This window comes from Robertmurraya beringensis, assembly GCF_042433785.1.
Classification (GTDB): domain Bacteria; phylum Bacillota; class Bacilli; order Bacillales; family Cytobacillaceae; genus Robertmurraya_A; species Robertmurraya_A beringensis.
Genome location: NZ_JBHLUU010000015.1, coordinates 115344 through 173014, shown reverse-complemented (window position 1 = coordinate 173014; position 57671 = coordinate 115344). Strand labels below are relative to the sequence as shown.

The 57671-nt window shown below is 38.4% G+C and carries 50 protein-coding genes, 1 tRNA gene, 2 pseudogenes and 2 other annotated features (1 of these 55 only partly in view); of the genes and pseudogenes, 2 read left to right on the top strand and 51 right to left on the bottom strand.

The features are described from left to right. Nucleotides 1–42: 42 nt before the first annotated feature. From minD to ACFFHF_RS03065, 13 genes and pseudogenes are all read right to left on the bottom strand, one after another. Nucleotides 43–846 (bottom strand): septum site-determining protein MinD, encoded by an 804-nt coding sequence (gene minD, locus ACFFHF_RS03125; RefSeq protein WP_119709270.1) that lies wholly within the window; start codon nucleotides 844–846, stop codon nucleotides 43–45. A gap of 1 nt (nucleotide 847) precedes the next feature. Continuing rightward, complete coding sequence (minC, locus tag ACFFHF_RS03120) at nucleotides 848–1528, bottom strand: septum site-determining protein MinC (RefSeq protein WP_160547630.1); 681 nt, start codon at nucleotides 1526–1528, stop codon at nucleotides 848–850. Nucleotides 1529–1670: 142 nt separating this feature from the next. Next, entirely contained in the window at nucleotides 1671–2189 is a 519-nt protein-coding gene (gene mreD, locus ACFFHF_RS03115; protein ID WP_340904771.1) for a rod shape-determining protein MreD, read from the bottom strand. Then, the gene (gene mreC, locus ACFFHF_RS03110; protein WP_160547629.1) at nucleotides 2186–3067 is read right to left on the bottom strand and encodes a rod shape-determining protein MreC; all 882 of its coding nucleotides are present in this window, start codon (nucleotides 3065–3067) and stop codon (nucleotides 2186–2188) included. Before mreC ends, mreD begins: the two co-directional genes overlap by 4 nt. A gap of 78 nt (nucleotides 3068–3145) precedes the next feature. After that, nucleotides 3146–4168: a rod shape-determining protein gene (locus tag ACFFHF_RS03105; protein WP_160547628.1), complete on the bottom strand. Its 1023-nt coding sequence runs from the start codon at nucleotides 4166–4168 to the stop codon at nucleotides 3146–3148. A 177-nt stretch (nucleotides 4169–4345) separates the two neighbouring features. Then, nucleotides 4346–4486 (bottom strand): annotated as a pseudogene (locus ACFFHF_RS03100) (JAB domain-containing protein); the annotation flags it as partial. Nucleotides 4487–4590: 104 nt separating this feature from the next. After that, entirely contained in the window at nucleotides 4591–5820 is a 1230-nt protein-coding gene (locus tag ACFFHF_RS03095; RefSeq protein WP_160547626.1) for a hypothetical protein, read from the bottom strand. Between the two features lie 511 nt (nucleotides 5821–6331). Beyond that, a pseudogene (radC, locus tag ACFFHF_RS03090) lies at nucleotides 6332–6880 on the bottom strand (RadC family protein); the annotation flags it as partial. A gap of 45 nt (nucleotides 6881–6925) precedes the next feature. Further along, nucleotides 6926–7483 carry a Maf family protein gene (locus tag ACFFHF_RS03085; protein WP_340904775.1) on the bottom strand — a complete coding sequence of 186 codons (558 nt, stop codon included), beginning with the start codon at nucleotides 7481–7483 and terminating at the stop codon, nucleotides 6926–6928. A 193-nt stretch (nucleotides 7484–7676) separates the two neighbouring features. After that, nucleotides 7677–8759 carry a hypothetical protein gene (locus ACFFHF_RS03080; RefSeq protein WP_160547623.1) on the bottom strand — a complete coding sequence of 361 codons (1083 nt, stop codon included), beginning with the start codon at nucleotides 8757–8759 and terminating at the stop codon, nucleotides 7677–7679. 131 nt (nucleotides 8760–8890) lie between these two features. Beyond that, on the bottom strand, nucleotides 8891–10606 hold the full coding sequence (locus tag ACFFHF_RS03075; protein WP_340904778.1) for a sensor domain-containing diguanylate cyclase: 1716 nt from the start codon (nucleotides 10604–10606) through the stop codon (nucleotides 8891–8893). An 85-nt stretch (nucleotides 10607–10691) separates the two neighbouring features. Further along, nucleotides 10692–12002, bottom strand: coding sequence for a bifunctional folylpolyglutamate synthase/dihydrofolate synthase (locus ACFFHF_RS03070; RefSeq protein WP_160549790.1), 1311 nt, complete (start codon nucleotides 12000–12002; stop codon nucleotides 10692–10694). Between the two features lie 60 nt (nucleotides 12003–12062). Then, nucleotides 12063–14708, bottom strand: a complete 2646-nt coding sequence (locus ACFFHF_RS03065; RefSeq protein WP_377057587.1) for a valine--tRNA ligase — start codon at nucleotides 14706–14708, stop codon at nucleotides 12063–12065. A 43-nt stretch (nucleotides 14709–14751) separates the two neighbouring features. Next, nucleotides 14752–14986, bottom strand: a binding site (T-box leader). A gap of 180 nt (nucleotides 14987–15166) precedes the next feature. Here ACFFHF_RS03065 and ACFFHF_RS03060 point away from each other — a divergent pair. Then, nucleotides 15167–15358 carry a YszA family small membrane protein gene (locus ACFFHF_RS03060; RefSeq protein ID WP_377057586.1) on the top strand — a complete coding sequence of 64 codons (192 nt, stop codon included), beginning with the start codon at nucleotides 15167–15169 and terminating at the stop codon, nucleotides 15356–15358. Nucleotides 15359–15366: 8 nt separating this feature from the next. Here the strand turns inward: ACFFHF_RS03060 and ysxE are convergent, their stop codons facing one another. From ysxE to hemA, 8 genes are all read right to left on the bottom strand, one after another. Further along, nucleotides 15367–16422 (bottom strand): spore coat protein YsxE, encoded by a 1056-nt coding sequence (ysxE, locus tag ACFFHF_RS03055; protein ID WP_160549792.1) that lies wholly within the window; start codon nucleotides 16420–16422, stop codon nucleotides 15367–15369. Nucleotides 16423–16487: 65 nt separating this feature from the next. Further along, nucleotides 16488–18326: a stage VI sporulation protein D gene (spoVID, locus tag ACFFHF_RS03050; RefSeq protein WP_446694994.1), complete on the bottom strand. Its 1839-nt coding sequence runs from the start codon at nucleotides 18324–18326 to the stop codon at nucleotides 16488–16490. A gap of 127 nt (nucleotides 18327–18453) precedes the next feature. Continuing rightward, a complete protein-coding gene (gene hemL, locus ACFFHF_RS03045) occupies nucleotides 18454–19740 on the bottom strand; it encodes a glutamate-1-semialdehyde 2,1-aminomutase (protein WP_160546712.1) in 1287 nt (428 codons plus the stop codon). 24 nt (nucleotides 19741–19764) lie between these two features. After that, complete coding sequence (gene hemB / locus ACFFHF_RS03040; RefSeq protein ID WP_160546711.1) at nucleotides 19765–20742, bottom strand: porphobilinogen synthase; 978 nt, start codon at nucleotides 20740–20742, stop codon at nucleotides 19765–19767. Continuing rightward, nucleotides 20739–21524: a uroporphyrinogen-III synthase gene (locus ACFFHF_RS03035; protein ID WP_160546710.1), complete on the bottom strand. Its 786-nt coding sequence runs from the start codon at nucleotides 21522–21524 to the stop codon at nucleotides 20739–20741. The genes hemB and ACFFHF_RS03035 overlap by 4 nt, the downstream gene beginning before the upstream one ends. Beyond that, the gene (hemC, locus tag ACFFHF_RS03030) at nucleotides 21521–22456 is read right to left on the bottom strand and encodes a hydroxymethylbilane synthase (protein WP_160546709.1); all 936 of its coding nucleotides are present in this window, start codon (nucleotides 22454–22456) and stop codon (nucleotides 21521–21523) included. The genes ACFFHF_RS03035 and hemC overlap by 4 nt, the downstream gene beginning before the upstream one ends. A 23-nt stretch (nucleotides 22457–22479) precedes the next feature. Then, on the bottom strand, nucleotides 22480–23313 hold the full coding sequence (locus tag ACFFHF_RS03025) for a cytochrome C assembly family protein (protein ID WP_119709290.1): 834 nt from the start codon (nucleotides 23311–23313) through the stop codon (nucleotides 22480–22482). A gap of 14 nt (nucleotides 23314–23327) precedes the next feature. Then, complete coding sequence (gene hemA, locus ACFFHF_RS03020; protein ID WP_160546708.1) at nucleotides 23328–24674, bottom strand: glutamyl-tRNA reductase; 1347 nt, start codon at nucleotides 24672–24674, stop codon at nucleotides 23328–23330. Between the two features lie 252 nt (nucleotides 24675–24926). Here hemA and ACFFHF_RS03015 point away from each other — a divergent pair, with 252 nt between their 5' ends. Continuing rightward, nucleotides 24927–25412: a LiaI-LiaF-like domain-containing protein gene (locus tag ACFFHF_RS03015; protein ID WP_160546707.1), complete on the top strand. Its 486-nt coding sequence runs from the start codon at nucleotides 24927–24929 to the stop codon at nucleotides 25410–25412. Nucleotides 25413–25460: 48 nt separating this feature from the next. Here ACFFHF_RS03015 and yihA read toward each other — a convergent pair whose 3' ends face one another. From yihA to sdhA, 30 genes are all read right to left on the bottom strand, one after another. Further along, nucleotides 25461–26042: a ribosome biogenesis GTP-binding protein YihA/YsxC gene (gene yihA, locus ACFFHF_RS03010; RefSeq protein WP_160546706.1), complete on the bottom strand. Its 582-nt coding sequence runs from the start codon at nucleotides 26040–26042 to the stop codon at nucleotides 25461–25463. Then, a complete protein-coding gene (lon, locus tag ACFFHF_RS03005; RefSeq protein WP_160546705.1) occupies nucleotides 26039–28366 on the bottom strand; it encodes an endopeptidase La in 2328 nt (775 codons plus the stop codon). Before lon ends, yihA begins: the two co-directional genes overlap by 4 nt. Nucleotides 28367–28547: 181 nt before the next feature. After that, complete coding sequence (lonB, locus tag ACFFHF_RS03000; protein WP_340904788.1) at nucleotides 28548–30215, bottom strand: ATP-dependent protease LonB; 1668 nt, start codon at nucleotides 30213–30215, stop codon at nucleotides 28548–28550. A 137-nt stretch (nucleotides 30216–30352) separates the two neighbouring features. Next, nucleotides 30353–31618: an ATP-dependent protease ATP-binding subunit ClpX gene (gene clpX / locus ACFFHF_RS02995; protein WP_160546703.1), complete on the bottom strand. Its 1266-nt coding sequence runs from the start codon at nucleotides 31616–31618 to the stop codon at nucleotides 30353–30355. Between the two features lie 373 nt (nucleotides 31619–31991). Continuing rightward, on the bottom strand, nucleotides 31992–33275 hold the full coding sequence (gene tig / locus ACFFHF_RS02990; RefSeq protein WP_160546702.1) for a trigger factor: 1284 nt from the start codon (nucleotides 33273–33275) through the stop codon (nucleotides 31992–31994). A gap of 135 nt (nucleotides 33276–33410) precedes the next feature. After that, nucleotides 33411–34451, bottom strand: coding sequence for a tetratricopeptide repeat protein (locus ACFFHF_RS02985; RefSeq protein ID WP_160546701.1), 1041 nt, complete (start codon nucleotides 34449–34451; stop codon nucleotides 33411–33413). A gap of 97 nt (nucleotides 34452–34548) precedes the next feature. Beyond that, nucleotides 34549–35139 (bottom strand): 3-isopropylmalate dehydratase small subunit, encoded by a 591-nt coding sequence (gene leuD / locus ACFFHF_RS02980; RefSeq protein WP_160546700.1) that lies wholly within the window; start codon nucleotides 35137–35139, stop codon nucleotides 34549–34551. Nucleotides 35140–35155: 16 nt separating this feature from the next. Continuing rightward, complete coding sequence (gene leuC / locus ACFFHF_RS02975) at nucleotides 35156–36568, bottom strand: 3-isopropylmalate dehydratase large subunit (protein ID WP_160546721.1); 1413 nt, start codon at nucleotides 36566–36568, stop codon at nucleotides 35156–35158. A gap of 74 nt (nucleotides 36569–36642) precedes the next feature. After that, a complete protein-coding gene (gene leuB, locus ACFFHF_RS02970; RefSeq protein WP_160546699.1) occupies nucleotides 36643–37755 on the bottom strand; it encodes a 3-isopropylmalate dehydrogenase in 1113 nt (370 codons plus the stop codon). Nucleotides 37756–37786: 31 nt separating this feature from the next. Next, nucleotides 37787–39310, bottom strand: a complete 1524-nt coding sequence (locus ACFFHF_RS02965; RefSeq protein WP_377057582.1) for a 2-isopropylmalate synthase — start codon at nucleotides 39308–39310, stop codon at nucleotides 37787–37789. Next, the gene (gene ilvC / locus ACFFHF_RS02960) at nucleotides 39297–40319 is read right to left on the bottom strand and encodes a ketol-acid reductoisomerase (protein WP_160546697.1); all 1023 of its coding nucleotides are present in this window, start codon (nucleotides 40317–40319) and stop codon (nucleotides 39297–39299) included. Before ilvC ends, ACFFHF_RS02965 begins: the two co-directional genes overlap by 14 nt. A 36-nt stretch (nucleotides 40320–40355) precedes the next feature. Then, complete coding sequence (gene ilvN, locus ACFFHF_RS02955) at nucleotides 40356–40874, bottom strand: acetolactate synthase small subunit (protein WP_160546696.1); 519 nt, start codon at nucleotides 40872–40874, stop codon at nucleotides 40356–40358. Next, nucleotides 40871–42586 (bottom strand): acetolactate synthase large subunit, encoded by a 1716-nt coding sequence (gene ilvB, locus ACFFHF_RS02950; RefSeq protein WP_340904801.1) that lies wholly within the window; start codon nucleotides 42584–42586, stop codon nucleotides 40871–40873. Before ilvB ends, ilvN begins: the two co-directional genes overlap by 4 nt. 98 nt (nucleotides 42587–42684) lie before the next feature. Then, nucleotides 42685–42930 (bottom strand) — a binding site (T-box leader). A gap of 8 nt (nucleotides 42931–42938) precedes the next feature. Beyond that, a complete protein-coding gene (gene ilvE / locus ACFFHF_RS02945; RefSeq protein WP_340904802.1) occupies nucleotides 42939–43844 on the bottom strand; it encodes a branched-chain-amino-acid transaminase in 906 nt (301 codons plus the stop codon). Nucleotides 43845–44190: 346 nt separating this feature from the next. Beyond that, entirely contained in the window at nucleotides 44191–45108 is a 918-nt protein-coding gene (gene opp4C, locus ACFFHF_RS02940) for an oligopeptide ABC transporter permease (protein WP_340904803.1), read from the bottom strand. 10 nt (nucleotides 45109–45118) lie between these two features. Further along, the gene (locus tag ACFFHF_RS02935; protein ID WP_340904804.1) at nucleotides 45119–46084 is read right to left on the bottom strand and encodes an ABC transporter permease; all 966 of its coding nucleotides are present in this window, start codon (nucleotides 46082–46084) and stop codon (nucleotides 45119–45121) included. A 79-nt stretch (nucleotides 46085–46163) separates the two neighbouring features. Next, complete coding sequence (locus ACFFHF_RS02930) at nucleotides 46164–47924, bottom strand: ABC transporter substrate-binding protein (RefSeq protein WP_160546693.1); 1761 nt, start codon at nucleotides 47922–47924, stop codon at nucleotides 46164–46166. A gap of 93 nt (nucleotides 47925–48017) precedes the next feature. Beyond that, nucleotides 48018–49034, bottom strand: a complete 1017-nt coding sequence (locus ACFFHF_RS02925; RefSeq protein ID WP_340904805.1) for an ABC transporter ATP-binding protein — start codon at nucleotides 49032–49034, stop codon at nucleotides 48018–48020. An 8-nt stretch (nucleotides 49035–49042) separates the two neighbouring features. Beyond that, on the bottom strand, nucleotides 49043–50020 hold the full coding sequence (locus ACFFHF_RS02920; protein ID WP_377057581.1) for an ABC transporter ATP-binding protein: 978 nt from the start codon (nucleotides 50018–50020) through the stop codon (nucleotides 49043–49045). Between the two features lie 319 nt (nucleotides 50021–50339). Beyond that, nucleotides 50340–50416: transfer RNA gene (locus ACFFHF_RS02915), tRNA-Arg, on the bottom strand. Nucleotides 50417–50542: 126 nt separating this feature from the next. Then, complete coding sequence (locus tag ACFFHF_RS02910) at nucleotides 50543–51058, bottom strand: YfcE family phosphodiesterase (RefSeq protein WP_160546690.1); 516 nt, start codon at nucleotides 51056–51058, stop codon at nucleotides 50543–50545. Between the two features lie 4 nt (nucleotides 51059–51062). Continuing rightward, the gene (locus ACFFHF_RS02905) at nucleotides 51063–51665 is read right to left on the bottom strand and encodes an XTP/dITP diphosphatase (RefSeq protein ID WP_160546689.1); all 603 of its coding nucleotides are present in this window, start codon (nucleotides 51663–51665) and stop codon (nucleotides 51063–51065) included. Then, a complete protein-coding gene (gene rph, locus ACFFHF_RS02900; protein WP_340904808.1) occupies nucleotides 51662–52432 on the bottom strand; it encodes a ribonuclease PH in 771 nt (256 codons plus the stop codon). Before rph ends, ACFFHF_RS02905 begins: the two co-directional genes overlap by 4 nt. 114 nt (nucleotides 52433–52546) lie before the next feature. After that, nucleotides 52547–53617, bottom strand: a complete 1071-nt coding sequence (locus ACFFHF_RS02895; RefSeq protein WP_160546688.1) for a GerMN domain-containing protein — start codon at nucleotides 53615–53617, stop codon at nucleotides 52547–52549. Nucleotides 53618–53724: 107 nt separating this feature from the next. Further along, on the bottom strand, nucleotides 53725–54522 hold the full coding sequence (gene racE, locus ACFFHF_RS02890; protein ID WP_160546687.1) for a glutamate racemase: 798 nt from the start codon (nucleotides 54520–54522) through the stop codon (nucleotides 53725–53727). Between the two features lie 10 nt (nucleotides 54523–54532). After that, nucleotides 54533–54982 carry a MarR family winged helix-turn-helix transcriptional regulator gene (locus ACFFHF_RS02885; RefSeq protein ID WP_160546686.1) on the bottom strand — a complete coding sequence of 150 codons (450 nt, stop codon included), beginning with the start codon at nucleotides 54980–54982 and terminating at the stop codon, nucleotides 54533–54535. A gap of 178 nt (nucleotides 54983–55160) precedes the next feature. Further along, nucleotides 55161–55385: a spore germination transcription factor GerE gene (gene gerE, locus ACFFHF_RS02880; RefSeq protein ID WP_009796032.1), complete on the bottom strand. Its 225-nt coding sequence runs from the start codon at nucleotides 55383–55385 to the stop codon at nucleotides 55161–55163. Nucleotides 55386–55521: 136 nt separating this feature from the next. Then, on the bottom strand, nucleotides 55522–55986 hold the full coding sequence (locus ACFFHF_RS02875; protein ID WP_160546685.1) for an acyl-CoA thioesterase: 465 nt from the start codon (nucleotides 55984–55986) through the stop codon (nucleotides 55522–55524). Between the two features lie 119 nt (nucleotides 55987–56105). Next, a complete protein-coding gene (gene sdhB, locus ACFFHF_RS02870; RefSeq protein WP_160546684.1) occupies nucleotides 56106–56867 on the bottom strand; it encodes a succinate dehydrogenase iron-sulfur subunit in 762 nt (253 codons plus the stop codon). A 2-nt stretch (nucleotides 56868–56869) separates the two neighbouring features. Then, nucleotides 56870–57671 carry the 3' end of a succinate dehydrogenase flavoprotein subunit gene (sdhA, locus tag ACFFHF_RS02865; protein ID WP_340904824.1) on the bottom strand. Its footprint extends 959 nt past the window's final position, so 802 of the gene's 1761 nt are visible here — the last part of the coding sequence; the start codon falls outside the window, past its right edge; its stop codon occupies nucleotides 56870–56872.

The following is a 57671-nucleotide window of genomic DNA, read 5'->3' as shown; positions in this document are numbered from 1 at the left end:
GGACAAAGAAACCAAAAATAAAAACCGAGAAAAATCTCGGTTTTACTTAACACCAAAAAACTTTTTAATTTTAGTAAATACACCCTTATCACTATCATCAAGCTGTTGGAGAGGTATGGATTCGCCTAGTATTCGGCGTGCAATATTTCGATAAGCAATTGATGCTTTTGAATTAGGATTAAGTGCGATTGGTTCACCATGATTAGACGCTTTAATCACTTCGTCATCATCTGCCACTATTCCAATTAAATCAATAGATAGGTGTGCGGTGATTTCGTCTACATCAAGCATATCTCCATTTTTCATCATATGGCTGCGTATACGATTAATCACGAGCTTTGGCGCCTCCACATTTTCTTCCTTTTCCAGTAGTCCGATGATTCTGTCCGCATCCCGAACAGCTGAAACCTCAGGTGTAGTTACAACAATAGCTTTATCCGCACCTGCAACTGCATTTTTGTAACCTTGCTCAATTCCCGCCGGACAGTCAATAATAATATAATCATAGTCCTGCTTCAAATTGTTAATCAATGTTTTCATTTGTTCAGGCTGAACTGCCGTTTTATCACTAGTTTGTGCTGCTGGAAGCAGGTAAAGTAGATCATCAAATCTCTTATCTTTAACTAACGCTTGATGAATCTTACAGCGACCTTCCACGACGTCAACTAAATCGTAAATAATTCGGTTTTCAAGTCCCATCACAACGTCTAAGTTTCTCAATCCAATATCTGTATCAACAAGGCAGACACGCTTCCCTTGTAAGGCTAGTGCAGTACCAATATTTGCAGAAGTAGTCGTTTTCCCTACTCCACCTTTTCCTGAAGTTACAACAATGGCTTGTCCCATTTTAGCGTCCCCCTTTCAGCTTCGTTAAGTTTGGTCTTAGCTGAGATAATACTTGCAATCTATCAATAACAATTTGATCATTTTCATCAATATAGGCACATTCCATCTCCCGTCTCTCCTTGTCTGTTCCATAATCAGGAGCACGGTTAATGCAATGACTTATTCTAATTTGTGAAGGATTCATTACTGAGGCAACAACGACTGCCTTTGAATTTCCAAAGCATCCTGCGTGAGCAATTCCCTTTAATGCTCCTATAATAAAGATATTCCCACCGGCTCGAACCGTTCCACCAGGATTTACATCTCCCACCAAAAGCAAATCACCTGGTGTTTCTAGTACTTGACCTGAACGAATAACTCTCGCTACTGGGATGATCTCATTTGCCGCTATTGCTAGATCAGCCTCTTCCCTTGTCATTACATTTGATTGAATTAATTCAACAACTAAATTCTTTTTTTGGCGTATTAAATTTTTAATTTCTTCTTGCTGTTCTTCTGTCAAGTATCGGTTACCTACTTGAACTCGTACGGATATTAAAGGTCGATCCTTGTTAGCTAAAGAATTTTCGGTTAATTTGGAATCTAATTCCTTTTTTAATTCTTCATAGGAGCAAAGATCATCTAAGTGTAACGTTAATCCATCCTTTGTTCCTTTAATTAGCACATTTTGTGTCTTCTTCATGTTAAGTTGGTCACCTCAATAGAAAAGCATCCCTCGATGTAAAAAAACCTAAGTATAAAAGCTCAACGAAATAAACTAACATATATCTTTATATTATTTCGACCTTAAGCCCCAGAAATCCTTTTTAAATAGAACTGATTTTTTATTCATTTCTAAGTTCCTCTGCATACTTATCAAACTGTCGTTTAAGAGGAAAGGAAACCAAAATCGTAAACACTAAATTTAGTATTAAGGTCGGATAAAGCCTCTCCTGTAAGAAAGTTTGAAATGCCATTTCGGTTACTTTTAATAAATAGTTTAACTCATACACACCAAGCTCTAGTAGGATAATTCCCACCATAGATGTTAATGAAACTACAACGAGATGATTATGTATAAGCTGCATCGTCTTTGAAACAAAATAAGCAATAAGTGGGTACAAAAAGAAATAAATCCCAATTACTTCTGTATAAACAATATCAAAGAGCAGCCCAAAAATAGCCGCATACAGAATCCCTTGTTTCTTTCCACCGTAAACGGTTAAAAACAAAAGAACTACTAAAAGAAAATGAGGGACGATGATGCGATCACTATTAAAAAGCTGCGGAGAAAAAAGTTCAACAAACAGACTCTCTAGTATGAAAAAAAATAACACAAAAATAGGAAGAAGGAGTTTTTTCACAATTCCTCCTCCTCTTCGCTAGTAATATCACTTAAGTCAGGTGCTTGTGTTTTCACAGTGACAACCATAACATGACGGATATCATAAAAGTCAGCACCTGGCTCCACGTAAGCAGTTTGATTTAAACCAAATTCATCTGGAACGACTTCAACTACTTTTCCAACTGGCAAGTTTTGTGGAAATACTCCTCCTAGTCCTGAAGTAGTAACAATTTGGTCTTTCTCTATTTTTGCATCATACGGTAGTCTCTTTAGTTTTAGGAGCTTCCTTTCCTCATCATAACCTTCAATAGTCCCGTATGTTTCTGTTTCACCTATAATTTTTGCAGAAATTCGATTGGTTGGATCATTTGCACTTAATAGCTGAATGGTCGAAGTGAACTGACTCGTGCTTTTTACTTTTCCAATTAGCCCATTTGCAGTAATAACCGCCATATTTTGTTGGATACCGTCTTGTTTCCCCTTATTAATAACAAGTAGTTCATGCCATCTTTCAGGGTTTCTACCAACAACGATTGCTTGGACAGGATCAAACGCACTTAAATCTTCCTTATTATCAAGAATCTCGCGTAGTTCTTTATTCTCTTTTGCTAGCGTTTGAACATCTACCTCAAGTTGCACTAACTCGTCTAATCGAGCTTTTAATTCCTTGTTCTCTTCATATGTATTTTGCAAATCTCTTACATTCTCAAAGAAACCTGCTACATAATTGGTAGGACGCGAAAAGGCTGATTGTACCCATCCTGTCGTATCTTTAATAAATTGTTCAGGCCATGTTAACTTCTCTCGCTCTCTTATAGAAAAACCGATTAATGCCACGAGAATGATGATGCTAACTAATAAAATGATAAGGCGTTTATTTGATAAAAATTGTGGCATTTCTTACACCTCAAGTGAAAATATTCCCACACAGGGGTATTCCCTCACTCCTTAAGGAGTGAGGGAAGGTTAGATTGCTTATCGTGTTTCTGAAGCTTTATTTTTAAAAAGATGAATATGATCTAGAGCTTTTCCTGTACCTATTGCCACACAATCTAGTGGGTTTTCAGCAATGAGGACTGGCATATTTGTTTCTTCACTAATTACTCGGTCTAAATTGCGAAGGAGCGCACCTCCACCTGTAAGGACAATCCCACGATCCATAATATCTGCAGCAAGCTCTGGTGGAGTTTTTTCCAATGTCAGCTTAACTGCATCGACGATTGCATATACTGTATCATGAAGCGCCTTCGAGATTTCCTCTGCTCTAATTTCAATCGTTTTCGGTAGTCCCGTTAACAAATCACGACCGCGTATTTCCATATTTTCAATTCCTTCTGGGTCACCCGCACTTCCAATTTCCACTTTAATCGTTTCTGCTGTACGATCACCGATCAAAAGATTGTACGTTTTTCGAATATAATTAATAATGGCATCATCCATCTCATCCCCAGCAATGCGAATGGATTGACTTGTCACGATGCCCCCTAATGAGATAATGGCCACTTCAGTTGTCCCTCCGCCGATATCGACAACCATGCTGCCAGTAGGCTCCCATACAGGAAGATTTGCTCCGATTGCAGCAGCAAATGGTTCTTCTATTGGGTATGCATCCCTAGCACCCGCTTGACGAGTTGCATCTATTACTGCTCTTTGTTCAACAGCCGTTATCCCTGATGGTACACATACCATTACATAAGGTTTGCCTGAAAAGAAGCCCTTGCTTTTGTTTGCCGAATTTATGTAATATTTCATCATCGTTGCAGTTGTTTCATAATCAGCAATAACTCCGTCTTTCATTGGTCTAAGAGCTACCACATTACCAGGTGTTCGACCAATCATATTTTTCGCATCGTTCCCTACAGCTACAATATGTTTTGTATCTGTTTGTAGTGCAACAACAGAAGGTTCTCTTACAACAATCCCTTTTCCCTTTACATACACAAGCGTATTTGCTGTTCCTAAATCAATTCCAAGATCTCTTGTTCCTATTCCAAACATGAAGTATCTCCCTTTCTCATCCAAATCGTACGAATAAAGTCATCCGTCTAATGGTTTGTCCAATATGGAATTTCACTTTTTCTAGTCAAAACTATTTATTATGAATTCATCTTAGTAATTTCATTGCAAAAAAATCATAAAGCTTATTATATCGCATCGTCAAATAAATTCATAGTGTCATAAATAGCCTTTTTCCTTTAAACTAACAAATTTATTTTCCCCAATAATTAAATGATCAAGAATCTCAATACCTAATATTTTTCCACATTCCGCTAGTCTTTTCGTAACCTCAATATCCTCCTTGCTAGGAGTAGGATCGTAGGGTAGGAGAAAAGCGCCATCCAAGTAGCTACGGTTTCTTCTCTCCTCCCGCAGAACCGTACGTACACCTTTTAGCGTATACGGCTCGCCAGCTACAAGGCTTAATATCTCAAAAAGGAAAACTCAGATAATTTAATAAATGGATATAAACTTTCTACTTCTCCTTCTGCTTTCACTTTTATACAAAGATCTCCTTGTTTATATGATTTCATTTCAAGACTAACTTTGTTAATGGAGCACTTTCTTTTCATTGCTATTGTCCTAATATAACTGCCTCTAGCTAATGAGAATAGTTTCGAAAAGTCATGCCAATTATTTGCTCCTCGATAATCCAAAACGAACTTGCTTAATTCGGCATGGTAGACCCGCATGATTTTTCGTTCAGAGAGGTTGATCAATCCTGGGCGAGGCATAGGAAGAAAGCCTTCAATCTCTCCATATTTTTTGGACAGTCTCTTTAGTGTAACGTCAGGTATTTTGAAAAGAAGAGTGTTAGTCTGTTTACACCTTTTCATCTCATAACCACATACTAAAACCGGTTTCTCAAGATTGGAAAGGTAAAGGGAATATTCTTTGTTTGCGTATAAAAGTTTTGAGCTGAAAAATAGTTGAATCTCATTAAAAGCATGAACTGCCTCGTCTTTAGATCCCTTAAATGTCATCAAGAAATGGTCAACCTCTTGTATATACTTGAACGTTCCTATGCTAGTATTTGCCTTTTTTACTTTATTCAACTTCAACCTCAAAAATAAATCCACTTCTTGAAAATAAATAGAGTAAAGAATTGATATGAGAGTTGCACCTTTATTTGAAGTAGTTTTATCGATTATCCCGGAGAATATTGCATGATGAAGGAGGAGTAAGAAACGTCGGTCACTCACCTTATTTTCAATATTTTTCAGGAGTAGATGGTACCAAACAGAAGTCTTCTTTTGATTTATACCCCCATAAATCAACCAGGTTTGGTCATTCCAATTTCTTTTTACCTCTTTGAGAGATTGATTCAGAACATCCTTATTAAGGTGAGTTTCTTTAAATATGGTTGTAAGAATGACCTTAATCACCTCGAGGACCATTAACTCTCTATAAGAGGGAGGCTGCAACCTATCCCTATGATTTTCGAATCGAAACGTTCCCTTTTTAAGTTTTAAAATGATTTCATCCACTTCTTGTATATGAACTTCATTTAAAGTTTTCAAATCATATAATTGTTTATGAGCCTTTATCCATAAATCACTCTTATACATAAGACGATAGCAATCAGTAATTTGTTTCCCTTTTTGTAAAGCCTTTTTCAAAACGTCTAATTGTTGAAATGGATTAATTGCCATGTTCATGACACCTTTCAATGGACGAATAGTAGCCTGTCACCCTTCCCCTTGCTAAGCCCATTACAGGCAAACGTTGAGTAATATGGTGACTCCGTTACCTTATACAACCTTAGTTGCACTTAGGCAATCCCTGAATTATGCAGCATAATAGAGCGTGATGGTTAGGTACCCCTTTTGACGTTTTACTCTTTACCTGAGTATAGAAGGACAATCCTTACAATCATAAAAAGTCAGGAGAACTTCTCCGATATTGTCCTCGTTACCTTTTAGCTATCATAAGTAACGGCGTACCCTTCGCTCCTCCGTCTAGGATTCAAGCAGTCTAGCCTTTACCATACACCACTTGGTCTGAGAAACTGACTCGATATGATAGCTAATCGTCTCTTTCCCTTTTCACATCATGCTTTTTTCCCTTTACAGGTTTCCCTTTCAGGTAAGATGCTGACCATAGAACCATGTAAGGAGTTCTAATTCTTTTAGAATGCTATTATGCGGCACCTTACAGGCGCACTCCTGATGGGTGATTATGTGCACAAATTACAGAAGCCGCTGAACGTTTTAATGCTTCCTTGTACACCTCGCGAGGATGAACGATGGAAGCATTTAAGCTCCCAATAAAGACAGTTTTTTTGTGGAGGACTTGATTTTTGGTATTAAGATAGAGACAAACAAAATGTTCTTGACTAAGGAATCTCATATCCTGCATCACATACTTAGCACCATCCTCAGGTGAACGAATGACATACCGATCATCATAATTCAAGTTTGTTATTCGCCTCCCTATTTCTACGGCAGCAAGTACTTGAACAGCTTTTGCCATACCTATCCCCTTTATCTGGGTCATTTCATCTAAGGTTGCTTCTTTTAGGAGCCTAAGTCCTTCAAAATGATTTAATAATCGATTAGCCAATTGAAGAACGGACTCTTCTTTTGTTCCCGTTCTCAAAAGAAGAGCAAGTAGTTCATGGTTTGAAAGGCTTTCAGGACCACTTTGAACAAAGCGCTCCCGGGGACGTTCTTCATGGGGATAATCCTTAATCATTAGTGTTTCTGTTCGCATTTCGTACCTCCTAATATTTTATGGGAGGTCGACGTCGAACCTTCATCACCTAAAAGGTTTTAATTCGCGGACAAGGCGTGCTACCGGTAATCCTACGACCGTAAAATAATCACCTGCAATTCGTTTCACTAATGTGCTACCGAATCCCTGTATACCGTAGCTACCTGCCTTATCGAACGGTTCTCCAGTACTTATATAGGAGTGAATTTCTTCGTCAGATAACTCCCAGAATGTTACATCAGTCTGTTCATAAAAAGTCGTGGTACGAGCAGCTGATACAATCGCTACTCCTGTATAAACAGAATGTGTGGTTCCAGATAATTTCCTTAACATCTCAAAAGCTTCGGTTGGAGTTTTAGGCTTTCCTAAAACTTCACCATCTGCAACAACAATCGTGTCTGCACCAATGACAATTGATGAAGAATGATTTTTTGACACATGCTTTGCCTTACGGTCTGCTAAATTAATTACTACTTCATGTGGTGCAAGTTCGGAATGAAAGGTTTCATCCACATCACTTGCTTTTACCTCAAACGGGATTTGAAGAATGGATAACAGTTCCTTTCGTCGAGGAGAGGAAGAGGCTAAAATGAGGTTTTGCATAAGATCACCTTACCTTTTAATTTGGATCATTGGGGAGATACCTTTATATCGTAACAAAAAATAGGAAGTCAGTCATTTTTTAAATGGACATTTTTTCTAAAAAAATATAAAAAAACAGAGCTTGTCAATGGATTGACAAGACTCTGCTATTTTCTCGCCATTTCCCGGAAAATATCCGAAAATGTCGATATTTTTATTTTTCTGATTGGTATAAGGACAAAAAGCTTAATAAATGCTCCTGAAGCTCCGTGCTCTTTTCTTTTGATGGGTTTAAAGCAATAGTAATAGCTTTGTCTAATTCTTCTTTGATCTGAATCATTCTTTCACTTTTAAGATCCTTATTATTAATCTTATCCCACTCGACTTTCATTTGTGTGACATTGGTTGAAGCTTCTTCAGGAATGGTTTGTTCCAGCGTAAGACTTGTACTAATTGTCACTAGTGGTGCATATAATTGTGATGCCTGCTCAAGTAGCTTTTGCTCCATACTGGTGATCTCGTTTAGTTGAATGCCACCGACTTGTATTTCTTTTACATAAATATCAATGCCTTTTTCCGTTAAACGCTCACCAATTGCTTTACCACTTTCCTTCGTAACACTAATGCCAACTAGAAGATAACTTCTATCAGTTGTCACGACTGATGTGGGAATTCCTTTTTGATCTAGAACTTTCTTGTCTTCATTTGCTGCTTCAACTGAAGAATAAGCACTTTCTTGGACAACAAAAGTAGAAACAACCGGTAATGTATAACTGACTACATTCGCCTGTTCGCTTTGTTGTTCAGTAGGGGGAACCGTCGTAACTACTTCTTGTCCTCCAAGGGTCTGGTCAGTAATGACAAGTCTCAAGAGGATAAATCCAAAGCTCATCCCTATGATAACGGCAAAAAAGAGGGCAAAGAAAATAGAAGGAGAGAGATTATTTTTATTTTTCTTAAGGGATTTGATCACGCTCTTTCCCTTAGTTGGTTTGCTTGTATAGCTAGCAATCTTGTACTCCTCTAGTTCTGGTTCCTCACTTGTGTCTGGTAGGATCCAGTCAAAGTCTTCCTCATCCTTTTCAGCAGAAGCCGCTGCTACTTCTTCATAATTCGGTTCCTTAATACTTGGCTTTTCTACTGGCCGTCTATCGAATTCTAGTTTTCGACCATCATCTTCGACAAAAGTTTTACTAGAAGTCATTTTTTCTGGTTTTGATTTCTGCTTATTCTCTTGATACGTTCTTGATTTACCATCAATTTTTATCGTGATAGTATTTTTTTTCTGGTTTTCCACTACATTTGCCTCCTTCGAAGATGAGTGCTTGTTTCATCCTATCATAGAGTACAAAAAAAATAACAAGACTTTTGTCGTCTTGTCATGGAATGATTTCGCCAAATTTCTTGGTTATTTTTGTGATTTCTATTTTATTTTACGTATTGAGCTACTCTATTTCTCCCCGCGCGCTTTGCTCCTACATATAACGCACGGTCCGCGTGTCGTATTAATGATTGAGGATCGTCTGCATCATCTGGGGATGTAGCTACTCCAATAGATGCTGTAATGTTTACTAGCAATTTTTTATTATTCTCCGAAATATGTTGTTCGAGGGTAAATGGCCAATTAGCAATGGTTAATCGTACAATCTCAGCTAGCTTGAATGCCTCTTGCTTATCAACATCAGGTAATAGAATTGTAAATTCCTCTCCACCATATCTCGCAACTGTTCCCTTTTTTCCAACCAAATTCTCTAATCGAGTAGCTAATTCTCTTAATATTTCATTTCCACTTTGGTGACCATATGTGTCGTTTACTGACTTAAAATGGTCGATATCTAATAAAATGAGAGAGATTTTCTTCCTTTCAGCAGCCATCAACTTCTTGTACTCTGCTTGCAGCTCATTATCTAAGTATCGATAGTTGTATAGATTGGTAAGTGCGCATCGCTCACTTATTTCTTTTGTCTTCTCATAATGTCTCGCATTCTCCACAGCTACAGCTAAGTAAGAGCATAAAATTTCAAGAATCATAAGCTGGGACTTTTCGTATGCCCTTTTTTCAGATGAAGCTAGCAATAAAACCCCAACTACTTCGTTGCTTTTAACAATCGGAACGCAAAGTACACTTTCCATATCAGAGGATAAAGGTTCCTTTGATATAGGTTTCCACTCTTTGCTGCTCGAGAAAATAAGGGCATTTTTATCTGCCCAAACCTTCCCACCAATTCCTTCCTCTTTTTTTAAAGGTTTCATGGTTTCGAAGGTTCGGAATTCACCATGATTACTTTCCATCCGAATAATATGCAATTGACCATTCTCTTTATCCAACACATATGCTTCATCCACTGGAAGAAGGGTCTTTAATTTTTGTAAAAAAAGTTTCAGCACCCCATCCACATCAAGTCTTTCCGCAAGCTCATGCCCAATCTCAGCCGCTTTTTGGAGATAACTATTCACCTTTTCAGTGGAGTAGTAGAGGTTTAATATGATTGAAAGACTAGCAAACGGCACTCCAACAAATAATAGAGCCACAACGCCAACCTCGATATATAACGTGTAGAGAACGAGCCCTATAGGCAAAGTAAGAATAGATGTAATCGTCTCCCAAATAAAATCCTTACCAAAGTACTGCTGTTTTTGCTTAAACAAGGCATATCTAATACCAGATAGAATCAACTGATTGAGAGCATAATTTACGACAGCGTAAATGATTGCTATCAGTAAAAGCTTCGGATTCTCTACCAAAGTAAGGCCGTGTACGCCACCTAATGCATAATAAATCATTCCACTGAGAACCGAACAAACAAAAAACATAAGTGAATTAAGGGGAAAGCGATATAATTGCTGTTTGGTAACACGAAGTTTAATTAATAGGACAATGATCCCCAATTGCACAAGAATCATTTCATAAAATAAACCAAAAGTTAAAAACACCGCCAATGAAACCCATTGAATAAGAAAAATAGGCGTATTATTTACGACCATCGGAACGGATGCAACGAAAGAGATTAACAAAAAAAAGGCAAATAAATCAAAATCCACCCCACTTATAAATGGTGGGAAAAAGGAATATGCTAAATAAAACCCAATTGGAACAATTGATAGCCATAATATCCATATGATTTTTTTTGCTTTTGGTTCCATTTCCTCCCCCTCCTTTATTAATGGGCGAAAAGACTTACTTTATGTTAAGTTTATCAAAGATTCAGATATTTGTCATAGATTTATATTACATCGTTTCTAGTAGTTTTAGTAATTTTGGTTTTACCTCTGCTAAAAAGTATAGAGAACCTGTAATGATAAGTACTTGGTTTTCCCTCAGATGGACTAATTGCTCTTCAATACTTGTCTCCCAATTCATATTTTCAGTTTTATTTTCAGACAAACTAATCGAATAGAGTTCCTTACTAGTTGCTGCGCGTGGAAAATCAAAGGATACGAAAGTGATTTGTGAGGCGATAGCATCAAGCTCTTGAATCATTCCATCTAGTTTTTTATCTCTTAATGCGGCAAAAACGATGTGAATTTCCTTATCATGGTAGCGTTTTTTCACTTCACGGACCAATGTGTGAATTCCCTCTTCGTTATGAGCTCCATCAATAATAACCGTCGGGTAGTTATTTATCACTTCAAATCTCCCTGGCCAATAGGCTTTTTTGATGCCCTTCCTAATGGACGTGGAGTCAATAACAAATTGGCTTTTATCATTTAATAGATGAGCGGCCATAATCGCTAAAGACGCATTTTCGATTTGATGTTTACCTATCATCGATATTTGAATACAAGACCAGTTTTGATCACCCATCTTCCAATCAAACTCTTCACCATTTGCTATTGATTGATGATTTAAAACAAGAAACTCTTCCCCTAATACAAAACAATCTGCATTCTCTACTGAAGCCTTCTTTTTTATTACTTGTAACGCTTCCGATTGATGAACAGCTGTAATGATGGGAACACCGGATTTAATAATTCCCGCTTTTTCAAAGGCGATTTTCTCATGCGTATCACCTAAGATGGCAGTATGGTCAAGACCAATACTTGTAATAATGGACAGAAGAGGGTTTATTATGTTTGTTGAGTCAAACCGTCCACCGAGGCCAACTTCATATAGCACGATATCAACAGAGCTTAACTGACCAAAAAATACGAGCGACATAGCAGTTATAACCTCAAACTCCGTTGGTCCCCCAAGTTCCGTTTGCTCAAGTTCATCACTTAAAGGTTTTATAACATTGACTAAACGTACAATATCATCATTGGATATAGGCTTACCATTCACACTAATTCGTTCATTAAATTGCTCAAAATACGGTGAAGTAAAAGTGCCAACCGAATAACCCTGCTCTTCTAAAATGGATCTTAAAAAAGTAACGGTCGAACCTTTTCCGTTCGTCCCCCCAATATGTACGGAGTGAAAATGTTTCTCTGGATGACCAAGCCTGTCCATCATCCATTCCATCCTTGAAAGCCCCGGCTTGATTCCGAGCCTTAATCTAGCATGAATCCATGCCACTGCTTCTTCATAAGTCAAAAACATGATGATTCACCTTTCATAATAGAGTGAGGACGAATCTATTGTAGATTCGTCCTACTAACATTACAGTCCTTTTAATTCATTTAAACGCGCTTCTACTAGCGCTCGTTTTTCCATGTAGTCTTTCTCTTTTGCACGCTCTTCATTAATTACTTTTTCAGGTGCCTTCTTTACAAAGCCTTCATTGCTGAGTTTCTTTTGAACACGTTCAACCTCCTGGGTGAGCTTAGCGTATTCCTTTCCTAGTCGAGCAATTTCTTCCTCTATATTTAGCAGCCCAGCTAGCGGAAGAATAATTTCTGCTCCTGTTACAACAGCTGTCATCGCCTTCTCTGGCTCATCAACTACCGTTCCAATGACTAATTCTTCCGGATTACAGAAACGTTCAATATACGCACGGTTCTTTTCTAACACAGCAGAGATATTGTCATCTTTACCTTTTACAATCATGTTGATCTTTTTGCTTAAAGGAGTATTTACTTCTGCACGGATATTTCGAACAGAACGGATAATCTCAACCAATAGCTTCATATCGGAAGCAGCTTGATGATCAGTTAACTCCTCGTTTACTACAGGCCATGTCGCAACCGTAATTGACTCTCCTTTATGAGGAAGGTTCTGCCAAATTTCCTCTGTAATAAAAGGCATGAATGGGTGTAGAAGTCTCATCGTTTGATCAAGTACGTAAGCTAATATAGATCTTGTTGTTAACTTTGCCGCTTCATCCTCACCATAAAGTGGAAGCTTTGCCATTTCAATATACCAATCACAGAAGTCATCCCAAATGAAATTGTATAGCACACGACCAACTTCACCAAACTCATATCGATCGGATAGTCTTGTTACCGTTTCAATGGTTTCATTTAATCTTGTCAAAATCCATTTATCTGCTACAGACTTTTCATCACTCAAGTCAATTTGTTCATACGTTAATCCGTCCATATTCATTAATGCGAAGCGTGAGGCATTCCAGATTTTATTAGCAAAGTTCCAAGTAGCTTCTACCTTTTCCGTGCTATAACGTAAATCTTGTCCCGGAGAGCTTCCTGTTGATAAGAAATAACGTAATGAATCTGCGCCATACTTATCAATTACTTCCATCGGATCAACACCGTTGCCAAGTGACTTACTCATTTTGCGCCCTTCAGCATCTCGAACAAGTCCGTGGATAAGAACATCTTTAAATGGACGTTGTCCTGTGAATTCCAAGCCTTGGAAGATCATTCTTGAAACCCAGAAAAAGATGATATCGTAACCAGTTACAAGACAATCGGTTGGATAGTAACGCTTATAATCACTTGATTCGATATCTGGCCAGCCCATCGTCGAAAACGGCCAAAGAGCAGAACTAAACCATGTATCTAATACATCCTTATCCTGTTCCCAGTTTTCAATATCTGCAGGAGGCTCATGATCAACATGTACCTCTCCAGTTTGTTTGTGATACCACGCTGGAATACGGTGGCCCCACCAAAGCTGACGAGAAATACACCAGTCACGAATATTTTCCATCCAGCGAAGGTACGTGTTCTCAAATCGGTCAGGAACAAAATTCACTTTTTCATCTTTCTTTTGTAGAGCAATTGCTTCATCAGCTAGAGGTTGCATTTTAACAAACCACTGTGTTGATAAATATGGTTCAACTACTGCACCACTTCTTTCTGAGTGCCCAACCGAGTGCATATGCTCTTCAATTTTGAATAATACGTCATCTGCTTGTAGGTCTTTAACGATTTGCTTACGACACTCAAATCGATCTAACCCTTGATATTTACCGGCATTTCCATTCATCGTACCGTCTTCGTTCATTACAAGCACACGTTCAAGATGATGTCTATTTCCGATTTCAAAGTCATTCGGGTCATGTGCCGGGGTTATTTTAACTGCTCCTGAACCAAATTCCATATCTACATAGTCGTCACCAACGATTGGTATTTCACGGCCAACAATTGGCAATATAACTGTTTTTCCAATCAAGTCCTTATATCTATCATCCTCAGGGTGTACAGCAACTGCTGTGTCTCCAAGCATGGTTTCTGGTCTCGTAGTTGCTACTTCGATGAATCCTGAGCCATCACTTAATGGATACTTCATATGATAGAAAGCACCTTGAACATCCTTATAAATAACTTCAATATCAGAAAGTGCCGTTTTCGTAGCTGGATCCCAGTTGATGATATACTCTCCACGATAGATAAGTCCCTTTTTATATAATGAAACGAAAACCTCTCTTACTGCTTTCGATAATCCTTCATCTAGCGTAAAACGCTCTCTACTGTAGTCTAGACCGAGACCTAGCTTTGACCACTGCTCACGAATATGACTCGCATACTCTTCTTTCCATTTCCAAGTTTCTTCCACAAAAGTCTCACGACCAAGATCATATCGGCTCTTTCCTTCTGCACGAAGCTTTTCTTCCACCTTTGCTTGTGTGGCAATACCCGCATGATCCATTCCTGGTAACCACAATACATCATACCCTTGCATACGTTTCATTCTCGTAAGAATATCCTGCAAAGTGGTATCCCAAGCATGCCCTAAATGTAACTTTCCGGTTACATTTGGTGGTGGAATAACAATTGTATATGGCTCTTTCTTTTGGTCATTAAGCGCTTGAAAGTATTCTCCCTTTAGCCACCATTCGTATCGACCACGTTCAATCGTATTTGGGTCGTATTTGGTTGGCATGGTTAATTCATTTGTTTCCATTTATGTTCCCTCCTAAGCTAATACAAAAAAAACTCCAATCGTCTAAAAGGACGAATGGAGTTTGCTTCGCGGTACCACCTTTTTTCCAATCAATAAATAAACCATGATTGGCTCTTAAAATAGATAACGGACTTCCCGTCTTTCACTACAAAGCATAACTGTTCGTAAAAGATGCTCAAGGGCGACCTTCAATTGGAGCGCTTAGAAAACTTTTCAGACACGAGTTTTCCTCTCTTTAAGCGAGTAACCAATCTACTCTTCCCTATCAAAGCAGATTTCTGTATTGATTTATGTAAGACTAAAAATATGCCTTCATTTTATACTCCATATACTACATAAAAAAGTACGTTAACGTCAATAAGGATACCCATATTTTTTTATTACCATACATAGAGTAGTGGAAGAAGCATTTTTTACAACTTCTTTTGGTTTACATTATGAACTTAGGAGGGATTGGTGTGAAAAGAAGGTATAATCCTTATACATTGCCACCATGGTTGAGGACTGTGAGAAGAGTATGCAGACAATTCATTCTCCCTTTTTGTATCTTTCAAGGAATTCGAACCATCTTTCTTCCAACAACATTTGATGTTTTGTTTCTAGCCATACTCATTGCTCTTGCTATTGCTTTTCACTTTGAATTTATATAGGGAGCCCATTAGCTTTGGGCTCCCTCGTTACTTTGAGCTGCGGCTGCCGCTGCAGCTTGTTTTTTTTGTCTTTCAATTTCCTCTATACGTGTAACGACGTACTCAGAATTTTTTAATAACCAAAATTGCTTCTGTAGTCTTTGAACAAACTTTCTTTCATTTCTTTCTTTTGACTTATAATACTCTTCCACTACCCTTAATACGGGACCGGGATGGGCAAAATAACTTAGTAATAGAAGTATTTCGTCATCTTTTAATGGAAAGTACTTTAAATACACATATAACCAGTCTATGCAGTCATCACAATGTTTTGGGAATGTATTTAACAGTCTTGATAAGAAAGGTAATATATCATGAATGGCCGCTCCTTCTCTACTGTCTTCGAGGTTAGTAAAATATCCATATCCTCTATCATCATAAAGAAAATGCTCAGAGGAGATCTTTCCATGAACCACGACCGCCCTGGCTTTTGTTTCTTCCTTTGTTTGCTCAAACCATTCTTTTAGCTTGTTTTTGGAATAAGCAAGCGCTAGCCGAATGTTATTATAATACAAGCAAAATAAAAGTTCGGTAGGGGACATATATTGTTTCCCCTCACACGCCTCAACATATCCTTCAATAAATTCCGTTTCTTTTTCCCAAAGCGAAGAAATGGTACTATAATGTTCTTCTTTTTCTTTAGGATCAATAGTCACTTCGTGAAGGGACAATGTATGAAGCCTTGCTAGCTCCCGAAAAAGCTGTTGATTTCTTTCATTTCTGTTTTCTTTCTCTTCATTTGGCAACCAAGGCATCAGGTAATATAATTCTTGATTATGCAAAACCGCATAGCGCCCATCAACCGTTGGATAAACAGGAACAATACGATTGTAGCCTTTCTGATATAAGTATTGGATATGGCGAATAAAATCCGTTCCATGTTTAGGAGATATCTTTTTTAAAGCAAAAATTCCTTTATCACTATAAATACGAAAAATTTTCCCAAATCGCTCAATAAAGTGTGGCTTAACTCCATAATTTTTTAACACCGGCTCCATTTGCTGCAAATAATTAATATTCGACAAGGAGGCTCAACCCTTCCATAAAAACAACAAGGGCAGGAGTATTCACCTGCCCAATGGTTGTTCTTCTATTTATGGGCAATAGGAATAGGTATATAAAGAACTTGCCCTTCGTATATATCTTGATTTAACTCAAGATGGTTTACCTTAAGTAATTGTTGTACAGGTACTTCGTAACGTGACGCTAATTGTTCGATCGTTTCTCCGCTTTGGACGATGGCTACACGAAGTTTTGTTAAATCTTCCGTCTCCTCTTTTCGAGCAAAAAACTCAGTTAAAGACATTCCCTTTTTTGAAGACTTCTTTTTCTTTACCTTAGGCTGAGGTGGTGAAGAAGAAGATTCTTCTTCCACTTCTGGTTGGGTTTCTACTTGTGGCTGTATCTCGGCTTCTGGAACAGGCTGAAGCTCAACCTCTGGTGCCTCTTCCACCACTTCTTCAACAACCTCTTGGGGTGCTTCACTTCGAGCTGCTGAAAAAGTAATTTCAGGTTCCTTTGCTTCGTTTACAGGAAGTTGTGGAGCTTCAAATAATTCAGTTGACTTATTTATAGAAACCACTTTTTCCTCTGTATCATCCGCTGATTTTCTCGCTTCCACAGCGAAAGGTTCATACTCATGATCTAATATGATTGGTTCCTCTTGTTCTTCTGTACGATGCTCATGTGACCATTCAATATGGTCTTCTATCTCATCAACTGTTGCTTCTCGGTTTGCAACCTCAAGTTGAAATTCTTCCACTTCTGGTTGGGTTTCTACTTGTGGCTGTAGCTCGGCTTCTGGAACAGGCTGAAGCTCAACCTCTGGTGCCTCTTCCACCACTTCTTCAACAACCTGTTGGGGTGCTTCACTTCGAGCTGCTGAAAAAGTAATTTCAGGTTCCTTTGCTTCGTTTACAGGAAGTTGTGGAGCTTCAAATAATTCAGTTGACTTATTTATAGAAACCACTTTTTCCTCTGTATCATCCGCTGATTTTCTCGCTTCCACAGCGAAAGGTTCATACTCATGATCTAATATGATTGGTTCCTCTTGTTCTTCTGTACGTTGCTCATGTGACCATTCAATATGGTCTTCTATCTCATCAACTGTTGCTTCTCGGTTTGCAACCTCAAGTTGAAATTCTTCCACTTCTGGTTGGGTTTCTACTTGTGGCTGTATCTCGGCTTCTGGAACAGGCTGAAGCTCAACCTCTGCNACAGGAAGTTGTGGAGCTTCAAATAATTCAGTTGACTTATTTATAGAAACCACTTTTTCCTCTGTATCATCCGCTGATTTTCTCGCTTCCACAGCGAAAGGTTCATACTCATGATCTAATATGATTGGTTCCTCTTGTTCTTCTGTACGTTGCTCATGTGACCATTCAATATGGTCTTCTATCTCATCAACTGTTGCTTCTCGGTTTGCAACCTCAAGTTGAAATTCTTCCACTTCTGTTTCTTCATGTGCAGGTTTATGCTGCTGATCTCCATAAAGACCTGTTATTGTTAAATCGGCAGTTAATTTCATACAGCTTCTTTCTTGAAAAAGATAATCAAAGCTTTCCACTTCTACATAGATGTCATTTATGCTTTGAATACGGTTATTAGGAATGGTTATATCTACTGGAAAACGATGTGAGAACTCATAGAGTCCCTCTTCCCTCTCCTCCACATGATGAACAAACTTCGGAGCAGTAAACAAATCCTCCTCCTCACTAGAACCATCATTGTAACGTTGATATTCACCTGTTAATTCTAATGCACCTTGAATGGTGACATATTGTTCGTTTTCATGAATCGTAATATTTGGAGCAAGCGAAATAGAAACTAACTCCTCTACTTCCTGTCCCTTTTGAAACCACACCGATTCTTCCAATGAAAATCGTAAACACGACTCGTTACCTTGAGACAAAGCGACTCCTCCTTTCATTTCCTATACGTTTAATCACTATGTCATTATCACTCTATGAACTAGTGAATATTTTTATGAATAAAAGTAATCGCAAAGAGCGTGTTTACATAAAAAAGAGACTCATTTGAGTCTCTTTTTAAAATAATCATTTTAGCTTTGAAAAGGCAATGTCGATTGCTTGAATCGTTTTTTCAATATCTTTGTTACTGTGTGCTGTGGATAGGAACATTCCTTCAAATTGGGAAGGTGGTAAGAAAACACCCTGATTCGCCATTTCTTGGTAATAAGAAGCAAAATAATCAAGATTTGAAGTTTTGGCTTGTTCGTAGTTTGTAACCGCTTCGTTAGTAAAGAAAAATCCGACCATCGATCCAACTCGGTTGATGGTGTGGGGAATACCATGTTTTTGTGCCGCTGCTTTTATTCCTTCTTCAAGCAGTGCTGCTTTACGCGCAAACTCCTCATAATGTTCAGGTGTAAGTTGGCTAAGTGTTTCTAATCCTGCAGTCATGGCAAGAGGATTTCCAGAAAGTGTTCCAGCCTGGTAGATTGGGCCACTTGGTGCAATTTGCTCCATGATTTCTGCCCTTCCTCCATAAGCTCCAACAGGTAGCCCACCACCGATAACTTTTCCAAGACATGTTAAATCAGGAGTGATGCCAAAATACCCTTGTGCACAGTTGTAACCCACCCTAAAACCAGTCATTACTTCATCAAATATCAAAAGTGCTCCATATTGCGTAGTAATATCTCTAAGCCCCTCTAAAAATCCAGGTTGTGGTAAAACCACCCCCATATTTCCTGCAACAGGTTCTACTATGATTCCAGCAATATCATCCCCAAATTGCTCAAACGCATAGCGAACACTTTCCAAATCATTATAAGGAACTGTAATGGTATTTTTTGCGACCCCTTCTGGAACCCCAGGGCTATCAGGAAGACCCAAAGTTGCCACACCGGATCCTGCTTTAATTAATAAAGAATCACCGTGACCATGGTAACAACCTTCAAATTTTAAGATTTTATTTCTCCCCGTATATCCACGAGCTAGGCGCAATGCACTCATGGTAGCTTCCGTTCCTGAGGAAACCATACGAACGATTTCAATAGACGGCACTCTTTCTTTCACTAAATTTGCTAATTTCGTTTCAATTAAACTAGGAGCACCGAAGCTTGTACCAAGTTCTGCGACCTTTTTAATCGCTTCAACAACACGATCATTTGCATGCCCCAAGATTAATGGTCCCCAAGACAACACATAGTCAATATATTCGTTTCCATCTATATCATAAATTTTAGAGCCTTTTCCTCTCTCCATAAAAATAGGATCCATTTTAACGGATTTAAACGCACGAACAGGACTGTTTACTCCACCAGGCATGAGTGTTTTTGCTTCAGCGAAAGCTTCAATAGATTTAGAATAAGAGCGCATAAGTATCCCTCGTTTCATCAAGTATTATTTTTCTTTTAACCATCTTGCTGCATCTTTGGCATGATAAGTGATAATAAGGTCCGCACCTGCTCTTTTCATACCTGTTAGCATTTCCATTACAATATTTTTTTCATCAATCCACCCGTTTTGAGCCGCAGCTTTAACCATGGAATACTCCCCACTCACATTATAAACCACAACAGGCAAGTGAAAATTGTTTTTTATATCACGTACAATATCCAAGTATGGCATTCCAGGCTTCACAATAAGGAAGTCTGCTCCTTCCTGAACATCTGAATTTGCTTCTCTTAAGCCTTCCATTCGATTGGCTGGATCCATTTGATACGTTTTACGGTCCCCAAATTGAGGTGTGCTCTCAGCCGCTTCACGAAATGGTCCATAAAAAGAAGAAGCATATTTCACAGCATATGACATAATAGGTATATCCTCAAACCCTGCCTCATCTAATCCTGCTCTTATGGCCGCAACAAATCCATCCATCATATTTGAAGGAGCTATAATATCTGCTCCTGCTTTTGCTTGGCTAACTGCGGTATCAGCTAATAATTTTAGTGATGGATCATTTAATACTTTCCCACCCTCGATCACTCCACAGTGGCCATGACTAGTATATTCACATAAGCAGGTGTCCGCAATAACAACGATATGAGGATACTGTTCTTTAATCACTCTAGTCGCTTCTTGTACAATTCCATGATCATGGAATGCACCCGTACCGCACTCATCTTTTTCATTTGGGATTCCAAATAAAAGGACGCTTGGAATCCCAAGTGCTGCTACTTCATCCATTTCAATTTTCAATTGATCTAATGATAGTTGAAAAACCCCTGGCATAGATTGAATGGCATTTTTTATATTTTCACCTTCTACTACAAAAATTGGATATACCAAATCTTCAAGGTGTAAGTGGTTTTCGCGAACCATTGTGCGTAATGTTGCAGAAGATCGTAAACGACGGTGACGAGAAAATGATTGATTCATTTGTTCTCCCTCTTTCTTATTAGTTTCATAACACTTTGTAACATCTGATCAATTGTGTATGTATCTGGCATGGCATCTACACGTAACCCAAAAGCATTAGCCCGTTGAAGAGTAACAGGTCCAATACAAATGATCAAACAATGATCAATAGTTGATAATAAATTCATTTCATTCACTACAGCCATAAAATGATCCACTGTTGAAGGGCTAGTAAAACTTATGATATCTAACTTCTTTTCTGTTAGCGCCTTCACCAACGCGTCCCGACTACTGTCTGGAAAAAACGTTTCGTATATAACTAGTTCATCCACATGGGCTCCCTTTTTTTCAAGGTTGGTAGAAATAAGTTCTCTAGCTAAATTCCCTTTAGGAATGAAAACGGTCGTTCCTTCACTAATATAAGGGGAGAATTCTTCAACAAATGCTTCAGCCACATATTCTTTGGGCTTAAAATCAACTGTTACCCCTTTTCTCACTAAGGCTTCCTCTGTTTTTTCACCGATAACAGCAATCTTTATATTGTTGAGAACGGTCGGGTTAATATCAAAGGTAAAGAATGTTTCAACTGTCACATTACTAGTAAAAATAATCCAATCATATTTATGTAGTTTTTTATCCAGGAGGATAGGCAGACTGGTTGAAGCAACGGGTCGAAAGGAAATAAGAGGGATTTCCACTGGAATCCCCCCGTATTTCTTGACTAAATCTGAAAATGGTTTGGCATGCTTTTTTCCTCTAGGAATAAGAACCTTCATTCCGTTGAGAGAGTACTCATCACTCATTCACTATCAAGCTCCACTTTCACCGCGTCAATTAGTGCCTTTCCTCCGTTTGCAATCAGCATGTCTGCCACTTGCAGTCCTAACTTTTCAGGATCTTGTCCACTTGCTGATTCCTTTATTATGGTTTTCCCATCTGGAGTTGCTACCAGCCCTGTAAGCGAGATATCACCGTTTTCTTCAACTTTTGCATAACCAGCAATCGGGACCTGACAGCCGCCTTCCATCTTTTGGAGAAAAACTCTCTCAGCTGTCACTGCTTGTTTGGTCTTCATGCAAGTAAAACGAGATAATAAGTTAAGTAGCTGTTCATCACTTTCTCGGCATTCTATCGATAATGCACCTTGACCAACTGCTGGGATACATATTTCATCATCAATAAACTCTGATACTACCTCGCTAGCCCAACCCATTCTGGATAGTCCCGCAGCGGCTAGTATGATCGCGTCATATTCTCCCGCTTCTAATTTAGCTAGTCTAGTATCAATATTTCCTCGTATCCACTTTATTTCAAGGTCTGGTCTAATCGCAAGCAGCTGTGCACTACGACGAAGACTGCTCGTGCCAACAACAGAACCTGATTTTAATTCGTTAATTGGAATGTGATTTTTAGAAATTAACGCATCTCGATGATCCTCTCGAAATGGAATACAACCAATCACTAGACCTTCCGGCAGAACAGCTGGCATGTCTTTCATACTATGTACTGCCATATCTATTTCCTCATCGAGCATTGCCTGCTCAATTTCCTTTACAAATAGACCTTTCCCACCAACTTTAGACAGTGTTACATCAAGGATTTTATCCCCCTTCGTAACAATCTCTTTCACCTCAAATTCAAAGGACGGATCTAATTTCTTCAACTGGTCAATCACCCAGTTTGTTTGTGTAAGTGCAAGCTTACTTCGTCTAGAGCCAACTATTATTTTCCGCATGTAAACCTCCTATGTATGTATCCTCAAGTGTACCAAAAGTGGAAGGATGATAAGTTGCCTATTAAAAAGAAATTGATTAAAACAATTAAGAATGAAGCAATATTCCAAAGAGCCAATGACCTTCCGTACAGCTCCTTGCTAACACGTAAGTATAAATAAATGCTATATGCAATCAGGACACCAAATGAACCAATGACCTTTGCATCTAACCAAAACATCTCAGGAATTTTTAAGTATGCCCATTGAATTCCTAATATCACTGCTAGCATTAGCATAGGCACACCAATGACATTTAAAACATATGACATATGCTCAAGCTTAGATAAATCAGTAATTCTTAACAGTCTAGCTCCCCACTTCTTTTTCTTTAGTAAGTTGTACTGAATCAAATAAAGAAAAGAGAAGACAAAAGAAAGGGAAAAAGCTCCATAAGAAAGAATGGCAAGTGTTATATGAATCAATAAAAGCTCTGAGATGAGTTGCTCGGCCATCACATGAGATTCAAATTGTACAGGTGCAAATGTATGGATAGCTAGAATAATAAACCCCAATACATTTGTAAAAAACACAATGAAATCCACACGTAGTAACCGATTGATTCCTAGTGACAATGTAATTAGCACCCATGCATAAAAGTAGAGCCCTTCAAATATAGTAAGCACCGGGAAACGACCGGTTTTTAACATATACAAAAATAAAAACATTGTTTGAAGTAACCACACAAATGCAAGTAACCAGAAGGCAACACGATTTGCCTTCCGGTTATGGTGTAAGAAATCAATAAAATATAAGAGCACGCAGAAAGCATACAGGACAACGGTCAGCTCATGCAGCCTCGTCATATAGTAGTCAAACATTCGCTTCTCCTCGTTTATGATTGAAAGGAAGGCTGTTGGTTTGTTAAAACCACTCGATTTGGTTCCGCTTCTCTCAGAACTTGTTGCTCTTTTACAAGTTCATCAATATTAAAAATTTTCACAAACAAATCTAACGCTTGTTCTGAATCTTTTCGAGCGGCTAATTCCTTTGCTTGAAGGATTGGATCTTTTAGCATTTGATTTATAATACTTTTCGTATGTTTATTTAATACTTTAAAATCACGGTCAGACAGATGAGGAAGCTTTCGTTCTAAGCTCTCCATTGTCCCGGACTGAATTGTAAGTGCCTTTTCACGTAGAGCAGAAATAATAGGGACAACTCCAAGTAAATTTAGCCATTGTTTAAAGTCAACAATTTCTTTTTCAATCATCATCATTATTTGTGCAGCTGCACGTTTTCGTTCTTGAAGGTTCGCTTCAACGATTCCCTCCAAATCATCTATATCATATAAGAAGACACTCTCAAGCTCAGCTAATGCTGGGTCCAAATCACGTGGAACCGCAATATCAACCATGAATAAAGGCTTTCCTTTACGCAGCTTTTCTACTTGAGTCATCATATCTTTTGTAATAACAAATTCCTTTGCACCGGTTGAACTTATCAATATATCTGCATCGATTAAAGAACACTGAAGCTCTTCTAGTGTTTTAGCTTCACCTTCGAAACGATCAGCTAAATTCTGAGCCTTTTCATACGTGCGATTAATAACCGTTACCTTACTAGCTCCATTTGCATGTAGATGTTGTATGGCGAGTTCCCCCATCTTACCTGCACCAAGAATTAACACATTCTTTTTATTTAAGGAACCAAAGATTTTCTTCGCTAATTCTACCGCTGCATAACTTACCGAAACCGCATTCGCACCAATATCAGTCTCTGAATGTGCTTTTTTAGCTAAGGTTACTGCTTGTTTAAAAAGCTGGTTAAAAACTGTACCAACGGTTGCATGTTCTTGAGCTAATAAAAAGCTTGTACGAACTTGACCAAGGATTTGTGTCTCACCTAATACCATTGAGTTCAATCCGCAAGTTACACTAAATAAGTGTTCCATTGCACCGTCATGTTCGTATATAAATAAGTATGGTGAAAATTCGCTTTGCTCAATTGAAAACCATTCTGAAAGAAATTCTTTTATATAATATCTGCCTGTGTGTAGTTGATCAACAACCGCATAGATTTCTGTTCGGTTACAAGTAGAGACAATTACATTCTCTAACACACTCTTTTTTTCTTTAAGAGCGTTCATTGCTTCCCCTAACTGCGAAGGGTTAAATGTCAAACGCTCACGAATTTCAACAGGGGCAGTTTTATAATTAAGACCGATCACTAATATATGCATACAGAAATACACCCCCCAGAATATTTGCATGTTTGCTAGTAGTAATTATAACATGTTCCATTTTTATAGAAGAAAATGAATTATGACCATATTTGTATAAAATGTGAACAAAATCTAATCATCTGTGATGCAAATATGCTATTATAATTAATTGGTAAACCTTACTTGCTCGTCATAATATGACAAGCCTCCATATGTACAGTAACAAAAATTAGAATGATTATCAAGTAATCCTTACTGGAAGTGGTGCTAATGAAAAATCAACGAATCTTTCCTGGAATCATCCTTATTGGTTTTGGTGTTTATTTCTTTTTACAACAGGCGAACATCGCTCTTTTTCAACAGTTTTACACATGGCCAACTCTGCTAGTAATCGTTGGCGTTTCCTTTCTCTCTCAAGGGTATGGGGCGAAGGATTATGAAGCTATTCTGCCTGGTGTCATTCTTACCGGATTTGGTCTTCATTTCCATATCATTAACCATTTTCAACTATGGCCAAATCATATTGGAACATTTATCCTAATTATTGCGCTTGGATTCTTATTACGTTACCAGAAGGTGCGTTCAGGACTTTTTCAAGGAATATTATTTCTTGTCCTCGCATTATTGCTTCTATTTTACGATAAAATTACCGCATGGCTAGGTATCCTTGAGAATACAGTTACAATCGCTTGGAAGTCTTGGCCAGTTGTGTTGGTGATCATTGGCTTTTACCTACTTTTTATCAGAAAAAAATAAACGAACAACTAAAAGAACCGTCAGACACTTTTGTGCTGACGGTTTCTTTTACATATAACTCGCAATGGTTGCCCACGCTTTATCTTTTCCTTCTCCTGTTTCAGAAGAAAACTGAATAATCGTATCATGCGGGTGTAATTCGAGCTTTTCTTTTGTTATTTTCAAATGCTGTGCTCTTTTTGTTTTAGAAATTTTATCAGCCTTTGTGGCAATGACAATACATGGAATTTCATAATGCTTTAAGAAATCATACATCATGATATCATCTGCCGTTGGAGGGTGACGTAAATCAACAATTAATAGCACAGCCTTTAGCTGCTCTCTCGTCGTTAAATACGTTTCAAGCATTTTCCCCCATGCTTCCCGTTCCTTTTTAGAAACCTTTGCATAACCATATCCTGGTACATCGACAAAATGAAGGACTTCATTAACGATATAAAAGTTCAGCGTTTGTGTTTTACCAGGCTTGGAAGAAATTCTTGCTAATCCTTTACGATTGAGCATTTTGTTAATAAATGATGATTTGCCTACATTGGAGCGACCAGCTAAGGCAAATTCAGGAATTGGTTCAACCGGGTACTGATCAGGCTTTACCGCACTTATGACAATTTCTGAGCTTGTTACTTTCATCTATTGGCACCGCCAGTCAAAGCATGCTCTAACACTTGGTCCAGATGTGAAACGAGAACAAACTGTAGGTCTTCACGAACACTCTCAGGAATATCATCGATATCCCTTTCATTATCCTTTGGACAAATGATTTTAGTTAATCCCGCTCGATGGGCACTTAAAGATTTCTCTTTTAGGCCACCGATTGGTAATACTCGTCCACGTAACGTGATTTCACCAGTCATACCCACTTCTTTACGAATGGCACGCCCTGTCAGAGCTGAGACCAATGCCGTTGCCATGGTAATTCCTGCTGATGGCCCATCCTTCGGAACCGCCCCTTCTGGGACATGAATATGGATATCATTTTTTTCATGAAAATCAGGGTCAATTCCAAGCTCATTTGCTTTTGAACGAATATAACTAAATGCTGCTTGAGCGGATTCCTTCATAACATCGCCAAGCTTCCCTGTTAGGATGAGCTTTCCTTTTCCCGGAGACAAGGACACTTCAATTTGAAGGGTATCTCCACCAACCGTTGTATAAGCAAGACCAGTAGCTACGCCCACTTGATCCTCAAGTTCTGCTTGACCATAGCGGAAAGTTGGCTTTCCTAAAAATTCGTCCACATTTTTTTCAGAAACGATGACTTTTTTCTTTTCACCTGAAACAATAATCTTAGCTGTTTTTCGGCAAATAGTCGCTAACTGACGTTCTAGACTTCTTACACCCGCTTCTCTAGTGTAATAACGGACGACTTTTTGAATTCCATCTTCTCTAATTTGCAACTGAGCTTTTGTTAAGCCATGCTCCTTGGTTTGTTTTGGAAGCAAGTGATCCTTTGCGATATGAATCTTCTCAAGCTCTGTATACCCAGCAATCGTAATAATTTCCATCCGATCTCTAAGCGGACCAGGAATGGTTGCCAAATTATTTGCAGTAGCTATAAACATTACTTTAGACAGGTCATATGTTTCTTCGATATAGTGATCACTGAAGTTATGATTCTGTTCCGGATCTAGTACTTCAAGCATGGCCGCAGATGGATCACCACGGAAATCACTTGACATCTTATCGATTTCATCGAGTAGGAAGACAGGGTTGATTGTTCCTGCTTTTTTCATCCCTTGGATGATTCTACCAGGCATTGCCCCTACATACGTACGTCTGTGACCTCTAATTTCAGACTCATCTCTTACTCCACCTAGAGAAATTCTCACAAAATTTCTATTTAATGATGTCGCAATCGATCGGGCTAAGCTAGTTTTCCCAACTCCTGGAGGTCCTGCTAAACAAAGAATAGGTCCTTTTAATGAGTTCGTCATTTGCTGAACAGCTAAGTACTCGAGAACCCTTTCCTTCACCTTCTCGAGGCCGTAGTGGTCATTATTTAATATTTTTTCCGCTTTATGAATATCTAAGTCATCTTCCGTTGCCTTCGACCAAGGAATAGCTAAAAGCCATTCAATATAGTTTCGAATAACGGCACTTTCTGCAGAACTTGAGGGAACTTTTTCATACCTTTCTAGTTCCTTCATAGCAGTATTTTTTACATGCTCTGGCATGCCAGCTTGTTCGATTTTTTCAGTAAGATCGCTTACTTCTCCTGTCTTACCTTCTTTATCACCTAGCTCTTTTTGAATGGCCTTCATTTGTTCACGCAAGTAATATTCCTTTTGCGTACGCTCCATAGATTTTTTCACTCTTTGGCCAATTTTTTTCTCTAGGTTTAATACTTCTTTTTCATTGTGTATGATGTCTACAATCTTCTGAATTCTTTCCTTCACATCGATTGTTTCTAGAATCTCCTGCTTTTCCTTTAGCTTTAAAGGAAGATGTGAGGAAATGATGTCAGCCATTCTACCCGGTTCCTCAATATCCGTGACAGTTGAGAAAGTTTCTGCCGAGATTTTCTTAGACATCTTTATGTACTGCTCAAAATAATCAAGCATCGTCCGCATTAATGCTTGTGATTCCGCATCCTTTTCAACTGGATCCTCATATGTTTTTATTTCAACAGAATAGTGATCGTCTTCATCAAAAAATGAAACAATCTCCGCTCGCTTTAAACCTTCAACGAGTACTCGTATCGTACCGTTTGGAAGCTTGAGCATTTGCTTGACCTTTGTAAGTGTTCCCATCTTATACAAGTCATCCTCAAGTGGTTCGTCAATTGATACCTCTTTCTGTGTTGTTAAAAAGATTAAACTGTCATCTACCATTGCCTTCTCGAGAGCTTGTACTGATTTTTCTCTTCCGACATCCAAGTGTAAAACCATTGTCGGATAAACAAGTAAACCTCGAAGTGGCAGGAGGGGGACAATGATTTCTGTCTTTTTCGCCATTACCTTGCACCTCCAAATGCTTTCTTTCCCTCTTAATAAAGGAATTCTTTGTACAATTCTATCGTATTTAACCGGTAGTGTCTATTTACAAGCAAATATGCTATTTATTACGAAATCGTTAGCTTCCAACAAAAAACTCCGGCTCCTCAAAATGCAAACCGAAGTTCTATTTTCATTCTACTTAAATACTTTCTTTTTTTGAAATTTGCACGGATGCTGTGATGACATCTTCATTTGCATAATCCTTTAATAACGCATGTTCGAACACCTCTGACAAATGACTGACCGGGATAATCTCAATATCCTTAATTTCATAAAGCATCGATTGGATATTCTCTTTAGGAATAATCACTTTACTAGCTCCAGCCTTTTTCGCCGCTTTCACTTTTGGATATACTCCTCCAATTGGCTTTACATTTCCATGAATACTAATTTCTCCTGTCATTGCAACCGTGTGGTCAATAGGGTGCTTGTAGATAGCAGAGTAAATACCTGTTGCCATCGCAATCCCTGCAGAAGGTCCATCAATCGGAACTCCACCCGGAAAGTTAACGTGAATATCAAATTCATCAGCCGGAACTCCCATCGAACGAAGTACAGTTATAACATTCTCAATCGAACCTTTTGCCATACTTTTTCTTCTTATCGATTTTCCTTGACCACCAATGCTTTCTTCTTCAACTATGCCTGTTATATTTATGGAACCTTTTTCTTTTGTCGGAATAACCGTCACTTCAATTTCAAGCAATGCTCCAGAATTCGGTCCATAAACGGCTAATCCATTTACAAGTCCAATGGTAGAAGAAGACATAATTTTCTGTTCCATTCTTGGTGTTAACTGACTAGATTGAATAACCCACTCAATGTCTTCATCCTTTATAAAATCTCTATCTTCGGTGATGGCAAGACCGGCAGCTATCTGTATCAAATTTACTGCTTCTCGACCATTTCTAGCATAAGATGATAATATATCTATTCCTTTTTCACCAATTTTCAACTTCACTTTTTCTGCAGCCTTTTCTCCAATCGAAGAGATTTCTTCTCTGCTCAACTCCCTGAAGAACACCTCCATACATCTAGAGCGAATCGCTGGAGGTATCTCACTTGGTGTTCTCGTTGTAGCACCTATTAAACGAAAATCTGCTGGTAATCCATTTTTAAATATATCATGAATATGTGTTGGTATTTGTGTATTTTCCTCGCTATAATAAGCGCTCTCTAAAAATACTTTACGATCCTCTAGAACTTTTAAAAGCTTGTTCATTTGAATCGAATGAAGTTCTCCGATTTCATCAATAAATAATACACCACCATGTGCATTTGTCACTGCACCTTGCTTTGGTTGAGGAATTCCTGCTTGTCCCATTGCTCCTGCACCTTGATAGATAGGGTCATGGACAGATCCGATAAGAGGATCTGCAATCCCTCGCTCATCAAACCTAGCAGTGGTTGCATCTAACTCAATAAACACAGAAGAAGATTGGAATGGTGATTTGGCATTTTTCTTTGCTTCTTCTAACACTAGTCGAGCTGCAGCCGTTTTTCCTACTCCAGGTGGTCCATAAATGATCACATGTTGAGGATTCGGACCACATAGTGCCGCTTTTAACGATTTGATTCCATCTTCCTGACCTACAATATCATCAAAAGTACTCGGTCTCACTCGCTCTGAGAGTGGCTCGGTTAATGAAATAGATCTCATTTTTCTTAATTGGTCCATTTCTTTTTTTGATTCCCTATCAATGGACACCTTTTGTGTCCGTTGACTTCTTAATAAATTCCAAAAATAGAGTCCAATAACGATGCCAAAAAACAACTGAATAAATAAGGCAATTCCCGTCCAACTCATAGCATTCCCTCCTGCACTTTTCATAGTAGTTATAAGCTAGTATCTCCTTCTGCAGAGGGGAATAAACAAGGATTAACGTATTTTACTTTGTGAGCCAAAAAAAGAACCGTAGTCTTATGCTACGGTTCTACTGTATTTTAGGCAGATGTTTTTCGTTCTTCTTTAAGAATACTTCCATCTTTTAGAATTAACTTTGGTACACCGTTATCAACCACAGTTTCTTTCGTGATGATACACTTAGTAATATCTTCTCTTGAAGGAAGATCAAACATTACGTCAAGCATAATTCCCTCAATGATAGAACGAAGGCCACGAGCACCTGTTTTACGCTCAATTGCTTTTTTCGCAATTTCCTTAAGAGCATCTTCTTCAAATTCTAATTCTACATCGTCTAGTTCAAGCATTTTTTGGTATTGTTTTACGAGTGCATTTTTCGGCTTTGTTAAAATTTCGATTAATGCGTCTTCATCTAACGTAGCTAGACTTGCAATAACTGGAAGTCGACCAATGAATTCAGGAATTAATCCGAAGCGTAATAGGTCTTCTGGTAATACCTTAGAAAGAAGATCCTTATCTTCTACTTCCTTCTTTTTCACATCTGATCCAAAACCGATTACCTTTTGACCTAGACGTCTTTTAATGATTGGTTCAATACCATCAAATGCTCCACCACAAATAAATAAAATGTTAGTAGTATCAATTTGAATGAACTCTTGATGAGGATGCTTTCTACCGCCTTGTGGTGGTACACTAGCCACCGTTCCTTCAAGGATTTTTAGTAGAGCTTGTTGTACTCCTTCACCAGATACATCTCTAGTAATGGACGGATTTTCCGATTTTCGAGCAATTTTATCGATTTCATCAATATAAATAATACCTTTTTCAGCTTTTTCAACATCATAGTCAGCTGCTTGAATAAGCTTTAACAGGATATTTTCAACATCTTCACCAACGTAACCAGCTTCAGTAAGTGATGTTGCATCAGCAATAGCAAAAGGAACATTTAAAATTCTTGCTAAGGTTTGTGCAAGAAGTGTTTTTCCACTACCTGTTGGTCCAATCATTGCTATATTACTTTTTGAAAGCTCAACTTCATCAATTTTGCTGTTAGAATTGATGCGCTTATAATGATTGTAAACAGCAACCGATAAGTTTTTCTTCGCTTGATCCTGACCGATTACATACTCATCTAAAATATTGCGGATTTCCATTGGTTTCGGAACATCCTTAAATTCTACTTCTTCTTCAGTTCCGAGTTCCTCTTCCACAATTTCAGTACATAACTCGATACACTCGTCACATATATACACACCTGGACCTGCAACTAGTTTTCGAACTTGATCTTGTGTTTTACCACAGAAGGAACACTTTAATTGTCCTTTTTCATCATTAAATTTAAACAATTTCTTCACCCCTTGAAAAGCGTCTAAAACACATAAATTGCTGCAGATATAATTGTTTATCTTTACTTACAGTATTCTTTATTCAATTGTTATCAATAAGTTATGTATTGCATTGTATCACATTTACTAGGTGGACAGGAAATGATAACTCTTGAAAAAGAAAACATTTTCATATCTGCAAAAGTAAATAAATATGTACTAGTTAATCTTAACCATAATTTCTAAAGTTAAATCGGAAGTTTTTACTAAATCTTTAAAAACTTCATTTCTGTATTAGTTATGTATATGTCATTCTAATTGATTTTATAAGTATGTAAATGGTATAAAACAAGGCACGATTCAATCGCGCCTTGTTCATTTTTTATAATATGATTTAAACCGCTTTGCTGTTTTCTACTAAGAATTCAACAGCTTTTCTAACTTTAAGGTCTCCCTTAATTCCATCTACATTTCCTAAAGCAGCTCTAATGTTCTCAACAGTCATATTATACATTTCAGCCATTTTGTTTAATTCTGCATCTACTTCTTCTTCAGAAACTTCAAGATTTTCTGCAGCTGCGATAGCTTCAAGAGTTAAGCTTACACGCACACGCTTTTCGCCTTCTTCTTTCATTTGCTCACGTAGGGCATTTTCATCTTGGCCTGAGAATTGGAAGTATAATTCAAGGTTCATACCTTGCATTTGTAAACGTTGTTCGAACTCTTGCATCATGCGATCCACTTCCGTATCGATCATTACAGCTGGAAGGTCAATCTCAGCATTTGCTGCTGCCTTGTCAACAACGGTATCACGTACGTGGTGCTCTGCTTCATGTTTTTTAGAATCTACTAAACGATTCTTAATCTTTTCTTTTAACGCATCAAGTGTTTCAACTTCTTCATCCACATCTTTTGCGAACTCGTCATCAAGCTCAGGAAGCTCTTTTCCTTTTACTTCATGAAGTTTTACTTTGAATACTGCAGGTTTACCAGCTAATTCAGTTGCATGGTATTCTTCTGGGAAAGACACTTCTACATCTTTTTCTTCTCCAGCAGCTAGTCCAACTAATTGCTCTTCGAACCCAGGAATAAATTGACCTGAACCTAACTCAAGTGAGTAGTTTTCAGCCTTTCCACCTTCGAAAGCTTCTCCATCAACGAAACCTTCAAAGTCCATTACTACTGTATCGCCATTTTCAGCTTTGCCTTCTTCTTTAACAACAAGCTCAGCTTGACGTTCTTGAAGAGTTTTTAACTCGTTAGCTACATCCTCATCAGTAACTTCAGTTTCAACTTTTTCTACTTCAAGTCCTTTGTACTCACCAAGTTTCACTTCAGGCTTAACTGTAACAGTTGCCTTAAAGATAAAGCTCTTGCCTTTTTCAATTTGCTCTACATCAATTTCAGGACGATCAACTGGATCAATACCTGATTCTTCAACTGCGTTTGCATAAGCTTCCGGAAGAAGAATATCAATTGCATCTTGGTATAAAGACTCAACTCCAAAACGCTTCTCGAACATTGCACGAGGCATTTTCCCTTTACGGAAACCAGGTACATTTACCTTTGTTACTACTTTTTTAAATGCAGCGTCTAAACCTTCATTAACCTTTGCTGCATCTACTTCAACTGTAAGAACCCCTTGGTTCCCTTCTAGTTTTTCAAACTTCACAGACATACGAACTTTCCCTCCAAAATCTATTTACATTTTCATTCGTTACTAATTTAGATGAATATGTAAGCTTGTTTTTAATATACAGTTATTACAACCACTACATTATAACATAGGTTGCCTTCGTTTCAACATCCTAGACTAAATAATAGGATAAGAAAATTCTTCAATTTCTTGTATATATCGTAATAATGTCTCAATATCCTGTTCAGATGATTGATAAACATCACTCATTTCATCAATCGAATAGTCCTGTGCGAAAAACATCAAAACTAATATATGATAAGCGGCAGCAAGTGTTCTCATATCATTCGAAGGGTAATGAAATGGGTACAATATAAAAAGATGACGGTCTATTAAACTAATGGCTTGTTCTAGTAACGTGGGATTTTCCTGTTCAAGTTGTTCTGCTAAAACCTTTGAGACCTCTATTTTTTGTTGATGATCCCTTAAATCATAGAGATCCTTAGGGATTAACACCATTGAGGATTGAAGCTTAGTCACTGTTATTGGCTCATGATATTGATGTTCTTTAAGTACGTGTAAGAGCATCGTTTTAATAAAAGGTTGGCCTTCACTTGACTGTAGATAGTTACGTATTTCATTTAATACAGGCTGGATATTTTGATGAGCAAGGTTAGCCACTTGTAACAATAGCTCCTTCTCATCCTTTGGGTCAAACAAATTAAGTGATTGGGGAGCGACTTGCTTGATTTCCTTTTCATCTTCTATTTCTACTGGCTGATTTTCTTCTACTGCATTAAGCATTCTTCTACTAAAATCCAGCAGTCTTCTAAAATGCTCGTATTTTTCAACTGGAACTTCATGTTCCTCTAATAGCACCTCAATGGTATGTACGACACGGCTGTATTCTTTTAGCTGGACAAGAACCATAATGAGCATATCAACCGTTTGAAAATACTCACCGATACCTATCCTTAACATCTCTTCTGTATACTCTTTTGCTTTTTCAAATGATCCGGATTCATAATAAGCCAAAACCAAGGCAAACCAAATATCACTGTTTTCTTGATCATGCTCTTTTGCTTCTTCAAAATAAGGAATTGCCTCTCTAAATTGCTTTTTTTGTATAAAGTCTAACCCTTTTTCGAAAAGCCTCTTTTCTAAATCGGGGAAAAACACTACGTTTCCGTCCTTACGAGCCCGTTCCCTTTTTTTCATCTACCATACCCCTTATTCATAACCTGAGGTAAGTTTAGCAGAAACCACTATAAAAACAAAATAATAAATGGCCACAGCTTGTGCTGCGGCCATTTATTTACTTTGTTAACAATGCTCGGTTCTTTTCATATTTATTAATTTGCTCGTCTAATTGAAGGGTAATTTCAATCTCATCCCAGCCATTAATCAGCATCTTTTTCCAATAAGAAGAAACCTCGAAAGACTCTGATAGACCTTCAGCATCACTTATTGTTTGGTTTTCTAAATCAACTTTTAATTTATAGCTAGGGTTTTTCCCTTTTTCTAATAACACCTTCACTTTTTCTTCCTCTAATGCAATAGGAAGCATGCCGTTTTTCAGGCAGTTTTGATGAAAGATATCGGCAAAGGATGGAGCAATAACTACTTTAAAACCATAATCTAATAGAGCCCATGGAGCATGCTCCCTTGAGGAGCCACATCCAAAATTTTCGTTAGCTATTAGTATAGAAGCATTTTTCTTTGACGGATGATTTAATTCAAACTCAGGATTATCGGAGCCATCCTTGTTATATCTCCAATCGAAAAATAAATATTTTCCAAATCCTGTTTTCTCAATTCTTTTTAAAAATTGTTTTGGGATAATTTGATCTGTATCTACATGTGCACGATCAAGTGCTACGGCTTCGCCTTCAAAAATAGTAAACATAATTTTTCCTCCCTCCTTATCGTACTTCTACAGGAGTTAATTTTCTAATGTCAACAAAATGTCCATAAAGTGCTGCTGCTGCAGCCATTGCAGGACTAACTAAGTGAGTTCGAGCTCCCGCTCCTTGTCTACCTTCAAAATTACGGTTAGAAGTAGAAGCACAGTGTTCTCCAGCTGGAACAACATCATCGTTCATGCTCAAGCACATACTACAACCTGATTCTCTCCACTCAAATCCTGCCTCAATAAAGATTTGATGTAACCCTTCCTCTTCAGCACGTTGTTTGACGCCTTGAGATCCAGGTACCACTAATGCACGTACACTTGGATGTACCTTTTGTCCCTTTACTACTTCAGCTGCTTTACGGATATCTTCAATTCTTGAATTCGTACATGATCCAATAAACACATGCTGAATTTTAATATCTTCGATTTTTTGCCCTTGATTTAGCCCCATATACTGAAGCGCTCTTTCAAGTGTACTCTTCTCAATTTCTGTCTCGTAATCTGCAACTGTTGGAATAGCGTCTTCTATTTTTGCTGTCATTGCAGGGTTGGTCCCCCAGCTGACCATCGGTGAAATATCAGAACCATCAATTACAATTTCTCGATCATACTTTGCATCTTTATCAGATGTAAAAGCACTCCAATGCTCTACATATCTATCAAACTCCTCTTTGTTCGGAGCGAATTTTCTACCTTTTAGATAAGAGAATGTCGTTTCATCCGGAGCTACTAAGCCTGCTCTAGCTCCACCTTCTATTGACATATTACAAATGGTCATTCTTTCTTCCATTGAAAGACCTTCAATTACTTCACCACAATACTCAATAACGTATCCTGTTCCAAACTGAACTCCAAATTTTGAAAGGACATACAGAATAACATCCTTTGCTGTAACCCCGCTTGAAAGCTTCCCATTAATTTCAAGCTTTAATGTTTTCGGCTTGGATTGCCAAAGAGTTTGTGTGGCAAGTACATGCTCCACTTCACTTGTACCAATTCCGAATGCTAAGGCACCAAATGCACCATGTGTGGAAGTATGACTATCTCCACAAACAATCGTCATCCCAGGCTGAGTTAACCCTAGCTCTGGACCGATAACATGGACGATTCCTTGGTCAGGGCTATCTAAATCAGCTAATGGAACACCAAACTCTTGACAATTTTTTTCAAGTGTCGTCATTTGATTTTTTGCCACCGCATCGTTAATTTGCTTTCTGTTTACAGTTGGAACATTGTGATCCATCGTAGCAAACGTTCGATCAGGACGTCGAACCTTTCTATTTTTCATTCTTAGTCCTGAAAATGCTTGTGGAGAAGTAACTTCATGAACTAAATGTAAATCAATGTATAATAAATCCGGTTTCCCTTCTTCTTTTTGTACAACATGGTAGTCCCAAATCTTTTCAATAATTGATTTCCCCATCATTTTGACCTCCTTTTTAAAAGAGACACGGCGCGATAGGCCGTGTCGTTTTGATATTCATTGTTAGCCAGAATTTATGCGTATGCACCCATAATACTTGAAATCGTTTCATGGCCTAAAATACATGCCTTTACTTCTGCAACCATTTCTGAAGTAGACACCGCTTTTTTTCCTTCTGATAAAATATCTTTTGTACGCAGTCCTGCATTTAATACTTCATCAACCGCTTTTTCAACAGCAGCTGCCTCTTCTTCTAGACCAAACGATACTCTTAACATCATTGCCGCTGAAAGAATAGCCGCTAAAGGATTCGCAATATTTTTCCCTTCAATATCAGGAGCAGACCCATGAATTGGTTCATATAAGTATGGTCCATTTTCAGATAAACTAGAGGATGGAAGCATTCCTAAAGATCCGGTCAATACAGAAGCTTCATCGCTTAAAATGTCCCCAAATAAATTCTCAGTAACAACAACATCAAAACTCTTTGGATTTTTAATTAATTGCATCGCTGCATTATCTACAAGCATATGTTCAAGTTTTACCTCTGGATAGCGTTTTGCCACTTCCTCAGCTACTTCTCTCCACATTCTGCTTGATTCTAATACATTTGCTTTATCAACAGATGTAACCTTCTTCCCTCTTTTGTCCGCTAGTTGGAAGGCTAGTTCAATAACCCTAAGCATTTCTTCACGTTTATAGAAAAGAGTATCAACTACTGCCTCTTTCTCATCCACTGTACGACGCTCACTTGGCTTACCAAAATATAATCCACCTGTTAATTCACGAACCATTAACATATCCACGTCTTGAATAATTTCTTTGCGAAGGGGTGATGAATCAGCTAGACTCGCATAAAAAGTAGTTGGGCGCAAGTTCGCATAAAGGTCAAGCTCTTTACGAATCTTTAGTAATCCTCTCTCTGGTCGGAGATGTACAGGCAAAGTATCGTACTTTGGCCCCCCGACCGCACCTAAAAGCACAGCATCACTTTGCTTACACAGTTCAACTGTCTCATCTGGAAGTGGACTCCCTGTTACTTCATAAGCTACTCCACCAATATGTCCATACGCAAATTCAAATTGATGACCAAATCTATCACCAATAGCCTGCAGTACATCCACCGCACCTTTAGTTACTTCTTTGCCAATTCCGTCTCCGGGTAGCACTGCAATCTGCTTCTTCATCTTGTTTCCCCTCCATTAAAATGTACATTTATTAAACGGTCACTGCAGCCATGTATATGACACGATTCACCGCATTTAAGTATGCATTAGCTGATGCTTCTAGAACATCTTGAGCCAATCCTCGCCCGCTTGTTTCTTCTCCATTAAACTTAAGCTTTACAAACACTTGGGCCAATGCGTCTCTACCCGCTCCGACAGACTGGATTCGGTAGTCTAGTAAATGGACACTTCCATTTACGCATTTTTCCAACGTATTATATAATGCTTCAATGCTGCCACTTCCCGTGCAAGCCTCTTGAATGATTTCATTATGGTTTCCTGACAGCGTAACAGTAGCTGTAGGTATTTGATTCGTACCATATTGAACCTGAATCGCAAGTAGTTCATAAAAGCGCTCATCCTTAGATAACTTTTGCTCGAGTACAATCGCTGCAAGATCTTCGTCTGTCATCTCTTTTTTTCTATCAGCTAATTCTTTAAAGACAGTAAATAATTGAGTGACATCCTCATCTGCAACAGATAGCCCAAGTTCATCTAATCGGTTTCTAAAAGCATGTCTCCCAGAGTGCTTTCCAAGAACTAATGTGTTAGATTGGAACCCAACAAGTTCTGGAGAAATAATCTCATACGTTGACTTTTCCTTTAGAACACCATCTTGATGAATGCCAGATTCATGAGCATACGCATTTCTACCCACAACTGCTTTATTAGCTGGGACAACCATTCCAGTTAGCTTGCTAATTAAACTACTAGTACGACTGATTTCTTTCAATTGCAGTCTAGTGTCCGCATCATAAAAATCTTTACGTATATGAAGGGCTACTGCTAATTCTTCTAATGCTGCATTTCCTGCTCTTTCACCAATTCCATTGATGGTTCCCTCGATCTGTGTTGCCCCGTTTTCAACTGCTGCCAATGAATTAGCAATAGCCATTCCTAAATCATCATGACAGTGTGCCGACAACGAAACTTTATGGATAGAAGGGACATTGTTGTGTAAATATTGAAAAATTTCTCCATACTCTTTCGGAGTAATGTAACCAACGGTGTCAGGAATGTTAATGACATTCGCACCTGCTTGAATCACTTCTTCAATAATTCGAGCTAAGAAAGGTAACTCAGTACGACAAGCATCCTCCGCTGACCACTGAATAATAGGAAACTTCTGTGCAGCGTATTTCACCATTCGAACAGCTCTCTCAACAACTTCATCTTGACTTAACTTCAGTTTATATTGTCTGTGAATAGGAGATGTTGCAATGAAGACGTGTAATCTTGGTTCTACTCCGTTCTTCAATGCCTCCCATGCTGCATCAATATCTGAAGTAACTGCTCTTGCTAACCCCGTCACAGAACAGTCTTTAATCGTGTTTGCAATTTGTTGTACTGAAGTAAAATCACCTTTAGAAGCAGCTGGAAAACCTGCTTCGATAATATCGACTTGAAGTTTTTCCAGCTGTCTTGCAATTTCGAGCTTTTCTGTTTGGTTTAAATTTACTCCTGCAGATTGCTCTCCATCCCTTAATGTTGTATCAAATATTTTAATTCGTCGCACTAACGACCACTTCTTTCTTTTTGTCCTTATTGACAAAAGGCATCATAGCACGTAACTCGCGACCAACTTGTTCGATTAAATGGCTATTTTCTTTTTGAACGATTGCGTTGAATTCTGGACGATTTGCTTGGTTTTCTAGGATCCAACCTTTAGCAAATCTACCTTCTTGAATGTCTTTTAGAACTTCCTTCATTGATTCTTTTACGCGAGCGTCAACTACTCTTGGTCCGCTTACGAAGTCACCCCATTGAGCTGTATCAGAGATAGAATAACGCATGTTCTCCATTCCACCTTCATACATTAAATCAACGATTAGCTTCAATTCGTGTAAGCACTCAAAGTATGCTAGTTCAGGTTGGTAACCTGCTTCAACTAATGTTTCAAAACCAGCCTTAACTAATGAAGTTAAACCTCCACAAAGAACCGCTTGTTCTCCGAATAGATCTGTTTCAGTTTCTTCTTTGAATGTTGTTTCTAAAGCTCCAGCTCTTAGTGATCCAATTGCCCATGCATATGCTAAAGCAAGCTCTTTCGCTTTACCTGTTACATCTTGATAGATAGCAAATAATGCAGGAACTCCAGCTTCTTGCTCGTATGTTCTTCTTACTAGGTGTCCTGGACCTTTAGGAGCTACTAATAGCACATCGTTTGTAGCTGGTGGTACGATTTGGCTAAAGTGAACATTGAAACCGTGAGCAAACATTAATGCTTGGTTTGTTAAATTTGGTTCGATTTCCTCTTTATATACTTTAGGTTGCATTTCATCTGGTAATAGAATCATAACTACATCTGCTTGTGCTGTTGCTTCTCCTACTGGATATACATTGAAACCATCTTTTTCAGCCTTTTCCCATGACTTCCCTTGTCTTAATCCAATAACAACATCCACACCGCTCTCTCTCATGTTTTGTGCATGAGCATGACCTTGTGAACCGTATCCGATAACTGCTACCTTTTTCCCGTTTAGATATGATTGATTTGCGTCTCCGTTATAGTACATTTTTGCCATTTTTATTTCTTCCTCTCATTAGTAAGTTTTTTTTAGTTAGACGATTGAATATGGTTTTATCGCTTGAGAAGGTTTTTGTGTCCCTCTTAGGAAAGCGGTTGTCCCTGTTCTTGCCAATTCTTTAATTCCATATGGCTTAATTAATTCGATAAACGCTTCGACTTTATCTGATTCACCAGTAAGCTGAATAACCAAGCTATCCTTGCTTACGTCAATGACTGATGCTCGAAACGGCTGTATTAAGGAATAAATCTCATTTCTCGTCGAAGAGTTTGATACCACTTTAATTAATGCTAGCTCCCTTGCGACAATTGATTGCTCTGTGATATCCATGACCTTGATCACGTCGATCTGCTTATTTAACTGTTTCGTTATTTGTTCAAGCACACCATCATTTTCAACATGAACAACACAAGTGATGCGAGATATTCCTTCCTGTTCGGAATAACCTACTGAAATGCTTTCAATATTATAATTTCTTTTTGAAAAGAGATTAGTAATACGATTTAACACACCAGGGCGATTCATTACAGTTAAAGTTATAATTCTTTTCATGGTTTCACACCTACCATTTCATGATGTCCTTTTCCAGGAGCGATCATTGGATAGACATTTTCGTCTGGATCAATGCGAATGTCTAGAAGTACTGGCTCATTATTTGTTAATACTTCATTAAAAATGGTTTCAGCCTGTGCCACATCTTCAATGACATACCCTTTAATTCCAAAAGCATCAGCCAACTTTACAAAATCAGGTTGGCCAGAGAATTTACTGTGTGAGAAACGAGATTCATAGAAGATCTCTTGCCACTGCCTTACCATTCCTAACGAAGAATTGTTAAGGATGATAATTTTAACAGGAAGATTTTGCTCTCTAATAACAGCCAATTCTTGCGTACACATTTGGAATCCACCATCACCTGAGATAGATAACACAATCGAATCTGGTGAGGCTAATTGTGCACCGATACTTGCAGGTAATCCAAAGCCCATTGTTCCAAGTCCACCTGAAGTTACCCAACGGTTTGCCTTTGAAAACTTATAGTATTGTGCGGCCCACATCTGGTGTTGACCAACGTCTGTTACTACAATTGCTTCACCTTTTGTTTTTTCATAAAGCATTTCCATTACTTTTTGTGGCTTTAAGCGACCATCTTCCTTATAAAAGTATGGATACTCTTTTTTCCAAGCATTTAGCGTGTCCAACCATTCCTGGTGAACCGGAGGTTTTCCTTCTTGAGCGATTAGCTGCTTTAACGCCTCTTTCGCATCCGCTACAACCGGGATATGAGTCTGAACATTTTTTCCGATTTCAGCAGGATCAATATCGATATGAGCAACGGTTGCGTTTGGAGCAAAATGTTGAAGGTTTCCTGTTAGGCGGTCATCAAATCTAGCTCCAATATTGATGAGTAAATCACACTCATACAGTGCCATATTTGCGGTATAACACCCATGCATACCCGCAAGTCCAGCGAATAATGGATGTTCAGCAGGAAAGCCTCCAAGTCCTAACAGAGTGTGCACAACCGGAAGATTTTGTTGTTCCGCGTATTGCTTCAACTCTTCGTAACCTTCAGCAAAGAGAATTCCTGCACCAGCTAAAATTACCGGCTTCTTCGCTCTACTAACCGCTTCTGTTAGCTTTCTAATCTGAAGATAATTTGGTTGAACTGTTGGTTGATAACCTGGTAGATCGATTTCCTGCTCCTCAGGCACATTGGCTGTACCAGCTGCAATATCTTTAGGAATATCGATTAACACTGGTCCTGGGCGTCCACTTGTGGCAACGTAGAATGCTTCTTTCACAATTCTAGGAATATCTTCAATACTACGAACCTGATAATTATATTTAGTTATGGGAGTCGTAATTCCCAGTATATCCGCCTCTTGGAATGCATCTGTACCGATCACTCCTGTTGCTACCTGACCTGTAAAGACAACTAAAGGTAAGGAGTCCATCATCGCATCAGCTAATCCAGTAATAATATTAGTAGCACCAGGTCCTGATGTTGCGATTACAACACCCGGTTTTCCAGTTACTCGAGAATAACCTTCTGCTGCATGAATTCCACCTTGTTCATGGCGAGGGAGTATGTGTAGAATCTTAGAATCATAGAGCTTATCGTAAATTGGGAGAACTGCCCCTCCAGGATATCCAAATATTACCTCTACTTGCTCCTTCTTTAGTGCTTCAAGCATTAACTCTGCACCACTAATCGGTTCGTTTTCAGCCTTCATTTTTGTAAAGGCAGTTTCTTGCAACATTTGTTGACCCTCCCTATTTCAATTCTTGTTAGATAATCTAACAAATTAACATTATAAAAAGCCTCCCCATCCCCTACTTTGCCTACTACACCCTAGGCTAAAGGGATGGAAAGGCTTGAGAAACCTATCCACGGTACCACCCTTGTTCACGCAAATGCGTGCGCTCATGATCACTATTGGATCGTTTTGATAACGAGTGTCTGACACTCGACTGCCTTTACTCTAAATTTTCAAGACAGTGCTCAAAGGTGAGTTCATTTCATGTCATTTCCACCGGCTTCCAGCTACCCCGGCTCTCTGTAGGATTGTTTCATGAAACTACTTTTCCTTATCAACGCTTTTAACTATTAACTTAGCTTACATGGGGAGTTGCTTCCTTAGAGTATACTTTTACACCCTCAGAAACGACACGTTCTCTAAACTTCACTAGTAATTCCTTCGTAAGTGCACCCGGAGTACCATCGCCAATGACTCTACCATCTACCTTTATTACTGCAATGACTTCTGCAGCTGTTCCAGTTAAAAACACTTCATCAGCTGTGTAAACATCATGTCTTGTAAATGGTTCTTCCTTAAGCTCATAGCCTAATTCTTTTACTATATCGATAACGGCGTTTCTTGTAATTCCTTCAAGTGCTCCAATATAGCCTGGAGGTGTAAAGAAACAACCATCGCGAATAATGAACACATTATCAGCAGATCCTTCTGCAACATACCCTTGGTCATTAAGCATTAATGCTTCACTGACTCCAGCCAGATGTGCTTCAATTCTAACTAGCACATTATTTAAATAATTTAAAGATTTTACTTTTGGACTAAGTACATCAGGTCTGTTTCTTCTTGTTGCAACAGTCACAATCTCTAATCCTGTTTCATACAATTCTTTCGGGAAAATCGAAAGTGGTTCCACTATAACAACTACATTTGCCTTAGCACATTTATTTGGATCGAGTCCGAGGTCACCAACACCTCTAGAAACTACGACGCGAATATAAGCATCTTCAATTTTATTTTTTTCAACAGTAGCGACGATAATATCTGTGAATTCATCTTGTGAGTATGGCACATTCAGCATAATTGACTTTGCTGAACGGTACAGTCGGTCCATATGTTCCTTCATTCGGAATACGTTACCGCTGTAGACTCGAATTCCTTCAAAAATACCGTCTCCGTATAGAAATCCATGATCGTATACTGAAATCTTGGCGTTCTCTTTAGTTACATATTCGCCATTTAAAAAAATCCATTGTTCAGTCACGAAATACACCTCTTTGTATTAAAGTTAACCCGCTTTAAATGAATAAAATAATGACAAAAATTTTTTACGAAAATTAACTTCTTTATACCCCTTGTTTTTCTTTTGAATATTACAAATGATTTGTATATTTGAGGACTATCTTACGCCCATTTCATTTACTCGTCAACCCCATTTTTTCGAATTGTTTGATAATTTAGATTAGTCATTTTAGTTGTATCCGCTTACAATGTTGATATAATAACAATTTCTAAAATTAAAATTTTTTAAAAAAATATTCAAGTTTCTTTTTCCATCTCTAGTAAAAAAATGAAAGAAGCCAACCGAATGATTCAGTTGGCTCTTTATTTCATCTTCTATTACTTTTAGGATCAAACGCGTCTCTTAAACCATCTCCTATAAAGTTAATACATAGAACAGTCGTTAAAATGGCTAGTCCTGGCGGTATCCACGCTTCCGGACTATTCCGTAAAATACGTAAACTCTGGGCCTCAGAAATCATATTTCCCCATGTCGGCGTTGGCTGAGGAATCCCAAATCCAATAAAACTAAGACCCGATTCAATAATAATATATGTGGCCATCATTAATGTCGCATTAACCACAATTGGACCAATTGCATTCGGAATAAAATGTTTAAATATTATTCTAAAATCACTTGCACCAATCGCTTTTGCTCCTAGAACAAATTCCTGTTCTCGAAGAGATAAATATGTACCTCTAATAATTCTTGTTAGGTTTGGCCATGAAGTGATCGCAATGATAGCTACAAATATTCCAACATTTACTCTTTCCAATATGGCTACAATGGTTAAACAAAGAACAAGGAAAGGTAACACTAGCATCATATCCGCTGCACGCATGATAATTGCATCAATCTTACCACCATAATACCCAGCAATAGAGCCAAGAGTAACTCCAATGATGAGAGTAAAGATCATAGCACAAAAACCTACAATAAGTGAAATTCTTCCTCCATACAGGAGTCTTGATAGATTATCACGCCCTGAACTATCGTTCCCTAGTGGATGATCTTCACTCGGGGGACGTTCAATTAATAAGAGGTTAGACTTTGTAGGACTGTGCTCCGTTAACAATGGGGCAAAGGTGACAGCTAAAATGATTCCTAGTAACACAAAGACTCCGATGACAGCAAGCTTATTTTTCAAGAATCGTTTTAATGCGATTCGGAAAGGACTATTTCCTTTATCTGGTTTTATAGGTACCTCTATGTTTGTATCCATCGCTTCCTGCTGTTTTAGTTCCATATTACTCACCTCAATCGTAGCGGATTCGTGGGTCAACAATACTGTAGAAAATATCAGCTAATAAATTCCCGAGGAGAATGAAAAATCCTAGCATTAGATTTATGGCCATGATGACAGGATAGTCACGATTCCCAATAGAACTTAAGAACAATGTTCCAATTCCCGGATACTGAAATACCCCTTCAGTGATAACTGCACCGCTAAGTAGTATCCCAACTTCGAAACCTAATAAAGTAATAATCGGAATCATTGCATTACGTAAAGTATGTTTATACAATACACTTCTGTTAGTCATTCCTTTTGCACGAGCCGTACGAATGTAATCACTCGCTAACACATCAAGCACTTCCGAGCGCATAAATCTCATGTAAGAGGCTGTCCCTGCTAACCCTAGCGTTAATCCTGGTAAAATTAAATGTTGCAGCTTATCAAGAAATAGTTCAATGCCTGTTAATCCTGGGCTTGAAACAGAACCTTGTGAAGGTAACCAGCCCAGCTTAATAGAAAAAACGTAAATGGCAACTAAGCCGAAAAAGAAATTGGGTACAGCTAAGCCAAAAAATCCAAAGGTTGTAGCACCATAATCAAGGATAGAATACGGCTTTTTTGCTGAGTATATTCCAATCGGAATGGAAACTATAATCGTTATAAAAAGCGTGAAAATACCTAAGTAAAATGTATTTCCAATTCTTTCGCCGATCAATTCGGAAACGTCACGACCTTTAAAGATATATGATTCCCCGAAGTCCCCCTGCATTACTTTTGTTACCCAATTCCAATATTGGACGTGAATGGGGTCATTCAGTCCAAGGGCCTCTTTTTGCCTTTCAAAAACCTCAGGATCAATATTTGGATCGAAATTTTTCCCGGTAATTGGATCACCAGGAGCAGCTTGTATTAGACCAAACACGAAGATAGTTAGTACAAAGAGCATAGGGATAAAAATGAGTAATCTTCGAATTATATACTTATACACCGAAATCCCCCTCCATTCTTACAGAATAAGAAAAGAGCGCGGCGTAATACCGATCACTCTTTTCTCTATTCAACAATTGTTATTCCGTTACATGCCAGAGATGAGTATCGTTTAAGAACGAGTATGGAAGTACATCGATTCCTTGAAGACGTTTGTTATGAGCCCATAAGCTATTGGCAGCATATAGGATCACGCTTGGTAGATCTTCACCGAACTCAACTTGCCACTCACTATACTTTTGTTTACGATAATCTTGTTCAAATGCATCTGGAGGAGTAAATGCATCCTTTAACAATTGATCTGCTTCAGGATTATTCCAACGAGAATAGTTGTAACCTGCCATAGATGACCATAATCCACTTGGATCTGGATCTGTACTATCTAAGCTCCAACCAATTAAGTATAAATCCCAGTCTTGGCTGTTCTTTTCTAGATCTTCAAAGTAGGCTGCCGCTTCCTTCGGCTGTCGAAGGTCAATGCTAATTCCCACTTCTTCTAGGAACTCTTCAATAATTGGAGCAGAACGCTCACGAATTTGGTTTCCTAGTGGATAATTTAAGTTAAGCACCCATTCCTTGCCGTTAGGATCCTCACGGAAACCATCTCCGTTTACATCCTTGTAACCAGCCTCATCAAGTAGAGCTTTTGCCTTTTCAGGGTCAAACTCATATTGATTTGGTGTTGTATCGTCATAAGCCCAGAATTGAGTTGCAATTGGTGAATTTTGAACAATTCCACGTCCATACAATAAACCATCTACTAAACCTTGTCGGTTAATTGCATACGCAATCGCTTGACGGACTTTTTGGTCTTTAAGCTTTTCGTTAACTGTCCAGTTAGCTGGATTAATGGTTCCAGCTTCTGAGTCTTCCTTAGAACGATGATTATGCATCAGCCCCATCGTCTGGTAACCGAAGTCAGGTTGCTCAACAATTTCAACATTTTCAAGCGCATCCACTGTTTCATAGTCAGCAGCTTGGAAACCGTTTGGATCGGCAACAAAATCAATTTCACCGTTTTCAAGTAAACCTAAGATAACAGCTTGGTCAACCACTTTCCAAATGACGCTATCAAGCTTAGGCTCTCCTTGCCAATAATCAGCAAATTTCTTAAGTACGTATTGCTCCCCTTGCACCATTTCACTAAATTGGAATGGCCCAGTACCAATCACTTCACCAGGATTGCGTGAAGCACCAGCTTCCGGAATTTCCGCAACAGGAATATCTTTGAAAATATGTTCTGGAATAATCATAAAGCTAGCATCAGATAGCGCCAACACGTTTGGTTGAGCAAACTTAAACGTAACTGTATGATCATCGACAGCAACAACCCCTTGGAAATCGGTTGTTTTCCCTGTTGAAAACTCCTCATAACCTACCAATCTTTCAACATATTGCGTACGAACTCCGCCCGCTTCTACATATCCCGGGCTCGCAATGGTTTTATAAGTAAATACAACGTCGTTAGCAGTAAATGGTTCCCCATCATGCCATTTTGCATTTTCATCTAATTTAAAAGTTACTTCCGTTTGATCATCATTGAATGTCCACTCTTTCGCTAAGTTAGGAATAAAATCAAGGTTCTTATCTTGCGTCAGCAGCCCTTCATGTGTAAATGATAAAATATTAGATTCATAGGCCTCCGTGTAAAAAATAGGGTTAAACAAACCTGTTGGAGCTGTATCCATTGCCCCAACTACCGTACCTCCAGTTACCGGATCCTTTTCACTCGATCCTTCATTCTCTGATGAAGCAGGTTCTTTGTTTCCTGTGCACGCTGCCAGTACACCCAAAACAAGTGCAAGCACCAGCATGACCAACCAACTTTTCTTTGCCTTCATTCCATTCACCCCTCTTATAATTTTTAACATTTCTGTCTAAATCAACCATTTAAAAAGCACGCACCACCTCCTTAAGTGCATAACCTAATGCACTTATTTGCCTGTATAAAGGTGGCAGGCTACTAGATGGCCATTTCCCACCTCTGTAAGCTCGGGACGCACCTCAGAGCATTTCTCATGAACCATCGGACAACGAGTACGAAACGTACAGCCTGACGGTGGATTTGATGGACTTGGTAAGTCCCCTTTTAATATGATTTTTTCCTTTTTGTGTAGTATGTCTGTGGATGGAACTGCTGATAGAAGTGCTTGTGTGTATGGATGTAATGGAGTTTCGTAGAGGTTCTTCTTCGGCGCTATTTCCGCAATGCGACCTAAGTACATAACTGCCACTCTGTCGCTAATGTGTTTTACAACGCTTAAGTCATGGGCGATAAATAAATAAGTTAAGTTAAATTCATCCTGTAAGTCGGCCATCAAGTTTAGTACCTGGGCTTGTATCGAAACGTCCAAAGCAGAGACTGGCTCGTCACAGATAACAAATTTCGGATTCAAGGTTAGTGCTCTTGCAATGCTTATACGCTGTCGTTGTCCACCAGAAAATTCATGTGGATACTTAAATCGATCCTCCGATCGAAGACCCACCTTTTCTAAAAGAGTGATTGTCTTTTCTTTCCGTTCTGCTTTTGTTAAGTTCGTTTGAACAATTAACGGTTCTTCAATCAATTCGGACACGCTCATCTTTGGATTTAACGAGGCGAAGGGATCTTGGAAAACAATTTGCATATCTCTCCGAATGGGTCGAAGCTTCCGGTATCTCATTTTTGTTATATCTTGATCCTCAAAAACGATTTGTCCCTCAGTCGGATCCATTAAGCGAAGCAAAACTCTTCCAAGTGTTGATTTTCCAGAGCCTGACTCGCCAACGATTCCTAGTGTTTCTCCCCTTAACACACTAAGACTAACGTCATCAACTGCTTTGACATGTCCAATTGTATGTTTAAGGATTCCACCCTTGATGGGAAAGTACTTTTTAATATTTTTCGCCTGAAGTATGTAATCTTGATCTGTATGTATCCTTGTTTCGTTTTCGATGACTGCCAATTTCATACTCCCCCTTATTCATACAGGTAACATCGGACGCGATGACTTTCTTCTGCATCCGTTTCATATAGAGACGGGTTTTTATCACGACATTTGCTCATCACTTTTGGACAGCGATCCGAGAACCTACAGCCAACAGGAAAACGATGCGCAGGAGGAACAGTGCCTTTAATTGCGCCAAGTCGATCAACTTCCTTCTCTAAACTTGGCAAACTGTCTAGCAGCCCCATAGTATACGGATGTTTTGGTGTCAGGAACAGTTTTTCAATTGTTGTTTCTTCAACTATTTGGCCGCCATACATCACCATGATACGGTCTGCATATTCAGCCACTACGCCTAAATCATGTGTGATTAACAATACAGCCATGTTAAATTTCTTTTTCATTTCATCCATTAAGTCTAAAATTTGAGCTTGAATGGTAACATCTAGAGCAGTTGTCGGCTCATCAGCTATTAATAGCTTCGGATCACAAGAAATAGCAATGGCAATCATAGCACGCTGACGCATTCCACCCGAAAGTTGATGTGGATATTCCTTCATCGTTTCCTCAGCACGCGGAAAACCAACGACCTTTAGAAGCTCAATTGCTCTAAGCCTCGCTTCATTTTTGGTCATTTTTTTATGGCGAATCAGAGTCTCAATAATTTGATTTCCAATCGTAAAAACTGGATTTAGGGCGGTCATCGGTTCCTGAAAGATCATACCGATTTCTTTTCCACGAACATTGGTCATTTGCTTATCGTTAAGACCAACTAGATCCTTACCGCCGAAAGAAATTCGACCATCTTCAATTTTTCCCGGCTTATTGATTAACTTCATAATGGAGAGGGATGTAATACTCTTTCCACTCCCTGATTCCCCAACGAGAGCAACCGTTTCTCCAGGCCTGATATAAAAATCTACTCCATCAACAGCTCTTGCAACTGCTTTATTTTCTAAATGAAAATAAGTTTTTAATCCACTGACCTCCAACAATTTCACGTCTGACATCAACACACCCCCCGCTTGCCTTAAAAAAATAGACTGAGTATCCGTCCTTCTTGAAAGAAAGTATACTATTATGTATAAATTTTTTCAATATATAGAATGTTAAAATTAGTAACAATTGTTAGAAATATTGTGATATTTTCTGACAAAAGATTCACTTCAGTACATCAAAGCTTTACATAAAAAAAGACAATTCCTTACATAGGAACTGTCTTCTTATCAAAAATTATTGGCAAGTAAAATTATATAAAAATAGAAAAAAACGCTATAAAAATGACGTCGTCACTTTCTATAGCGTAATATATATTTATTGGTGTGTAAATGGCGTCCCAGGAGAGATTCGAACTCCCGACCGTACGCTTAGAAGGCGTATGCTCTATCCGGCTGAGCTACTGGGACATGTTTTCTTTAGGACATTTTTTATTATAGTAGGCTTATTATCAAAAGTCAACACTTAAAATCAAAATTATTATTTCACTATTCAAAGGAGATTTCTCTCCTTCGAATAGTATATGATGAAAGTGATTATATGTGAAGTTGAAAGCTTTGTCGAAGTTGTACTATTTCTCCCTGATCAAAATCATACACATGTAAATCGACTATTTGTTCTGTAAAGTTTAGAACCACATACGTCCTCTCATCGCGGCCTCTAGGAAGCCTCAAGCTACCAGGATTTAAAAACAAAATGTTACCGATTTTTTCAATTCCTAATAGATGAGAATGACCAAAGCAAACGATATTAGCATTCACTTCTTCTGCTTTATATTTTAAGTTCATTAATGTTGATTTCACATTATATAAATGGCCATGGGTCACTAGAAATTTTGTTCCTTGAAAATCAATAACCTCATCATTATGAAATAGAGACTCGTAATCACAATTTCCCCTAACTACAATAAATTGGTCAATGGCCTCATCATTTTTTGAAAGCTCTGAATCACCACAATGAATAAATTTTTCAACATCTTGATGACGCTTCTTTAATTCATTCAATTCTTCCGTTAAACCGTGACTATCACTTACAATAAGCACCTTTGACATTGGACTACTCTCCCTTAAACACTTCTGGTAGTAGCTTTGCTAAATGACTCAAAGCTACAGCACGATGGCTTATCTTACTTTTTTCCTCAGGTAAAAGCTCTGCCATCGCTTTATTTTTTTCTTTCACAAAAAATATAGGGTCATACCCAAAGCCATGAGTCCCCCGCTTCTCATCTAAAATCACGCCCTCACAAGTACCATGTACAGTGACCGTGTCTTGACCGGGAACAGCAAGTGCTAAGGCACAATAAAAACGCGCCGTACGCTTTGAGGGTTCAACTCCATTTAATTCCCTTAACACTTTCGTCATATTGTCTTCATCGCTTTTCTGTTCTCCTGCATACCGAGCAGAGTAAACACCTGGTTTCCCGTCAAGTGCATCAATCACTAGACCTGAATCATCAGCAATAACGGCTCGATTCAATTGCTTTGACACCGTTTCTGCCTTTATTATGGCATTCTCCTCAAAGGTCGTTCCGTTCTCTTCTATATCCTCAATCTCCTCATAATCAAGGAGTGTTTTCACTTGAAACCCGTGAGGCTCAAACATCCTTACGAACTCTTTGGCCTTTCCACTATTCTTTGTTGCTATGATTACTTCTTTCATTTCTTCGCACCTTTTTTAACCCTTGCTTCCTCAATTTTCTTAACAACCGCTTCTCCTAGCACGCTCTTTTGTGCTTCGAATAACTCTGTAATTCCACTTTGAGCAATTTTCAACAAATCCTGAAGTTCATTGTAAGAGAATGTAGATTCCTCACCCGTTCCTTGGAGCTCAACAAATTCACCATTCCCTGTCATAACAACATTCATATCAACTTGCGCCGCAGAGTCTTCGATATAATTAAGATCAAGTACAACTTCTTTGTTTTCAAGTATACCAACACTCGTAGCAGCTAGGAAATCAACCACTGGATACTTTGAAAGTTTTCTATCTTTATGCAATTTATTCAAGGCGTGTGCCATTGCAACAAACGCTCCTGTTATCGAAGCTGTTCTCGTTCCACCGTCTGCCTGGATAACATCACAGTCAATCCATACGGTTCTTTCACCAATGGCTTCAAGATCAACGACTGCTCTTAGCGCTCTTCCAATGAGCCTCTGAATTTCCATTGTTCTTCCTGAAACCTTACCTTTTGATGACTCACGGATATTTCTTGTTTGTGTAGCCCTTGGCAGCATGGAATACTCAGCCGTAATCCAGCCTTTTCCTTCTCCTCTCATAAAAGGAGGGACCCGCTCCTCTATACTAGCCGTACATATTACCTTCGTATCACCAACAGTAATTAGTACGGACCCTTCTGGATGAATAAGATATTCAGTATCAATATGTATAGGGCGTATCTCAGATGCCTGACGACCATCAGTCCTCACTATATTTCCTCCTTTAAAAGACTCACTTTAAATTCGTAGAAATCCAAATAAAGAAGAGGCGGATAACCGGCCTCCTCAACTTGGTTATTATATAGTATATCAAAAAACAATTTATTAAAAACTACCTGTATTCACATTTTCTGGACGAGTTACAGGCTCGGAAAGCTTTTCTCCCTTATCATTTACAAGTTCTGCTTTTCCATTCACCGTTACAGCTACGCTTTCAATTCCTTTCTGTTCCGTTAAAGAAAGTACGAGGGAATTTAAAATATGTTTAGAAACAATTTTATCTTCCGCTTTATTAAAAATTGATTCATTAAAGTTTAATGTTACTTTTCCATCTTCCACAACTGGCTTATCCAAGAGCGCAACATCAGAAACAAACTCACTTAACAAATTAGATGAATAAGCCGGTCCTTTAGCAAGTTCTTCTACTACCGCACTAATATTATCGCTTTCCTCATTACTAATTCGCTTCGTAACTGGTACGTAGTAGTATGAACCCTCTTCTCCACCAAGGTAATACACAGTTAGTGCTCTAGTATTAGTAATATCAACAACTTCTGAAGTATCCATGTTAATACCGCTATCCCTTGTTAAACCACTCTTTGATAGCGCCATGCCACCCACTGGCATCTCAGTTAGTTCATGCCCATTCATTTTTAATTTTACTTTATCAATAGAATCAAATTGAGTTAACGTCCAAGTAATGGATTGAACAATTTTCATTTCGTCTTCTGGCTTATAATTTTTAAATTCTTTGGAGAAATTTACAGTTGCTACTTTTTCCTTTATATCCACAGATACTGCAGTATCAGCTGGAATAACCGCTGCAAATCCATTAGGTAACATTTCTGTAACTGGACCATTTTGCACTAGATACTCTACAGCCTGCTTAGCCACTGACTCCGTTTTCGGAAGATCAATGGATTGTGGTACAACATAGCCATTTTTATCTACTAAATATAATTCGGTCATAACGCCTTTTTCTGCAACTTCTTCACCATTCTTTTCTGAAGCAGCCGTTTCTACTACTGTTGCTGTTCCATTATCTTCTGTATATGTGACTGTTTTTGGAGGATCGATTTGTTCTTTTTTTTCTCCTCCTAATAAACCACATCCAGATAATAAAACGGACGAAACAATGACTGCTGATACAATTTTCGTACTTTTATGCTTTGACATCCATAATCCCTCCAAGACAGTTTGTACTACATGTATACGAGCCATTTAAAAAAATAGACCGATTACTAGAAAAAAATAAAAAAAAGCCTCCAAATTGGAGACTTCCATTAAGATAGTTTAATGGTTTCTACACTCAATTCACCTGCATGTAACCAGCTAGTAGCGATTCGTTGAAAAATTGGCTTTGATCCGGTCGTAAAAAACTGATGCTGGGGCTCGTCCTTATTCAGCGCTAGCCACCCATTATAAAAAAGAATGGTACTTACCTCACGTGCTGTTTCCTCACCAGAGCTAATAACAGACACAGTAGGACCCATCGTTTTCTTTATGATCTTTTCAAGCAATGGATAGTGTGTGCAGCCTAAAATAAGTGTATCGAGGCCCCTATTTTTTATTGGCGCAAGCGTCTCGGCTACCACTTTTTTCACAATGGGTCCATCTACTTCTCCACTTTCAACGAGAGGAACAAACTTCGGACAAGCAAGACTAGTAACCCTAGATTTCTTATTGATCGATTTCAAGGCCATCTCATATGCATTGCTCTTAATCGTTCCAACCGTACCAATGACCCCAATTTGATGGTTTTTTGTTACCTTGATAGCCGTTCTAGCACCTGGGTAAATGACACCTATAACAGGAATGGAAAGCTCATTTTGAATTTCCTCTAAGGCAACGGCTGTTGCAGTGTTACATGCAATTACTAACATCTTAATTCCCTTATTTACTAAGAAATTTGTCATTTGCCATGTGAATTTCTTTACCTCTTCACCGCTTCTCGGGCCGTACGGGCATCTTGCAGTGTCTCCTACATAGAGGATTTGCTCATTTGGCAGTTGGCGCATAATTTCCTTCGCAACAGTTAATCCGCCAACCCCAGAGTCAATTACTCCGATCGGTTGATTCAAACATCTCGCCTCATTCTTCTTTCATTTCTTGATGTAATTTCATTAAGTTATTTTTTAGGAGAATCACTTCTTCGGTAGAAAAGTTAACTAAAACCTCCTGCAAATATACCTGTCTCTTCTTTATCACTTCGTCAATAATTCGTTCTCCTTCTTCTAAAAGGTGAATACGAACTACACGGCGATCATTCGGATCCTTTACACGCATAACCAGTTTGTTTTTTTCCATTCTGTCAACTAGGTCTGTTGTCGTGCTACACGCAAGAAACATTTTATTTGAAAGTTCACCAATCGTCATATCTCCTTCTTCAAATAACCACTGAAGAGCGACAAACTGAGGTGGAGTAATGGTATAGTTACTTAAAATTTCTCTACCCTTTTGCTTGATAATTCCAGCAATATAACGCAAATCTTTTTCAATATCAGCAAAAATCTCTATCTCTTTTGATTCTTCTACTTTCATAAATACACAACCCCTATTTGAGAGTTCAGATCATGACTATATAATAATCATATCTAGCCTTTTAAACTATTTTCACCTTTTTCTCACTAAAATTCAAGAAGGAAGTATAGAAATGTATGTTATGAATGTATTTGGAGACAATCGTAAACCGGCTTCCATGATGAAAGCCGGTCTAGAATTATAGTTCTAGCTCTCCCATTCGAAGGAGCTCTACAACAGCTTGTGATCGCCCCTTAACACCAAGCTTTTGCATGGCATTCGAAATGTGGTTACGAACCGTTTTTTCACTTATGAAAAGTTCTCCCGCGATCTCTTTTGTTGTTTTGTCTTGTACCAACAGTTCGAACACTTCTCTTTCACGTTTGGTGAGTAACGGCTTGTGAGTATATTCATTCTCCTTCAAGTATTGTAACCCTCCTTGCCTTCGCCAGCTATGAACAGCGGGATGGGTATATATTTAGTCACCATATCTTATGTAGATCAGGTGTTTGTAGTGACTATAATTCTTGAAAGAAAGCATTTTCATTTTTAAGAAAATACTATGATAGAATTTTGTTTGATTGTTTAAAACGATCCCTCGTTACTTCAGTCCAAGGAACTCCCTTTCCAGTGCGTTTACACATTTGCACCATCGTTCCTCTTCCTACAAAACATACATCTCCGTTTTGCTTCTTTCCCAAGTAATGAAGGTCAATAGATGTGTTCCCAACCGATTCGATTTTCACAAAAATAACAAGAATATCGTCAAAAAAAACCTGATTAAGAAAATCACACTGTAGGTCAGCAACAATTGGGATCGTCGTACTTTCTTTTTGCACCCAATCCTGCATAAGACCAATATGTTTAAAAAACCCAATGCGTGATTCTTCAAAATATGCAAATGGAACCGTATTGTTCATATGTCCAAACATATCAGTCTCTGAAAATCGAACTTTTATTTTATTAGAATAGGTGAAACCTTGTTCCCAAGTTTCAAAATCGTGGATATAGCTTACCTTTTTCATATAATCCTCCTTATATACCAAAAATGAATGAATGTTCATTCTTTGATTATACAAGGGGCTATATCTTTTGACAATTGAAAAACCCCTTTGATATACAAAGGGGTTGAAGGTAACTGTTCTTAAACTTGATCGCTTCCAAAGAAGTTTTTAAAAGCTTGGAACGTAGTATCTCTATTTAAAGCAGCAATAGATGTTGTTAAAGGAATACCCTTTGGACAGGACTGAACACAGTTCTGTGAGTTTCCACAATTCGCGAGCCCACCATCACCCATGATTGCATCCAGACGCTCTGCTCGATTCATCTCACCCGTAGGATGAGCATTAAATAATCGAACTTGGGATAGAGGAGCAGGACCGATGAAATTTGATTTGCTGTTTACGTTCGGACATGCCTCCAAACAAACACCACAGGTCATACATTTGGATAGCTCGTACGCCCATTGTCGTTTTCTTTCTGGCATACGCGGTCCAGGTCCCAGATCATATGTGCCATCGATCGGAATCCAAGCTTTCACTTTCTTTAAAGAATCAAACATACGACTGCGGTCAACTTGTAAATCACGAACAACAGGGAAAGTTCTCATTGGCTCTAAACGAATCGGTTGTTCTAACTGATCAATTAGAGCAGTACATGATTGCCTTGGCTTTCCATTAATCACCATGGAACAAGCACCACAAACTTCCTCTAAACAGTTCATATCCCAAGTGATTGGAGTGGTCTGCTTCCCTTGCTTATTTACTGGGTTTCTACGAATTTCCATTAAAGCAGAAATAACATTCATATTTGGACGATAGTCTAACTCGAATTCTTCTTCATAAGGGGCTGTGTCAGGACTATCCTGTCTTGTAATCTTAAAAACGACTGTTCTTTTTTCAGACATGTTTAGTTATCCCCTTTCTTCTTAGAGTAGTCTCTCTTTCGTGGAGCAATTAATCCAGTGTCAACCTCTTCATAATGGAATTGTGGTGCTGATTTCGCGTCCACAAATTTAGCCATGGTTGTCTTTAAGAATTCCTCATCGTTACGCTCTGGGAATTCCGGTTTATAGTGGGCACCACGACTTTCGTTACGGTTGTATGCACCGATCGTAATTACTCTTGCTAGCTGAAGCATATTTTGAAGCTGACGTGTAAAAATAGCTCCTTGGTTGCTCCACTTAGCTGTATCGTTAATATTAATTTTTTCATAGCGCTCTAGTAGTTCTACAATTTTTTCGTCTGTTTTTAATAGTTTATCGTTGTGGCGAACAACGGTTACATTGTCTGTCATCCACTCACCAAGCTCTTTATGAAGAACATAAGCATTTTCATTACCATCTAAAGTCATGATCTTATTCCACTTTTGTTCTTCGTCTTTTACAAAACGATCAAAGACGGAGGAAGAAATTGAATCAACCGTTTTATTTAAACCACTAATATAATCGAGCGCCTTCGGACCGGCTACCATTCCTCCATAAATAGCTGATAATAAGGAGTTCGCCCCAAGGCGATTCGCTCCATGCTGAGAATAATCACACTCTCCAGCAGCAAATAACCCAGGAATGTTTGTCATTTGATCATAATCTACCCAAAGACCGCCCATGGAATAGTGAACCGCAGGGAAGATCTTCATAGGAACTTTTCGTGGGTCGTCACCCATAAACTTTTCATAGATTTCGATAATACCACCGAGCTTAATGTCCAGT

Coding starts and splice junctions, on each gene's coding strand:
- minD (WP_119709270.1), bottom strand. CDS start 846: ATGGGACAAGCCATTGTTGTAACTTCAGGAAAAGGTGGAGTAGGGAAA.
- minC (WP_160547630.1), bottom strand. CDS start 1,528: ATGAAGAAGACACAAAATGTGCTAATTAAAGGAACAAAGGATGGATTA.
- mreC (WP_160547629.1), bottom strand. CDS start 3,067: ATGCCACAATTTTTATCAAATAAACGCCTTATCATTTTATTAGTTAGC.
- ACFFHF_RS03105 (WP_160547628.1), bottom strand. CDS start 4,168: ATGTTTGGAATAGGAACAAGAGATCTTGGAATTGATTTAGGAACAGCA.
- ACFFHF_RS03095 (WP_160547626.1), bottom strand. CDS start 5,820: ATGGCAATTAATCCATTTCAACAATTAGACGTTTTGAAAAAGGCTTTA.
- ACFFHF_RS03085 (WP_340904775.1), bottom strand. CDS start 7,483: ATGCAAAACCTCATTTTAGCCTCTTCCTCTCCTCGACGAAAGGAACTG.
- ACFFHF_RS03075 (WP_340904778.1), bottom strand. CDS start 10,606: ATGGAACCAAAAGCAAAAAAAATCATATGGATATTATGGCTATCAATT.
- ACFFHF_RS03070 (WP_160549790.1), bottom strand. CDS start 12,002: ATGTTTTTGACTTATGAAGAAGCAGTGGCATGGATTCATGCTAGATTA.
- ACFFHF_RS03065 (WP_377057587.1), bottom strand. CDS start 14,708: ATGGAAACAAATGAATTAACCATGCCAACCAAATACGACCCAAATACG.
- hemL (WP_160546712.1), bottom strand. CDS start 19,740: ATGCGCTCTTATTCTAAATCTATTGAAGCTTTCGCTGAAGCAAAAACA.
- hemB (WP_160546711.1), bottom strand. CDS start 20,742: ATGAATCAATCATTTTCTCGTCACCGTCGTTTACGATCTTCTGCAACA.
- ACFFHF_RS03035 (WP_160546710.1), bottom strand. CDS start 21,524: ATGAGTGATGAGTACTCTCTCAACGGAATGAAGGTTCTTATTCCTAGA.
- hemC (WP_160546709.1), bottom strand. CDS start 22,456: ATGCGGAAAATAATAGTTGGCTCTAGACGAAGTAAGCTTGCACTTACA.
- ACFFHF_RS03025 (WP_119709290.1), bottom strand. CDS start 23,313: ATGTTTGACTACTATATGACGAGGCTGCATGAGCTGACCGTTGTCCTG.
- hemA (WP_160546708.1), bottom strand. CDS start 24,674: ATGCATATATTAGTGATCGGTCTTAATTATAAAACTGCCCCTGTTGAA.
- ACFFHF_RS03015 (WP_160546707.1), top strand. CDS start 24,927: ATGAAAAATCAACGAATCTTTCCTGGAATCATCCTTATTGGTTTTGGT.
- yihA (WP_160546706.1), bottom strand. CDS start 26,042: ATGAAAGTAACAAGCTCAGAAATTGTCATAAGTGCGGTAAAGCCTGAT.
- lon (WP_160546705.1), bottom strand. CDS start 28,366: ATGGCGAAAAAGACAGAAATCATTGTCCCCCTCCTGCCACTTCGAGGT.
- lonB (WP_340904788.1), bottom strand. CDS start 30,215: ATGAGTTGGACGGGAATTGCCTTATTTATTCAGTTGTTTTTTGGCATC.
- tig (WP_160546702.1), bottom strand. CDS start 33,275: ATGTCTGTGAAGTTTGAAAAACTAGAAGGGAACCAAGGGGTTCTTACA.
- ACFFHF_RS02985 (WP_160546701.1), bottom strand. CDS start 34,451: ATGAAAAAAAGGGAACGGGCTCGTAAGGACGGAAACGTAGTGTTTTTC.
- leuD (WP_160546700.1), bottom strand. CDS start 35,139: ATGTTTACTATTTTTGAAGGCGAAGCCGTAGCACTTGATCGTGCACAT.
- leuC (WP_160546721.1), bottom strand. CDS start 36,568: ATGGGGAAATCAATTATTGAAAAGATTTGGGACTACCATGTTGTACAA.
- leuB (WP_160546699.1), bottom strand. CDS start 37,755: ATGAAGAAGCAGATTGCAGTGCTACCCGGAGACGGAATTGGCAAAGAA.
- ilvC (WP_160546697.1), bottom strand. CDS start 40,319: ATGGCAAAAATGTACTATAACGGAGACGCAAATCAATCATATCTAAAC.
- ilvN (WP_160546696.1), bottom strand. CDS start 40,874: ATGAAAAGAATTATAACTTTAACTGTAATGAATCGCCCTGGTGTGTTA.
- ilvB (WP_340904801.1), bottom strand. CDS start 42,586: ATGTTGCAAGAAACTGCCTTTACAAAAATGAAGGCTGAAAACGAACCG.
- opp4C (WP_340904803.1), bottom strand. CDS start 45,108: ATGGAACTAAAACAGCAGGAAGCGATGGATACAAACATAGAGGTACCT.
- ACFFHF_RS02930 (WP_160546693.1), bottom strand. CDS start 47,924: ATGAAGGCAAAGAAAAGTTGGTTGGTCATGCTGGTGCTTGCACTTGTT.
- ACFFHF_RS02925 (WP_340904805.1), bottom strand. CDS start 49,034: ATGAAATTGGCAGTCATCGAAAACGAAACAAGGATACATACAGATCAA.
- ACFFHF_RS02920 (WP_377057581.1), bottom strand. CDS start 50,020: ATGTCAGACGTGAAATTGTTGGAGGTCAGTGGATTAAAAACTTATTTT.
- ACFFHF_RS02910 (WP_160546690.1), bottom strand. CDS start 51,058: ATGTCAAAGGTGCTTATTGTAAGTGATAGTCACGGTTTAACGGAAGAA.
- ACFFHF_RS02905 (WP_160546689.1), bottom strand. CDS start 51,665: ATGAAAGAAGTAATCATAGCAACAAAGAATAGTGGAAAGGCCAAAGAG.
- ACFFHF_RS02895 (WP_160546688.1), bottom strand. CDS start 53,617: ATGTCAAAGCATAAAAGTACGAAAATTGTATCAGCAGTCATTGTTTCG.
- ACFFHF_RS02885 (WP_160546686.1), bottom strand. CDS start 54,982: ATGAAAGTAGAAGAATCAAAAGAGATAGAGATTTTTGCTGATATTGAA.
- ACFFHF_RS02875 (WP_160546685.1), bottom strand. CDS start 55,986: ATGAAAAAGGTAAGCTATATCCACGATTTTGAAACTTGGGAACAAGGT.
- sdhB (WP_160546684.1), bottom strand. CDS start 56,867: ATGTCTGAAAAAAGAACAGTCGTTTTTAAGATTACAAGACAGGATAGT.